Origin of the sequence: Bacillus sp. JJ1566, assembly GCF_036962685.1 — a bacterium.
Taxonomy (GTDB): domain Bacteria; phylum Bacillota; class Bacilli; order Bacillales; family Bacillaceae_L; genus Ferdinandcohnia.
The window spans coordinates 221,998-279,668 of sequence record NZ_JBALOP010000002.1 but is presented as its reverse complement, the minus strand read 5'-3'; the positions used below and the strand labels follow the sequence as shown (position 1 = coordinate 279,668).

At 37.3% G+C, this 57,671-nt stretch carries 60 protein-coding genes (2 of these 60 only partly in view); all 60 read right to left on the bottom strand.

Going from position 1 to position 57,671, the window contains the following annotated elements; translation table 11 throughout:
* Positions 1 to 1,276, bottom strand: the 5' portion of a protein-coding gene (locus V7112_RS02295; RefSeq protein WP_335414782.1) for a DNA translocase FtsK. Its footprint begins 1,055 nt before the window's first position; only the first 1,276 of its 2,331 coding nucleotides appear in the window; its start codon is at positions 1,274 to 1,276; the stop codon falls past the left edge of the window.
* Between the two features lie 210 nt (positions 1,277 to 1,486).
* Positions 1,487 to 1,696, bottom strand: coding sequence for a YlzJ-like family protein (locus V7112_RS02290; protein WP_335414779.1), 210 nt, complete (start codon positions 1,694 to 1,696; stop codon positions 1,487 to 1,489).
* Positions 1,693 to 2,448, bottom strand: coding sequence for a ClpP family protease (locus V7112_RS02285; protein ID WP_335414776.1), 756 nt, complete (start codon positions 2,446 to 2,448; stop codon positions 1,693 to 1,695). Before V7112_RS02285 ends, V7112_RS02290 begins: the two co-directional genes overlap by 4 nt.
* 126 nt (positions 2,449 to 2,574) lie before the next feature.
* A complete protein-coding gene (gene dapA, locus V7112_RS02280; RefSeq protein WP_335414774.1) occupies positions 2,575 to 3,444 on the bottom strand; it encodes a 4-hydroxy-tetrahydrodipicolinate synthase in 870 nt (289 codons plus the stop codon).
* A 138-nt stretch (positions 3,445 to 3,582) separates the two neighbouring features.
* Positions 3,583 to 4,824 (bottom strand): aspartate kinase, encoded by a 1,242-nt coding sequence (gene dapG, locus V7112_RS02275; protein WP_335414770.1) that lies wholly within the window; start codon positions 4,822 to 4,824, stop codon positions 3,583 to 3,585.
* 28 nt (positions 4,825 to 4,852) lie between these two features.
* Positions 4,853 to 5,905: an aspartate-semialdehyde dehydrogenase gene (gene asd, locus V7112_RS02270; protein ID WP_335414767.1), complete on the bottom strand. Its 1,053-nt coding sequence runs from the start codon at positions 5,903 to 5,905 to the stop codon at positions 4,853 to 4,855.
* Between the two features lie 125 nt (positions 5,906 to 6,030).
* A complete protein-coding gene (gene dpaB, locus V7112_RS02265) occupies positions 6,031 to 6,636 on the bottom strand; it encodes a dipicolinate synthase subunit B (RefSeq protein ID WP_335414764.1) in 606 nt (201 codons plus the stop codon).
* A gap of 1 nt (position 6,637) precedes the next feature.
* The gene (dpaA, locus tag V7112_RS02260) at positions 6,638 to 7,537 is read right to left on the bottom strand and encodes a dipicolinic acid synthetase subunit A (protein WP_335414760.1); all 900 of its coding nucleotides are present in this window, start codon (positions 7,535 to 7,537) and stop codon (positions 6,638 to 6,640) included.
* A 270-nt stretch (positions 7,538 to 7,807) separates the two neighbouring features.
* Entirely contained in the window at positions 7,808 to 8,068 is a 261-nt protein-coding gene (locus V7112_RS02255; RefSeq protein WP_335414758.1) for a YlmC/YmxH family sporulation protein, read from the bottom strand.
* A gap of 65 nt (positions 8,069 to 8,133) precedes the next feature.
* Positions 8,134 to 9,375, bottom strand: a complete 1,242-nt coding sequence (locus tag V7112_RS02250) for a M16 family metallopeptidase (RefSeq protein ID WP_335414755.1) — start codon at positions 9,373 to 9,375, stop codon at positions 8,134 to 8,136.
* 31 nt (positions 9,376 to 9,406) lie between these two features.
* The gene (locus V7112_RS02245) at positions 9,407 to 10,381 is read right to left on the bottom strand and encodes a polysaccharide deacetylase family protein (RefSeq protein WP_335414752.1); all 975 of its coding nucleotides are present in this window, start codon (positions 10,379 to 10,381) and stop codon (positions 9,407 to 9,409) included.
* A 250-nt stretch (positions 10,382 to 10,631) separates the two neighbouring features.
* On the bottom strand, positions 10,632 to 12,749 hold the full coding sequence (gene pnp, locus V7112_RS02240; protein ID WP_335414748.1) for a polyribonucleotide nucleotidyltransferase: 2,118 nt from the start codon (positions 12,747 to 12,749) through the stop codon (positions 10,632 to 10,634).
* 194 nt (positions 12,750 to 12,943) lie between these two features.
* Positions 12,944 to 13,213, bottom strand: coding sequence for a 30S ribosomal protein S15 (rpsO, locus tag V7112_RS02235; RefSeq protein ID WP_010282323.1), 270 nt, complete (start codon positions 13,211 to 13,213; stop codon positions 12,944 to 12,946).
* A gap of 103 nt (positions 13,214 to 13,316) precedes the next feature.
* Positions 13,317 to 14,282 carry a bifunctional riboflavin kinase/FAD synthetase gene (gene ribF, locus V7112_RS02230; RefSeq protein ID WP_335414745.1) on the bottom strand — a complete coding sequence of 322 codons (966 nt, stop codon included), beginning with the start codon at positions 14,280 to 14,282 and terminating at the stop codon, positions 13,317 to 13,319.
* Positions 14,283 to 14,323: 41 nt separating this feature from the next.
* Positions 14,324 to 15,250 carry a tRNA pseudouridine(55) synthase TruB gene (gene truB, locus V7112_RS02225; RefSeq protein WP_335414741.1) on the bottom strand — a complete coding sequence of 309 codons (927 nt, stop codon included), beginning with the start codon at positions 15,248 to 15,250 and terminating at the stop codon, positions 14,324 to 14,326.
* A gap of 105 nt (positions 15,251 to 15,355) precedes the next feature.
* Entirely contained in the window at positions 15,356 to 15,721 is a 366-nt protein-coding gene (rbfA, locus tag V7112_RS02220) for a 30S ribosome-binding factor RbfA (RefSeq protein ID WP_116350542.1), read from the bottom strand.
* Positions 15,722 to 15,735: 14 nt separating this feature from the next.
* Positions 15,736 to 16,014, bottom strand: a complete 279-nt coding sequence (locus V7112_RS02215; protein ID WP_335414737.1) for a DUF503 domain-containing protein — start codon at positions 16,012 to 16,014, stop codon at positions 15,736 to 15,738.
* Positions 16,011 to 18,200, bottom strand: a complete 2,190-nt coding sequence (gene infB / locus V7112_RS02210; RefSeq protein ID WP_335414735.1) for a translation initiation factor IF-2 — start codon at positions 18,198 to 18,200, stop codon at positions 16,011 to 16,013. Before infB ends, V7112_RS02215 begins: the two co-directional genes overlap by 4 nt.
* Positions 18,201 to 18,219: 19 nt before the next feature.
* Positions 18,220 to 18,522 carry a YlxQ family RNA-binding protein gene (locus V7112_RS02205; RefSeq protein ID WP_335414733.1) on the bottom strand — a complete coding sequence of 101 codons (303 nt, stop codon included), beginning with the start codon at positions 18,520 to 18,522 and terminating at the stop codon, positions 18,220 to 18,222.
* A gap of 8 nt (positions 18,523 to 18,530) precedes the next feature.
* The gene (gene rnpM / locus V7112_RS02200) at positions 18,531 to 18,800 is read right to left on the bottom strand and encodes an RNase P modulator RnpM (protein ID WP_335414731.1); all 270 of its coding nucleotides are present in this window, start codon (positions 18,798 to 18,800) and stop codon (positions 18,531 to 18,533) included.
* Between the two features lie 11 nt (positions 18,801 to 18,811).
* Positions 18,812 to 19,945, bottom strand: a complete 1,134-nt coding sequence (gene nusA, locus V7112_RS02195; RefSeq protein ID WP_335414728.1) for a transcription termination factor NusA — start codon at positions 19,943 to 19,945, stop codon at positions 18,812 to 18,814.
* A gap of 33 nt (positions 19,946 to 19,978) precedes the next feature.
* A complete protein-coding gene (gene rimP, locus V7112_RS02190) occupies positions 19,979 to 20,452 on the bottom strand; it encodes a ribosome maturation factor RimP (RefSeq protein ID WP_335414726.1) in 474 nt (157 codons plus the stop codon).
* A gap of 447 nt (positions 20,453 to 20,899) precedes the next feature.
* Positions 20,900 to 25,213 (bottom strand): PolC-type DNA polymerase III, encoded by a 4,314-nt coding sequence (locus V7112_RS02185; protein ID WP_335414724.1) that lies wholly within the window; start codon positions 25,211 to 25,213, stop codon positions 20,900 to 20,902.
* Between the two features lie 195 nt (positions 25,214 to 25,408).
* Positions 25,409 to 27,112 (bottom strand): proline--tRNA ligase, encoded by a 1,704-nt coding sequence (locus tag V7112_RS02180; protein ID WP_335414722.1) that lies wholly within the window; start codon positions 27,110 to 27,112, stop codon positions 25,409 to 25,411.
* 32 nt (positions 27,113 to 27,144) lie between these two features.
* Positions 27,145 to 28,404, bottom strand: a complete 1,260-nt coding sequence (gene rseP, locus V7112_RS02175; RefSeq protein WP_335414719.1) for an RIP metalloprotease RseP — start codon at positions 28,402 to 28,404, stop codon at positions 27,145 to 27,147.
* 156 nt (positions 28,405 to 28,560) lie between these two features.
* Complete coding sequence (locus tag V7112_RS02170) at positions 28,561 to 29,718, bottom strand: 1-deoxy-D-xylulose-5-phosphate reductoisomerase (protein ID WP_335414716.1); 1,158 nt, start codon at positions 29,716 to 29,718, stop codon at positions 28,561 to 28,563.
* A gap of 27 nt (positions 29,719 to 29,745) precedes the next feature.
* Positions 29,746 to 30,537: a phosphatidate cytidylyltransferase gene (locus tag V7112_RS02165; protein WP_335414713.1), complete on the bottom strand. Its 792-nt coding sequence runs from the start codon at positions 30,535 to 30,537 to the stop codon at positions 29,746 to 29,748.
* A gap of 33 nt (positions 30,538 to 30,570) precedes the next feature.
* On the bottom strand, positions 30,571 to 31,332 hold the full coding sequence (locus V7112_RS02160; protein ID WP_335414710.1) for an isoprenyl transferase: 762 nt from the start codon (positions 31,330 to 31,332) through the stop codon (positions 30,571 to 30,573).
* A gap of 174 nt (positions 31,333 to 31,506) precedes the next feature.
* Complete coding sequence (gene frr / locus V7112_RS02155; RefSeq protein ID WP_335414707.1) at positions 31,507 to 32,064, bottom strand: ribosome recycling factor; 558 nt, start codon at positions 32,062 to 32,064, stop codon at positions 31,507 to 31,509.
* A 4-nt stretch (positions 32,065 to 32,068) separates the two neighbouring features.
* Positions 32,069 to 32,791 carry a UMP kinase gene (gene pyrH / locus V7112_RS02150; protein ID WP_335414704.1) on the bottom strand — a complete coding sequence of 241 codons (723 nt, stop codon included), beginning with the start codon at positions 32,789 to 32,791 and terminating at the stop codon, positions 32,069 to 32,071.
* 104 nt (positions 32,792 to 32,895) lie between these two features.
* Positions 32,896 to 33,777, bottom strand: coding sequence for a translation elongation factor Ts (gene tsf, locus V7112_RS02145; RefSeq protein ID WP_335414701.1), 882 nt, complete (start codon positions 33,775 to 33,777; stop codon positions 32,896 to 32,898).
* A gap of 188 nt (positions 33,778 to 33,965) precedes the next feature.
* Complete coding sequence (gene rpsB / locus V7112_RS02140; RefSeq protein ID WP_010282364.1) at positions 33,966 to 34,664, bottom strand: 30S ribosomal protein S2; 699 nt, start codon at positions 34,662 to 34,664, stop codon at positions 33,966 to 33,968.
* Between the two features lie 147 nt (positions 34,665 to 34,811).
* Complete coding sequence (locus V7112_RS02135) at positions 34,812 to 35,315, bottom strand: hypothetical protein (RefSeq protein ID WP_335414698.1); 504 nt, start codon at positions 35,313 to 35,315, stop codon at positions 34,812 to 34,814.
* Between the two features lie 10 nt (positions 35,316 to 35,325).
* Positions 35,326 to 35,631 carry a hypothetical protein gene (locus V7112_RS02130; protein WP_335414696.1) on the bottom strand — a complete coding sequence of 102 codons (306 nt, stop codon included), beginning with the start codon at positions 35,629 to 35,631 and terminating at the stop codon, positions 35,326 to 35,328.
* Positions 35,632 to 35,652: 21 nt separating this feature from the next.
* Positions 35,653 to 37,017 (bottom strand): DUF342 domain-containing protein, encoded by a 1,365-nt coding sequence (locus V7112_RS02125; RefSeq protein ID WP_335414693.1) that lies wholly within the window; start codon positions 37,015 to 37,017, stop codon positions 35,653 to 35,655.
* A gap of 15 nt (positions 37,018 to 37,032) precedes the next feature.
* Positions 37,033 to 37,800, bottom strand: a complete 768-nt coding sequence (locus V7112_RS02120; RefSeq protein WP_335414689.1) for a FliA/WhiG family RNA polymerase sigma factor — start codon at positions 37,798 to 37,800, stop codon at positions 37,033 to 37,035.
* Between the two features lie 47 nt (positions 37,801 to 37,847).
* Positions 37,848 to 38,345 carry a chemotaxis protein CheD gene (locus tag V7112_RS02115; RefSeq protein ID WP_335414685.1) on the bottom strand — a complete coding sequence of 166 codons (498 nt, stop codon included), beginning with the start codon at positions 38,343 to 38,345 and terminating at the stop codon, positions 37,848 to 37,850.
* Positions 38,338 to 38,979 carry a chemotaxis protein CheC gene (locus V7112_RS02110; RefSeq protein ID WP_335414682.1) on the bottom strand — a complete coding sequence of 214 codons (642 nt, stop codon included), beginning with the start codon at positions 38,977 to 38,979 and terminating at the stop codon, positions 38,338 to 38,340. The genes V7112_RS02115 and V7112_RS02110 overlap by 8 nt, the downstream gene beginning before the upstream one ends.
* A 5-nt stretch (positions 38,980 to 38,984) precedes the next feature.
* A complete protein-coding gene (locus V7112_RS02105) occupies positions 38,985 to 39,446 on the bottom strand; it encodes a chemotaxis protein CheW (RefSeq protein WP_335414679.1) in 462 nt (153 codons plus the stop codon).
* 28 nt (positions 39,447 to 39,474) lie between these two features.
* Complete coding sequence (locus V7112_RS02100; protein WP_335414676.1) at positions 39,475 to 41,529, bottom strand: chemotaxis protein CheA; 2,055 nt, start codon at positions 41,527 to 41,529, stop codon at positions 39,475 to 39,477.
* 18 nt (positions 41,530 to 41,547) lie between these two features.
* Complete coding sequence (locus V7112_RS02095) at positions 41,548 to 42,612, bottom strand: protein-glutamate methylesterase/protein-glutamine glutaminase (RefSeq protein WP_335414672.1); 1,065 nt, start codon at positions 42,610 to 42,612, stop codon at positions 41,548 to 41,550.
* A gap of 10 nt (positions 42,613 to 42,622) precedes the next feature.
* Entirely contained in the window at positions 42,623 to 43,498 is an 876-nt protein-coding gene (locus tag V7112_RS02090; protein WP_335414669.1) for a MinD/ParA family protein, read from the bottom strand.
* Positions 43,495 to 44,667, bottom strand: coding sequence for a flagellar biosynthesis protein FlhF (gene flhF / locus V7112_RS02085; RefSeq protein WP_335414666.1), 1,173 nt, complete (start codon positions 44,665 to 44,667; stop codon positions 43,495 to 43,497). Before flhF ends, V7112_RS02090 begins: the two co-directional genes overlap by 4 nt.
* A complete protein-coding gene (gene flhA, locus V7112_RS02080; RefSeq protein WP_335414663.1) occupies positions 44,664 to 46,700 on the bottom strand; it encodes a flagellar biosynthesis protein FlhA in 2,037 nt (678 codons plus the stop codon). Before flhA ends, flhF begins: the two co-directional genes overlap by 4 nt.
* Positions 46,701 to 46,757: 57 nt before the next feature.
* The gene (flhB, locus tag V7112_RS02075) at positions 46,758 to 47,840 is read right to left on the bottom strand and encodes a flagellar biosynthesis protein FlhB (RefSeq protein ID WP_335414659.1); all 1,083 of its coding nucleotides are present in this window, start codon (positions 47,838 to 47,840) and stop codon (positions 46,758 to 46,760) included.
* Positions 47,841 to 48,617, bottom strand: a complete 777-nt coding sequence (gene fliR, locus V7112_RS02070) for a flagellar biosynthetic protein FliR (RefSeq protein WP_335414656.1) — start codon at positions 48,615 to 48,617, stop codon at positions 47,841 to 47,843.
* A 4-nt stretch (positions 48,618 to 48,621) separates the two neighbouring features.
* Positions 48,622 to 48,891, bottom strand: coding sequence for a flagellar biosynthesis protein FliQ (gene fliQ, locus V7112_RS02065; protein WP_335414653.1), 270 nt, complete (start codon positions 48,889 to 48,891; stop codon positions 48,622 to 48,624).
* 15 nt (positions 48,892 to 48,906) lie between these two features.
* Positions 48,907 to 49,572 carry a flagellar type III secretion system pore protein FliP gene (gene fliP / locus V7112_RS02060; RefSeq protein WP_335414652.1) on the bottom strand — a complete coding sequence of 222 codons (666 nt, stop codon included), beginning with the start codon at positions 49,570 to 49,572 and terminating at the stop codon, positions 48,907 to 48,909.
* Positions 49,569 to 50,216 (bottom strand): flagellar biosynthetic protein FliO, encoded by a 648-nt coding sequence (gene fliO / locus V7112_RS02055; RefSeq protein ID WP_335414649.1) that lies wholly within the window; start codon positions 50,214 to 50,216, stop codon positions 49,569 to 49,571. The genes fliP and fliO overlap by 4 nt, the downstream gene beginning before the upstream one ends.
* A gap of 204 nt (positions 50,217 to 50,420) precedes the next feature.
* Positions 50,421 to 50,783, bottom strand: coding sequence for a response regulator (locus V7112_RS02050; RefSeq protein ID WP_335414646.1), 363 nt, complete (start codon positions 50,781 to 50,783; stop codon positions 50,421 to 50,423).
* Between the two features lie 19 nt (positions 50,784 to 50,802).
* The gene (gene fliY, locus V7112_RS02045; RefSeq protein ID WP_335414642.1) at positions 50,803 to 52,026 is read right to left on the bottom strand and encodes a flagellar motor switch phosphatase FliY; all 1,224 of its coding nucleotides are present in this window, start codon (positions 52,024 to 52,026) and stop codon (positions 50,803 to 50,805) included.
* Complete coding sequence (gene fliM / locus V7112_RS02040; protein WP_335414640.1) at positions 52,019 to 53,020, bottom strand: flagellar motor switch protein FliM; 1,002 nt, start codon at positions 53,018 to 53,020, stop codon at positions 52,019 to 52,021. Before fliM ends, fliY begins: the two co-directional genes overlap by 8 nt.
* A 40-nt stretch (positions 53,021 to 53,060) precedes the next feature.
* Positions 53,061 to 53,486: a flagellar basal body-associated protein FliL gene (gene fliL / locus V7112_RS02035; protein WP_335414637.1), complete on the bottom strand. Its 426-nt coding sequence runs from the start codon at positions 53,484 to 53,486 to the stop codon at positions 53,061 to 53,063.
* 21 nt (positions 53,487 to 53,507) lie between these two features.
* The gene (locus tag V7112_RS02030) at positions 53,508 to 53,702 is read right to left on the bottom strand and encodes a flagellar FlbD family protein (RefSeq protein ID WP_335414634.1); all 195 of its coding nucleotides are present in this window, start codon (positions 53,700 to 53,702) and stop codon (positions 53,508 to 53,510) included.
* Between the two features lie 43 nt (positions 53,703 to 53,745).
* A complete protein-coding gene (gene flgG, locus V7112_RS02025; protein WP_335414631.1) occupies positions 53,746 to 54,678 on the bottom strand; it encodes a flagellar basal body rod protein FlgG in 933 nt (310 codons plus the stop codon).
* Positions 54,679 to 54,761: 83 nt separating this feature from the next.
* Positions 54,762 to 55,133 carry a TIGR02530 family flagellar biosynthesis protein gene (locus V7112_RS02020; RefSeq protein ID WP_335414629.1) on the bottom strand — a complete coding sequence of 124 codons (372 nt, stop codon included), beginning with the start codon at positions 55,131 to 55,133 and terminating at the stop codon, positions 54,762 to 54,764.
* 11 nt (positions 55,134 to 55,144) lie between these two features.
* Positions 55,145 to 55,606: a flagellar hook assembly protein FlgD gene (gene flgD / locus V7112_RS02015; protein ID WP_335414624.1), complete on the bottom strand. Its 462-nt coding sequence runs from the start codon at positions 55,604 to 55,606 to the stop codon at positions 55,145 to 55,147.
* Positions 55,607 to 55,618: 12 nt separating this feature from the next.
* Entirely contained in the window at positions 55,619 to 56,908 is a 1,290-nt protein-coding gene (locus tag V7112_RS02010; protein ID WP_335414862.1) for a flagellar hook-length control protein FliK, read from the bottom strand.
* Between the two features lie 40 nt (positions 56,909 to 56,948).
* Positions 56,949 to 57,521, bottom strand: a complete 573-nt coding sequence (locus V7112_RS02005; protein WP_335414622.1) for a MotE family protein — start codon at positions 57,519 to 57,521, stop codon at positions 56,949 to 56,951.
* A gap of 8 nt (positions 57,522 to 57,529) precedes the next feature.
* Positions 57,530 to 57,671 carry the 3' end of a flagellar export protein FliJ gene (gene fliJ / locus V7112_RS02000; RefSeq protein ID WP_335414620.1) on the bottom strand. The gene runs 302 nt beyond the window's last position, so only the last 142 of its 444 coding nucleotides appear in the window; the start codon falls outside the window, past its right edge — the gene reads right to left on this strand; the stop codon is at positions 57,530 to 57,532.

Here is a 57,671-nt window from a genome sequence, read left to right as displayed (position 1 = left end):
AACGCTGAGGTTCACTATCCTCTAGGACCTCACGTAGTGATACAACTGCAATTTCGGAATTAGGAACCTCGATTCCAACTGCTGATTTACCGGGGATTGGGGCTTCAATCCGAATATCTTTTGCTGCTAATGCAAGTGCCAAGTCATCACTTAAATTAACGATTTTACTTACTTTTACCCCAACGTCTGGGTAGACCTCATATTTTGTCACAGCTGGGCCGAGGTGAACTTTTGTCACCTTTGCCTTAACACCAAAGCTATGAAATGTTTTTTCTAGTTTTCTAGCATTTTCATAAATATTTTCATGCTCCGCACTTTGACTTGTTTGTTTTGGAGGATGAAGAAGTTCAATTGGTGGTAATTCATAATCTACATTTTCGACTTCACCTTCTGTAAAGGTGATTGGCATTTTTTCATCATGGTCATCGTCATTTGTCTGATGTTTTTGCCCATGTTTTTCGTGATGAATCTCGTGTTCTTTTGTATATGCCTTATCTGCAAAGTTCGAGATAATCGGCTCAATTGGGATCTCGACAGGGTCTTCTTCGATTGAGTCTACTTGTGAAGTATGAACCTCTTGTTCCTGTGTCTCTTTCTTTTTCTTTCGTTTTTCTTTTTTAGGCTGATTTTTGCGTTGCTGCGACCAATTTCTTATATCATCTATAAATGCTATCCATTGATTCTTACAAAATGTAACAGCAGGACTAAAGATTTTCGCAATCGTATCATGGAGCGATTTACCGGTAACAAGTACACCACCAATTACAATTAAAAAGACGGAAATAATTTTTGTTCCTGTTTCATCAAATAAGAAATACGAAGCAGCAAATAGGATCGAACCGATCATTCCTCCGCCTAGATCTGTCGTACTCGTATTGCCTTTCACAACGTCCCAAAACATACTCCAAGTATTTTTGATTACACTAGGGTCAGTGAATTTACCTTCATTGGTTTGCAAATTAAATAATGGAATATGACTTAATAGCAACATAGCGCAAATAATTAAATAGACTCCAATTAATTGCCTAGTAATGATTCTTGGCCATGTGCGGTTCCAAATGATATAAAGTGAAACGAGCAATAGCCCGATTAATCCAAGAATGTCCCAATTTCCAAGGAAAAATCGAAATAAATAGACTAGGCTCGTCCCCACTGTTCCAAGTCTAGCTAACCCTATACATGCCAAAGCTAGCAATAATAATCCTAGCAATTCAAATTTAAGTGTTTTTTTCCATTCATCTTTTCGCTTCGACTGTCTACGTTTTCGTTTTGCCATACTACACCTACTCTACCTATCAATAAAGGAAAGCAGCCATATTATGGCTGCCTATGTAATGAAAATCTAATTAAATTATAGCACAATCAAATGCGCTAAGGCGCATTTGCGCCCAGATTTTTTCGAGCAAGCTCGAAAAGTTTCCTTGAAAATCGCATGTCTCCGCCGGAGGCTTTAACTTTATAATGAATAAGTTTAAACCAAATTGTCTCAAAGTCTTATTTTCTGTCCAGGTGAATATCTTCCATCAAGAAAGTGCTGAGGATCTGTGCTCATGACTCTTTCAATTGTGTATTCACCATCTTGGGAGTCGCTAACAGCTAATGAAACACCATTTACATCGATATATTTCAAATTGCTATTTTCCATTTCTGTCTGTGGGTAAATTAGCTCATGTGGCATCATCGTATATAAAATCATTGAATCATCTGCTCACTTTCATCAGATAAATTGTTCTCATCAATTAACTCATTTAACTTTTTTATTGCTTGACCAATCCCACCAATCTCATCAATAAGTCCATATTCAACTGCGTCCGAACCAATGACATTCGTCCCGATATCTCTTGTTAAATTGCCTTTTGAAAACATCAATTCCTTGAATTTTTCTTCAGAAATATTTGAATGACTCGTGACAAAATTTACAACACGTTCCTGCATTTTATCAAGATATTCAAACGTTGCCGGCACTCCAATAACAAGACCTGTCAGTCTAACCGGATGAATTGTCATTGTAGCCGTTTCAGCTACAAAAGAATAATCGCAGGCCACGGCAATTGGTACACCAATCGAATGTCCCCCTCCTAAAACAATCGAAACAGTTGGTTTAGAGAGTGATGCAAGCATTTCAGAAATGGCAAGTCCTGCCTCTACATCTCCTCCAACTGTATTTAAAACAACGAGTAGACCTTCAATTTTGGGATTTTGTTCAATCGCCACGATTTGCGGTATCACATGTTCGTATTTAGTCGTTTTATTTTGCGGTGGCAATTGAATATGACCTTCTATTTGGCCAACAATTGTCAGACAATGAATTTTACTGTCATTTGACATTTGGGGCACATTCGTTTGCCCTAATTGTTGTATTTTTTCTACTAATGATGAATTCTTTGATTCGTTTTTATCTTGATCCCCTTGTGGTTGTTCTTCATTTATGTATTGATTATTACTCATCGTAATCTCCTTTCAACCCGTTTACCCTTTAGTATAAACACATGCCCCCTTTTCATTCTATAATATGGTAATATGGGCGAAAGAAAAAAAGTCAACCGTATGATTGACTTTTTAATATTTGCGCTATTAATTTGAAATTAAATTTGATAATTGAATTCGTTCTTGCTCGTTTAACGGAACAAGCGGCAAGCGAACAGAACCAACATCTAGTCCCTTTATTTGAAGAGCTGTTTTTACAGGTACAGGATTTGGAGCAGTAAATAATCCCTTCATGATTGGTAATAGCTTCTGATGCATGCTAGCGGCTTCCGAAATATTCCCCGCTAAAAATGCTTTCACCATTTGCTGCATTTCATTGCCAATTACATGGGAAGCAACCGACACAACACCTTTTGCACCAATTGAAAGTGCTGGTATTGTAATGCCATCATCTCCACTGTAAACTTCGAAGTTTTCATCGGTATTTGCAACGATTTCCGTCATAGCCTCTAAGCTTCCGCTCGCTTCTTTTACAGCAACGATATTGGAAATCTTAGATAATTTAATAATGGTTTCAACTGACATATTAATAACCGATCTTCCCGGAATATTATATAGCATTACCGGTAGATTTGTACTTTCAGCAATTGTTTTAAAATGCTGATAAAGACCTTCTTGATTTGGCTTGTTATAGTACGGTACTACAAGCATAATTCCGTCAACACCAGCTTCTTCTGCTTTTTTAGTAAGCTCTATTGATGCGTACGTATTATTACTCCCCGTTCCTGCAATGACCGGTACTCGACTATCAACTACTTTTACAACATGACGAAAAAGCGCCACTTTTTCCTCAGATGATAATGTGGGAGATTCACCTGTTGTCCCTGCTACAACCAGTGATTCTGTACCATTGCTTAATAAATAATTAATCAACTGAGTTGTTTTACCGAAATCAATGTTTCCTTTATTATCAAATGGTGTCACCATCGCCGTAGAGATTCTTCCAAAATCAATCATGCTTTTACACCTACTCCCATCAATTACGCCCGGCATTTCTATAAAAAAGCACCTAGGCTTGCTCCATAATATTTTTAAAATTATCTATATTGATGAAGAAAGGGACACCTCTTTACAGCGGCTCCCTTACACATCCATTTAATAGTCTACCACTTCTGCCCCAACAGGTCCATCGGATAAATGGAATGCCTTATGAAGAGCATTAATCGCTTCCTTCATTTCGGATTCTTTTACTAGGACCCAAATCGTTGAAAGACTATCTGCAGATTGTAGGATTTGAATTCCTTTTTCCGAAAGTGCAGTTACAATACGAGCAGTTACTCCAGGAACTCCGTTCATTCCGGCTCCAACGGTTGCAACCTTTGCACATTTTTCAGTTACTACGGGTTCATATCCCATTTCTTTCAGTTTATTTACAGCACGTGTCGTCATTTCCCCTGAAACGGTATAGACCACTCCATTTGGCGTGATATTAAAGAAATCTACACTAATTTTTTCATTTGCCATGGCCTTAAATACTTCTGTTTGAAGATTGTATTGGCCTTTTTTGGCTTGAACCTTTAATTGCGTAACATTTGTCACATGAGCAATCCCCGTGATTAATCTTTCCTTGACCTCGACATTCTTGCGTTTTTCAATTGTTGTCACAAGTGTACCTGGCGCATCACTGTAAGTTGAACGCACCCTAATCGGTACCTTTGCCTCCATCGCAATTTCAACCGCACGTGGATGAATGACTTTAGCCCCCTGATATGCCATGTTTACAATTTCATTATATGTGACTACAGATAACGGCTTTGCATCTCCCACAATGCGAGGGTCAGCAGTCATGACACCTTCTACATCTGTAAAAATATCAATCCATTCAGCTTGAAGAGCAACACCAAGAGCAGCTGCAGATGTATCACTACCACCTCTACCTAGGGTTGTAATATCTCCAATTTTAGAGATGCCTTGAAAACCAGTGACTACTACAACATCATGGTCCTCAAGAGTTTGGAGTAATCTATCGCACTTCATTTCAGTAATTCTAGCATTTGAATGATCATTATTTGTACGGAATCCAGCCTGACCACCGTTTAAGGCAGCTGCAGTGATTCCGGACTTATTTATCATATTTGTGAAAACAACACTGGAAATAATCTCACCGCAGGATACTAGCATATCCATTTCCCTATTGCTAAGCTTAGAGTTTTGATCCCCCACTAGGCTTAATAGTGTATCTGTTGCATAAGGGTCACCCATGCGCCCCATAGCTGAAACAACGACAACTACTTTATATCCGTCTGACACAGCACTTTCAATATGTGTTCTTGCTCTTTCTCGAGATTCTTCATCTCGAACTGAGGTTCCGCCAAATTTTTGTACAACGATATTCATGAAACCACCTCATGTTTGGTTGAAACGATTATTTTGCAACTAAGCCTAGCTTTAATAGACTGCCTGCAATTTGTACGGAGTTCCATGCAGCACCTTTTAACAGGTTGTCAGATACTACCCACATGTGGAATCCATTATCTTGGTCTAAGTCTTTTCTGATTCTTCCTACGAAAACATCTTTTTTACCGACTGCATGAATTGGCATTGGATATACTTGCTCTGCCGGATTATCCTCTAATACAATTCCTGGTGCAGATGCTAATAAATCTTTAACTTCCTGTGCAGAAACTCCACTTTGAGCCGTTTCAAAATAAACAGATTCAGAATGTCCAGTTTCAACCGGTAAACGAACACAGGTTGCAGCAACATGAAGATCCGGTAAATGCATAATCTTCTTCGTTTCATTTATCATTTTCATTTCTTCAAAAGTGAAACCATTATCTTCGAATTTATCGATTTGTGGAATTGCATTAAAGGCGATTTGGTAATGCTTATTGTCACCTTTTACAGGTAAAATCTGTGGAGTAATTTCTTTTCCTTCAATTATATCCTTTGTCTGCTCATTCATTTCTGAGATTGCAGCTACACCAGAACCTGAAACTGCTTGATAGGTTGAAACAATAACCTTTGATAAACCATAGGCTTTACGAATTGGCTCTAAGGCTACAACCATTTGAATAGTTGAACAGTTTGGATTTGCGATAATGCCATTGTGATTAAGAAGGTCGTTTTCATTTACCTCTGGAACAATAAGAGGTACACTTTCATCCATTCTAAATGCACTTGTGTTATCTACTACAATCGCACCACGTTTTACTGCTTCTGGAGCTAATTCTTTCGATACGCCCCCACCGGCACTAAATAAAGCAATATCAACACCTTCGAAATTTTCTGGTGTTGCAACCTCAACAGTTACTTCTTTACCCTTATACGTAATCTTTTTACCAGCAGAACGTTCTGATGATAATAAAGTTAGTTTTGTTAATGGAAAATTCGTTTCTTCAAGTGTTTTAATCATTTGCATGCCTACTGCACCTGTAGCACCTACAACTGCAACATGTAATTCTTTTTCTACTGTCATTTGATATTCCCCTTCCTAGTATTACTAGAACGTCTAATTTACGTTTAATGATTTATATTTTACCACATACAAGTACTAAAGGAGAGAAGAATTTTCATTCTTTCCCCTTTAGTATGAAAATTTCATTAATTTTCGTCGTCACGGAACCTTTCAACAATGACTGGCTGTAATTGTTTTCCTTCAATTGCGGCTGCAACAGTGTCGCGAAGCATGGTCATACGAGCAACCATTGAATTAGGTTTCTTCGTTGGTGCATCCTGACCATATGGGATAAAATAAATATTTTTTGTTGCCATTAGTCTCATTAAGTTAATACCATTTAAGCCTAAAGCATCATTTGTAGAAATTCCTAAAACAACTGGGCTTTGATTACGCAATGTGGCTTTCGCAGCCATTAGAACAGGAGAATCTGTTAACGCGTTTGCAAATTTACTCATGGAATTCCCTGTGAGCGGTGCAATTACCATGCAATCAAGAGGAATTTTAGGTCCTAATGGTTCTGCTTTTACAATTGAATCAATCACTTTATTACCAGTGGCTTTTTCAATTCTTTCAATCCAATCTGCACCTTCCCCAAAACGTGTATTGGTCGACTGAACAGTCCAAGAGACGACTGGTAATACTTCTGCCCCCTCATCTACAAGTCTTATAATTTCAGGAAATACTGCATCATACGTACAATGCGATCCCGTTAAACCAAATCCAATTCTTTTCCCTTTTAATGAAGTCATATTATACGTTCTCCTCTCTTTGTTGTAATAACTCAAGAAGTAGTTGAGATAAGACATTCGCAACGATTTGCCCGGCAGTTTTAGGTGCAACAATACCAGGTAAGCCAGGTGCTAATAATGCTTTAATACCTCTTTTTTCTGCATATCTAAAATCAGTCCCTCCTGGTTTGGAGGCTAAATCAACAATCAATGTGTGAGCAGGCATTTTTGAGATTACATTTGCTGTGACAATTAATTTTGGGACAGTGTTAATACAAACATCAATATCTTTAATCTCTTCAGAAAGATTAGAGAGCTGAAATGGTGTTAAACCCATTTCAGAAATTCTCGCAATATGCTCTGTTTTTCTGGCACCTACTTTTACATGTGCCCCTAATGCAGCAAAGCTTCTTGCCACACTCATTCCTACTCTTCCAAGTCCAAGTACCGCAACATTTGAATTATGAATCGTTATATCTGTATGTTGGATGACCATCATGATTGTACCTTCAACAGTTGGAATGGAATTATAGATTGCCACATCATCTCTTTCAAATAAACGTACTAAATTTCGGTTTGTTGCATTAATGATTCCATCTAAATACGAATTGCTAATTCCCGAATATACGACACAGTGCTCAGGTGTTTGTGAAAGGATTTCTTCTGTTAGTACGACCGTTTCATTTGAAAAAATCGTTTCAACTTCGCCTTCACTGTTTGTTCCGGATACTGGTAAAATAATTGCATCTATATCTCTAAAGTCGATTTCGTCCAATCGTTCTTTTGAAGCTCCAGTAAAGCCGTGATCTAATTGATCAAATCCAATTAAAGAAAGCCTTGCATCTAATTCAATTAGTTTACGAATCACTTCTAACTGTCGTGCATCTCCACCAATGATTGCTACATGCATATCGGTTAACATACGTTTTATCACCTTCTTTTACCAAAAATGAAACTCGGATGAATGTGAGTTTGTTAGTAAAAGCCTCACATCAGGTCTTCAACTTCTTCCTATAGTTTTTGAGGGATGACTCCCCAAACCTTTAATAAAATCACCATAATTTTATCTACTCCACCATACTATGAGGCATTGCTGAAATAGGTGAATGAACAAGATAAAATTTGCTTAGAATAATATTTTTATCAAAAATAAAAAAACCCACGGAAATTTTCCGTGGGGCTAATTTGTTCTTTATTCATTTTCCTCTGAGCCATATTCATCTGGAATATCAATGATAATCATATCTGTACCGATTTTACGAATATGCTGCCAAGACACTCGAACTTCATTTCCTTGCTTTTTTAAACCAAACCATTTTAAAGAAGGAATAATAAGAGCTTTAATTTGACCTGTTCTTTCATCGATTTCTAAATCAGTTTGACCCAATACACCTAGTCTCTCAGCACGTTTGACATCGACAATTTCTTTCCCACTTAATTCACTAAGTCTCAAAAAAGACCACCCCTTCACTGTCCTTAATACAGTTTATGGAGTAGTCCATTTTTTTAGAAGCAAAATCAGTTTGAAAGCTTTAATGGTAAATCATCTGTTGGACTAATTAACGCCAGTGAAAAATCATCGGTGAAAACTCGTTTTCCCATAGCATTCACACTATCCTCATTGACTGCATTAATTTCGTCTATAATTTGATCAAGATTCTTATGTTCCTTTAATAATAATTCGTTTTTCCCGTTTCGACTCATCCTGCTGTTTGTACTTTCCAGACCAAGCATAAGGCTACCCTTCATTTGCTCTTTGCTGTTTTTTAATTCTTTCTCGGTAATACCGTCTGCTTTAAGTTTAGCTAATGTGTCCTGTATCGTTTCAAATAACACATTAAGTTGTTTACTTCCTGTTCCCCCGTAGATGGTAACCATACCGGTATCCTTATAAGATGAATGATAGGAGAATATAGAATAAGCAAGGCCTCTTTTCTCACGTACTTCTTGGAACAAACGGCTACTCATACTACCGCCAAGAATATTATTTAACACAATTAAGTCATAGACATCTTTATCCCCGATTTGTAAGCCATTGAAACCAAGGCAAAGGTGTGCTTGTTCTGTGTCTTTTTTACGTGTAATTTTATTTGTATGAAAAGAAGGTTTTTGTAATTCATGTTTCGTTTGATTTCCAGAATAGCTACCAAAGTAAGCTTCAACCTCTGAAATAAAATTTTCATTAATATTTCCAGCAATTGATACGACCACATTATCTGGTTTATACATGTCATTCATATATTGACGAAGCTTATCCCCATTAAAAGTTTCCAAAGTTTCTTCCGTACCTAAAATTGGATAACCTAATGGATGATTCTCATAGCTAGCTTTACTTAATAAGTCATGAACGATATCATCGGGCGTATCTTCATACATTTTGATTTCTTCTAAAACTACATTTTTCTCTTTTTTTAATTCTTCTTCATCAAAAGTAGAATTAAAAAACATATCAGAAAGAACATCTAGGGCAAATTTTGCATGCTCATCTAATACCTTTGCATAATAACAAGTGTATTCTTTTGATGTGAACGCATTTACCTGTCCACCGATACTATCAAAAGACTCGGCAATTTCTCTCGCAGATCTTGTTTTCGTACCTTTGAAAAACATATGCTCTAGAAAATGTGAAATTCCGTTGATCTCCGGGTTTTCATTACGTGACCCCGTCCCAATCCAGACACCTATAGCAACTGATCGAACAGTTGGGATGTTTTCTAATACGATTCGTACACCATTTTGACAAGTATATTTTTTGATCAAGGCTGTATCCTCCTGTTCTAAAAACAACACGTTACTTTTTCTTTAGTATAATACGTTCTTCACTTAATAATGTAGAAACATTATCAATTACAAGATCTTTTTGTTTTATTGATAGAATTAATCTTTCAAGACTTTGAGCCGTTGGTGATGTCGGATGCATTAAAACAAGAGCCCCGGGATGAACTTTACCCATTACTCTTTGAACTAATACATGTGGCTGTGGACGCTGCCAATCGATCGTATCAACACTCCACATGATGGTTTTCATTCCTAGCTCATCTGCTATTTTAACTACTTCATCACGGTAGCTTCCGCTTGGAGGAGCAAAAAGGGTCGGCTTTTTACCTGTTGCTGCCTCAATTACCTGATTCGTCTTAATTAATTGCTCTCTAACAAGCTCAGATGATAATGTTTTCATATCTGGATGAGTATAAGAATGATTGCCTACTTCATGCCCAGCATCTACAATCATTTTTGCTAAATCCGGATTTTCTTTAACCCATCTACCTTCTAAGAAAAAAGTTGCTTTTACATTATGTTTCTTTAGGGTTTCAAGCATATCTGGAATATATTCATTTCCCCATGCGACATTTATTAAAAATGAAACAATCGGTTTGTTCGGATTACCACGATAAATTGCGGAGGAAGGTAAATCCTCTAAATGAACCTTTGGTGAAAGCTGCTTAAACACGAGCTTGTTTTCATTAAAGGTACCGTCTTTTTTCATTTTTTCATAAGAAGCTTGGATATCCACCTCAAGCCCATTCAAGCCTGGTGTTGCTTTCCAAACACGGTCTATCTTAGCATCTTCTGCAGGAATGCTATACTCGATCGCCTTTTTTTCAATTTCATTTATTAACTGATCACCTTTACTACTAACCGGAATTGCATCAGCACTCTCTTTTAATCCCTTGACGTAATCATTTGTAAACGGATTATGTAAGGAACCAAAGGAAATCAATAAAATGCATATAAAAACAAAAAATTGTATGTATTGTTTTTTCATAGCTATCCCCCTCTTTACTAGAAAATATGTAAAAGAGGGACAAGGTAGAACTTAAAATAAGAAAAGTGTAAGGCGCCCGTTCATCTGCGACAAGCATAAGACGAGCGCTGGCAGAAGGTGCCCTTTACCTTCAGAAGGGATTGGCTAGACCAGAGAGCCGATGGCGCCTGGAACTAGACACCAAAAACTATGTAGAAACATTGCGTTAAAAACCTAAAAAGCCCGGTTTACCAGGCTTTAGATTAGTTTATTATTGTTGTTGTTTTTCTTTTTCCTTTTGTTCACGTAAAACGGCTTTTCTAGAAAGGTTCACACGACCTTGCTTATCAATTTCTGTTACTTTTACAAGGATTTCATCGCCGATGGAGACTACATCCTCAACTTTTCCAACTCGCTCTTCAGCAAGCTCAGAAATATGAACAAGTCCGTCTTTACCACTGAAAATTTCAACAAAAGCACCGAATTTTTCAATGCGTTTTACTTTACCAAGGTACATTTGACCAACTTCTACTTCACGAACAATATCTTCAATGATTTTCTTGGCTTTTTGATTCATTGCTTCATCAACTGAAGAGATAAAGATTGTACCATCTTGTTCAATATCAATTTTCACGCCAGTTTCATCAATGATCTTATTGATTTGTTTACCACTTGGTCCAATAACATCACGAATCTTATCTGGATTAATCGACATAATTAAAATCTTTGGAGCATATTTAGAAAGCTCAGATCTTGGTGTTGTTAATGTTGCTAACATGGAATCTAGAATCTGCATACGACCTTTTTTCGCTTGTTGTAATGCTTCTTCAAGAATTGCACGAGAAAGACCTTCAATTTTAATATCCATTTGGAGGGCTGTAACACCTTTTGATGTCCCCGCAACCTTAAAGTCCATGTCACCTAGATGATCTTCCATCCCTTGAATATCAGTTAACACAGTATAATGTTCACCTGATTGAACAAGTCCCATTGCGATTCCAGCTACAGGAGCTTTAATTGGTACACCCGCATCCATCATTGCTAATGTACTTGCACAAATACTTGCTTGTGAAGTAGAACCGTTTGATTCTAATACTTCAGAAACAAGACGGATTGTATATGGGAAATCCTTCTCGGATGGAATCACAGGTTCTAATGCGCGTTCACCTAATGCACCATGTCCAATCTCACGGCGTCCTGGACCTCTCATTGGTCCTGTTTCACCGACACTGAACTGAGGGAAATTATAGTGGTGCATAAAGCGTTTTGTCTCTTCAATCCCCAATCCATCTAGAATTTGCACGTCTCCTAATGCACCGAGGGTACAAATACTTAATGCCTGGGTTTGTCCACGTGTAAATAATCCTGAACCATGGGTACGAGACAGTAAACCTACTTCTGAAGAAAGAGGACGAATTTCATCAATCTTTCTTCCGTCTGGACGAACTTTTTCAACTGTAATTAATCGTCGAACTTCTTCTTTCACTAGTTTATTTAAAATTTGCTTAACTTGCTTAATAGTCGCTTCTTCAGCTTCTTTTTCTTCGTATTCGGTAACAATTGCTGCCTTCACTTCATTAATCGCTTCTTCTCTTGCATGTTTTTCAGCAACTTGAACAGCTTTGTTAATGTTCTCTTCAGCTTTTGCACGAATTTCTGCTTCTAATTCTGAATCAAGCTCAAAAAGGACAATCTCTATTTTTTCTTTACCGACTTCTGCAACGATTTTTTCTTGGAATGCAATTAAACGTTTAATTTCCTCATGACCAAACATAATCGCTTCAAGCATCACTTCTTCAGGGACCTCATCAGCACCTGCTTCTACCATGTTGATTGCATCTTTTGTTCCAGCAACAACTAAATGGATATCACTTTTTTCCTGTTCTTTTACTGAAGGGTTAATGATAAATTGATTGTCAACTCTTCCAACAGTAACTCCAGCAATTGGACCTTCAAACGGGATATCTGAAACAGATAACGCCAGTGATGAACCAAACATTGCTGCCATTTCCGATGAACAATCTTGGTCTACACTCATTACAATACTGATAACTTGAACTTCGTTTCTGAACCCATCAGCAAATAAAGGTCGTATTGGTCGGTCTATTAATCGACTTGCTAGAATTGCTTTTTCACTTGGTCTACCTTCACGTTTAATAAATCCTCCAGGGATTTTTCCAACTGCATATAATCGCTCTTCATAGTTTACAGTAAGCGGAAAGAAATCTAATGGTTTTGGCTCTTTTGATGCGGTTGCTGTACTTAAGACAGCCGTTTCTCCGTAGCGAACTAATACAGCTCCGTTAGCTTGTTTCGCTAATTGACCAATTTCTACGGTCAGTTGTCTGCCGGCCCAGTCCATGGAATAAACTTGCTTTTCTTGTTCCATATAATAGTACCCCTCTCTATATCACATTCAAATGTATATTATGTATTGATAGTATGAACTAATTTATTCGAACATATCAATACTCGTTCAATATGTAAAGTGAATTTTGTACAAATTTGGTAGAATCGAAAGGAAAAAAATCCCTCCATTTTTAACCTAATAAAAAAGCGGGAATGCTCCCGCTTTTTCGTAGATTATCGACGTAGTCCAAGCTTGTTGATTAATTCACGGTAACGAGTTACGTCTTTATTACGAAGATATGTTAATAAATTACGACGTTTACCAACCATCTTTAATAGACCACGACGTGAATGATGATCTTTCTTGTGTGTACGTAAATGATCATTTAACTTATTGATTTGCTCAGTTAGGACAGCGATTTGAACCTCTGGTGAACCAGTGTCATTCTCGTGAGTTTTGTACTCGCTGATAATTTCGTTCTTACGCTCTTGTGTGATAGCCATCCTATTCACCTCCTAAAATAGTATCCCCAATTACCTAGCAGTCGTTGGTGATTCGAACTGCCACGCAATGGTTCTTTTTCATACTTAACTAGAATACAACTTTTTATGATAAAAAGCAAGTATGTTCGTCTATTTTCTCAAAGTATTGCTTTGCTTGTTCCTTATCTTGTCCAATTTGTTTGATTAATTCATCAATGGAAGGAAACTTTCTTTCGGAACGAATTCTTGTATGCCATTCAACAATAACTTCTTTATTATAGATGTCTTCATTAAAATCAAACAAATGAACTTCTATCGATGGTACTGTCTCATTTTCATGGAAAGTAGGTTTAACACCAAGGTTACAAACACCATTATGCCATATTGAACCTACTTTTAAACGAACTGCATAGACTCCCATTTTAGGAATTATATAATCCTCGCTCGCTTTTACATTGGCTGTCGGAAAGCCGATGGTTCTTCCACGTTTTTCTCCATCAACTACGGTTCCTTTAACTGTATAGAATCTGCCCAAAACGTTTGGAAGCTGATCCACATCTCCTTTTTGAATCAAGTCCCGAATAACCGTCGAGCTCACCTTCTCATTCTTAAAGGTTAATTTTTCGACAGTTGTCTGAGTGAATCGTCCATTTGCAAGTTCGGGAAGAGCTTCCATCTTTCCTTTTCCATATCGTCCAAATGTAAAATCAAATCCTGCGACAACATGCTTCACATTCAGGCCAAAAATGTATTGATCCACAAATTGTTGTGGGGATAAACTTGCAAACTCTGATGAGAAATTCACAATGTATAAAAAATCAATATCCATTTCTTCAAATAACTCTTCTTTATGATGTAATGGCGTAATATATTCCACATGTGTAACATCTTTTTTAAGGACAACTGATGGATGGGGATCAAAGGTCATGACAGCGCAAGCAATTCCTTGTGTCTTTGCTTCCTTTTTGGCAGTTTCAACAACCTTTTGATGACCTAAATGAACACCATCAAAATATCCCAAAGCTAAAACAGTTGGTGGTAAATCTGTATGATTAAATGAATGTGGGTGTGTGATATGAATCGTTTTCACTTCTATTTCACCTTTTCTACTTTCGTATAACCTATTTGGACCTATTTTAATTCTTGGTTATTAACTAATACTTTAATTGGTTTTATCAACTGTGGTTTTTCTGGATGTCGTTGATAAATTGCTAGGATTTCTCCATTATGAAGAACAGCAATAGGCTCCCCGTCTGGAACTTCATTCAACTCTTGTGGAACCGGAAAAACAGACCCATTTTTTACTTTCTCTGCTACTTTATCATTAATTAAAATTTTGCGCAAATGGGAAAGAGCATCTTCAACTGTTAGAAGATGTTGCTGAACAGTTCCCGTTTGGATATGGTTTTCTAATTCTTCAAGTGTCATGCATTGATCGAGGGTAAAGTCACCCGAAGTGGTCCTCTTTAAATCAGACATATGGGACGGATAACCAAGTTTTTCACCAATCTGAACAGCTAAAGTTCGCACATAGGTGCCCTTACTGCAAGTTACACGAAAACGAAACGATACAGTTCCATCCTTTTGAATGATATCACTGAGTAGCTCTAGTTTATGAATGGTTACTTTACGGGCTGGTCTTTCGATTACCACCCCTTGTCTAGCGTACTCATAAAGGCGCTTTCCATTTACCTTAACCGCAGAATACATAGGAGGTGTTTGAATTATTTCACCCGTTAATGAATGAAAAACATCTAAAACTTCCGCTGTCTTAATTTGTCGGTCTACTCTTTTTTCTTCCACTCTTTCACCTGATGCATCTTCTGTAGTCGTTGAAAAACCGATTGTCGCTTCCCCTTCATAGGTTTTATTTGCCGCCGTTACATATTCAGCGATTTTTGTTGCTCGTCCTAGACAAATGGGCAAGACTCCTGAAACATCCGGGTCTAAAGTTCCAGTATGGCCGACTTTTTTCATCTTTACTAACTTTCGTACTTTAAAAACACAATCATGGGAAGTCATCCCTTTTGGTTTATTAAGCAGTAAAATTCCATCCACTAAGAGCCACTCCCCTAAACTTTTTTCGAAATTGCTTTCGTTCATTAATTTTATAAAACAACTGAAAAAAAGGGATAGACTTTATAAAAAAGTCTATCCTCTCACTTATTCACGGTTTGATTCTTGATTTGATTGCTTATTTATTTCATGAAGAATCGATTCAATTCGATTTCCATAATCAATTGATTCATCGAATTCAAATAGAATTTCTGGTGTTTTGCGTAAACGAATACGCTGACCGATTTCTGAGCGGATAAAGCCTTTCGCTTTCGCAAGACCTTTTAACGTATTCTGTCTTTGTTCTTCATCACCTAAAACTGAAATAAAAACTTTAGCTTGCTGAAGGTCTCCAGTAACCTGGACGTCGGTTACAGTAACAAATCCAATCCGAGGATCCTTGATCTTCCGTCCAATTATGTCACTTAATTCCTTTTTCATTTGTTCTCCAACACGATTAGGTCGTAAACTCATCTAGATATCACCTCTTATAACCACTCAAATTCGGTTATTGTTCGATCTAATTCTGGGAACGAATCAATAAACTTTAGGGCATTGTTTAATTCGAGTTCAGAATGCTTTCGACTTGATGATACAGTAACGATTGCAAGCTTGGTGCGTTGCCATGTATCTTGATAGTCTACCTCTGCAACTGAAACATTAAACTTTTGTTTGAGTCGAGTCATGACACTTTGCAATACAGCACGTTTTGCTTTTAAAGAATTTGCATCATAAATGACACATTCGCACTCCACATAGCCGATCAATGACGATCAACTTCCTCCATCACGAATGCTTCAATGATGTCTCCTTCTTTAATATCGTTATATTTCGTAATTGTTATTCCACACTCATAATTTTGTGCTACTTCCTTAACATCATCCTTGAAGCGTTTCAATGTATCAATTTCACCTTCAAAGATTACAACACCATTACGGATAAGGCGCACTCCGCTATCACGTGTGATTTTACCATCTGTTACATAAGAACCAGCAATTGTACCAATCTTTGATACTTTAAAGGTTGTACGTACTTCCGCTTGCCCAATTACCTTTTCTTCAAATTCTGGGTCAAGCATACCCTTCATAGCAGCTTCGATTTCTTCGATTGCTTTATAGATAATACGGTGAAGTCGGATATCTACTTCCTCTGCTTCAGCAGTACGTTTTGCATTCACATCCGGTCGAACATTAAAGCCAATTACAATCGCATTTGATGCTGATGCAAGAGTAATATCTGATTCATTAATCGCACCGACACCAGTGTGAATAATCTTAACCTTAACGCCTTCTACATCTATTTTTTGAAGAGATGCAGCTAAAGCCTCTACAGATCCTTGAACATCGGCTTTAACAATAAGATTAATTTCCTTCATTTCACCTTGTTTAATATGCTCAAATAAATCCTCAAGACTAACTTTTACTTTATCGCCACGTTGCTCTACCAATTGCTTTTGCGCTCTCGCTTCGCCAACTTGACGTGCTTTTTTCTCATCTTCAAATACAACAAACTGGTCGCCAGCTTGTGGTACATCATTTAACCCTGTAACTTCTACAGGTGTGGATGGACCAGCATCCTTGACACGACGGCCTATATCATTAACCATTGCACGGACACGACCAAATGTGTTTCCAACTACAATTGGGTCACCTACACGAAGAGTTCCATTTTGAACTAATAATGTTGCAACAGAACCTCTACCTTTATCAAGTTGGGCTTCAATCACAGTTCCTGTTGCTCTTCGTTTCGGATTTGCTTTGTATTCTTCAACTTCACTTACAAGAAGAATCATTTCAAGTAAGTTGTCGATACCTTCGCCTGTTAATGCCGAGATTGGAACGAAAATGGTATCTCCACCCCAAGCCTCTGGAATGAGCCCATGTTCGGTTAATTCCTGCATAACACGATCAGGATTTGCAGTTGGTTTATCCATTTTATTAACAGCTACGATGATTGGAACCTCAGCAGCCTTCGCATGGTTAATCGCTTCTACTGTTTGTGGCATTACACCATCATCTGCTGCAACAACTAAGATAGTAATATCTGTAACTTGAGCACCTCTTGCACGCATAGTTGTAAACGCAGCATGCCCTGGAGTGTCCAAGAACGTAATTTTCTTACCATTTACAACTACTTGATATGCACCAATATGCTGAGTGATACCACCGGCTTCGCCAGCTGTGACCTTTGTATTTCTAATTGAATCAAGGGTGGTTGTTTTACCATGGTCAACATGTCCCATGATTGTTACGATAGCAGGTCTTTCAATTAAATCTGCATCGTTATCTTCTTCAACATACTGTTCAAATTCGGTAACGTCAAAGACAATTTCTTCTTCAACCGCTACTCCATAATCAGATGCAATTAATTCAATTGAATCCTTATCAAGTTCTTGGTTAATTGTCGCCATAACACCTAGCATGAAAAGCTTTTTAATAATTTCTGAAGGTTCTTTGCCAAGTTTTTTAGCTAACTCCCCAACCGTTAATGAGCCGATAAACGTAATCTTTTCAGGCAATTTCTTTTCAGGCTTTGGTTGAACAGGTTGATGTTGATTTTGATGCTGACGATTATTACCTCTTTGTTTGTTTTTATTATTCTTATTATTTCTATTATTGTTATTAGACTGGAATCCCTTTTTTTGTCCTACAGTTTCGGTTTTTTTACCGTCACGATTTTTAGGAGGTACAGGCTTTTTCTTTGTTTCTTTATTGTCAACCACTTCTTTATCATTAACAGGTTGTTTTGCTGTACTATTATTGGTTTGTTCCTTCGCAGGCTGAACCTGTTCTGACTTCTTTCCAAATGATTGATCTAATTTATTCAAAATATCTCCCTCTATCGTTGCCATATGATTTTTAACCTCAATGTCCATCTCTTTAAGTTTATTAATTACTTCTTTACTTGAGATATTTTGTTTTTTTGCATATTCGTATACACGCATTTTACTCATATGTTCACCCCCAAATATGTTAATCGAGCAAGTGACTAATTTTTTTTGCAAACCCACTTTCTGTTATTGCGACAACCACTCTAGCATCCTTTCCAATTGAATGCCCCAATGTATACCTATCGCTTACAGTACGAAGTTGAACTTGATAATACGTGCTTTTATCCGTAATTTTCTTTGTAGTGTTTGCTGACGCATCTTCAGATAAGAGAACTAGCTTTGCGTTTCCATTGCGAATTTCCTTCACAACAAGTTCTTCTCCTGAAATAACTTTTCTCGCTCGATTGGCAAGACCCAATAACGACAACCATTCCTTGTTTTCCATCTATAAAGCTACTCCTTATCTACCAATTGAAGTAATTCTTCATAGATTGAATCATCAATGGTTGCTTTCAGTTGACTAGCAAGAATGTTCTTTTTCTTTGCCATTAAAATACACTCTTTGTCTTTACTGAGGTATGCACCACGACCAGACTTTTTTCCTGTGAGGTCGATTGAAACTTCACCTTCTTTGGAACGTACAATTCTGACAAGTTCCTTTTTTGGCTTCATTTCACTACTAACAATGCATTTCCGCAATGGTATTTTTTTATTACTTACCAATTTCCTTCACCTCACTCGATTTCTTCAGATTGCAAATCGAATGCTTCATCCTCGGCTTCTTCTTCATTGTCATCAAATAAACCAAAAGCCTCTCTTGGGAAAATCCCCGCTTGCTCAGCTTCTGTTTGACTTTTGATATCAATTTTCCAGCCAGTTAGTTTTGCAGCTAAACGTGCGTTTTGTCCGCGTTTTCCAATTGCTAAAGATAATTGATAGTCAGGAACGACAACAGTTGTTGCTTTTTCTTCTTCGTGAACAATGACATCAAGTACTTTAGATGGACTTAAGGCGTTTGCTACGAATACAACTGGATCATCAGACCATTTGACAATATCGATTTTTTCACCTTTCAGTTCATTCACGATTGCTTGAACTCGCTGTCCTTTAGGACCAACACAAGAGCCAACTGGGTCTACTTCAGGATTATCAGAGTGAACAGAAATCTTTGAACGATCTCCTGCTTCTCTCGCAACTGATTTAATTTCAACTGTTCCATCATAGATTTCTGGAACTTCAATTTCAAACAGACGCTTTAATAATCCTGGATGTGTTCTAGAAACAAAGATTTGTGGTCCTTTTGTTGTTCGTTCAACCTTTGTTATGTAGACTTTGATTCTGTCGTGCGGCTTATATTGTTCATTTGGCATTTGTTCGTTTACTGGAAGCAATGCTTCAATTTTCCCTAAACCTACATAGATAAACTTAGAATCTAGACGCTGAACGATTCCCGTCATTATATCTTCTTCGCGATCAATAAACTCTGAATAAATAACTCCTCTTTCTGCTTCACGTACACGTTGAGTTACAACCTGTTTTGCAGTTTGAGCGGCAATTCTACCAAAGTCTTTTGGTGTTACTTCAATTTCTACAACGTCTTCGACTTGGTAATTAGGATTAATGGTTCTAGCTTCATCCAAGGAGATTTCTAATCGTGGGTCAAACACTTCATCTACTACATCTTTTCTAGCAAACACACGCATCGAACCATTTGCTAAGTTTAAATCGACTCTTACATTTTGAGCCTGATTAAAATTCCGCTTATAAGCAGAAATAAGTGCTGCCTCAATTGCTTCAATAATTACATCTTTGCTAATGCCTTTTTCTTTCTCGAGCAATGTTAAGGCATCTAATAATTCACTACTCATTTCTTTTCTAATCCCCCTTATGAATTCTAACTATTAATGAAAAGTAACAGCAAGTCTTGCGTTTGCAACCTTTTCATACGGAATTTCTACAGATTTTTTGCGTGTTTTGACCATGATATTAATCGTAATTGTGCTTCCATCAAATGATGTAAGCTCCCCTTCAAAAATCTTTTCACCATCGATTGGTTCGTATGTTTTCACATATACCTGTTTTCCAATTGCCTTTTCGAAGTCACTCATCTTTTTTAACGGGCGTTCAGCACCAGGACTTGATACTTCGAGAAAATAGTTATAAGGAATAGGATCTACTTCATCAAGCTTTTCGCTTAATTTTTCACTTACGGTTCCACAATCTTCTATATCAACCCCTTTATCAGAGTCAATGTAGACACGTAAAAACCAGTCTTTTCCTTCCTTTACATACTCCACGTCGACAAGTTCCATTTGTAATTCAGTTACAATAGGTATCACTAATTCTTCCACTATTTGTGTTACCTTTTTACTCATGTTTTTCCTCCTAAGCTGAAAAGGAATTTCTTTTTTATACGTTAGTATTTCCTAAGTAGTGTAAAAACACCCTGCTATAATAGCAGGGAGGCAGTTGGAAAATATAGAGAAGTCCCATCTAAAAGAAAGTTGTTACACATTTTAGCCTCAGTCAAAGAATAAAGAGTGGGAAGCCCCACTCTTTTACAAGTCAATTATACATAGCATTTCCATAAAAACTATAACATAATCGCTATTTATATGCAAATAAATTTAAAAGCGCAGGCGCCTTTCAAAGGGGATCATCGACTAACTACCGCCACGTCCTGTGGCAAACGTCGATGTCAGCACGTCCTGTGCAAGTCCGACAAGCATTAGCCAAGCCGGCAAGAAGGATGTCTTTTATCCTTCATAACGGATTGGCTAGACCAGAGAGGGGCTAGGCGTCCGGAGCTAGACACCAAAAACTTAGAACAGGGATAACTGATTTTGTTCTGGCATGCCTTCTAAGCAACCAAGGTTTTCGAGATATTCCATGATTGTTTTCGATACCTTACCACGCTTCTGTAAATCTTCTTTAGATAAAAATTCACCTTGTTCTCTTGCTTTCACAATATTAATAGCAGCGTTTGTACCTAGTCCAGGAATTGAATTGAACGGAGGTATAAGCGCATCTCCGTCAATGATAAATTCTGTTGCACTTGATCGATATAAATCAATTTTGTTAAAAGCAAATCCACGTTCACACATTTCAAGCGCGAGCTCGAGTACTGTTAAAAGGGTCTTTTCTTTAGGTGCTGCATCAAGCCCTTTTGCATTGATTTCTTCAATCCTAGCTCGAATAGTGCTGGAGCCTCGAACCATTGCTTCAACATCAAAATCATCTGCACGAACTGTGAAGTACGCTGCATAATAGAGTAATGGCAAATGGACTTTAAAGTAAGCAATCCGAACAGCCATTAAAACATAAGCGGCAGCATGGGCTTTCGGGAACATGTATTTAATTTTCAAACATGAGTCTATATACCAATCTGGGACATCATTTTTCTTCATTTCTTCCATAAATTCATCTGTCAGTCCTTTACCTTTACGGACCGATTCCATAATTTTAAAAGCCAATGAAGGATCTAACCCTTTATAGATAAGATAAACCATGATATCGTCACGACACCCTATAACTTCACTTAGCGTACATATATTGTTATGGATAAGCTCCTGTGCATTCCCTAACCAAACATCTGTACCATGTGACAGGCCTGAAATCTGAACTAGTTCAGAGAAAGTAGTTGGCTTTGTATCCTCAAGCATTTGACGAACAAATCGTGTACCGAATTCTGGGATACCAAGAGTACCGGTTTTACACATAATTTGCTCTTCAGTTACACCGAGTGATTCAGTACCACTGAAAATCTTCATTACCTCAGGGTCATCCGTTGGGATGGTTTTTGGATCAATTCCACTTAAATCTTGAAGCATCCGGATTACGGTCGGATCATCGTGTCCAAGTATATCTAGCTTCAACACATTGTCATGGATAGAGTGGAAATCAAAATGGGTTGTTTTCCATTCAGAGTTTACATCATCTGCAGGAAATTGGATTGGTGAAAAATCAAATATATCCATATAGTCTGGGACAACGATAATACCACCAGGGTGCTGTCCTGTTGTTCGTTTTACGCCTGTACAACCTGCAACTAAACGGTCTGTTTCGGCACCACGCATTGTTAAGTTACGATCATTGGCGTATCCCTTTACATAACCATAAGCTGTTTTTTCAGCTACAGTACCGATTGTTCCAGCACGAAAAACATAATCCTCACCAAACAATACCTTTGTATAGTTATGAGCACGTGGCTGATACTCACCAGAGAAGTTTAAGTCGATATCCGGTACCTTGTCACCCTTAAATCCTAGGAATGTTTCGAACGGAATATCATGGCCATCTTTCTTGTAATTTGCCCCGCAATTTGGGCATTCCTTATCTGGTAAGTCAAACCCCGAACCGACTGAACCATCATTAAAGAACTCAGAATGCTTACAGTCTGGACATACATAGTGTGGCGGTAATGGATTTACTTCTGTTATTTCCGTCATTGTCGCAACTAACGAAGAACCAACTGACCCACGTGAACCAACTAGATATCCATCATCAAGTGATTTTTTAACCAGTTTATGTGAAATCAAGTAAATAACTGCGAATCCATGCCCTATAATACTTTTTAGTTCTTTTTCTAAACGCTTTTCTACGATTTCAGGTAATTCCTCGCCATAGATGCTTCTCGCCATGCTATAGCTCATATTCCTGATTTCATCTTCAGCACCTTCGATTTTAGGTGTATATAGGTCATCTTTTATCGGTTTCACTTCGCCAATCATATCTGCAATTTTTTGCGTGTTTGTAACGACAATTTCCTTTGCTTTCTCTTTATCAAGAAACGAGAAACAGTCCAACATTTCATTCGTTGTTCGGAAATGAACCTCTGGAAGCGAGTGTCGATTCAATGGATTGGCCCCACCTTGAGACCTTATTAAAATCTTTCGATAAATATGATCATCTGGGTTTAGATAATGCACATTCCCTGTAGCAACAACCGGAAGATTCAGCTTCTCTCCAAGGCTGACAATATTCTTTAAGATATCCTTGAGTTCACGCTCATTTTGAATCAAATCTAATTCTAATAAATGCTTATAGTTAGAAGGTGGCTGAACTTCTAGATAGTCATAAAATTGAGCAATAGACTCAACTTCCTCAGGTGACTTCTGCATCATTCCTTCAAATACTTCCCCTTTGTCACAAGCAGAACCAACTAAAATACCTTCACGATATTTTTGTAGCTGTGATCGTGGGATACGTGGTACACGGTAAAAATAATTCATATGTGAAATCGATATTAATTTAAATAAATTTTTAAGTCCTACATCGGTTTGGGCAAGTAATGTTGCATGAAAAGGTCTTGACCGTTGGTATGCTTTCCCTTTTCCCATATAATCATTTAATTGATCATGGTACTCAATCTCTTTTTCAGCTGCATCTTTTAAAAGTTTAACGGCTAAGTACCCTGTTGCTTCCGCATCATAAATTGCACGGTGATGCTGAGTTAATTCAATATCAAACTTTTTACATAATGTATTTAAGCGATGGTTTTTTAAATCTGGATATAATAATCTAGCGAGTTCAAGTGTATCTATGACAGGGTTTGTTGCTTTCTCAAGCCCCGCCTTTTTATAGCCAACATTTAAAAAGCCCATATCAAAACTCGCATTATGAGCAACTAATATTGCATCCTCTGCCCAATCATGGAACTTCACTAGGACTTCACTAACCTCAGGTGCTGAACTTACCATATCATCTGTGATTCCCGTAAGATCGATTGTTGTCGCACTTAAGCGGTGGTGCGGGTTAGCAAATGATTCAAATCGATCAATGATTTCACCATTTCTTACTTTAACGGCAGCCAACTCGATAATTGTATTATAGACTGCTGATAATCCTGTAGTTTCTACGTCAAAAACGACATAAGTATCGTCTTCTAAATGACGATGCTGTGAATTATAAGCAATTGGGACACCATCATCGACTAAATTGGCTTCAACACCATAGATCATCTTGATCCCATTTTTCTTAGCAGCAGAATAAGCTTCTGGGAATGATTGACCAACCGCATGGTCTGTTAAAGCAATGGCAGTGTGGCCCCATTTTTTAGCTTGTCCTATCAATTGACTAACAGACGTTACAGCATCCATCTGACTCATTGGTGAATGCAAATGAAGCTCGACACGTTTTTCTCCTTCGGGAGCAGTGTCTTTTCTTTCATTCATAGGCTGTATTTCATTAATATCATTTGCAAGCATAACTAAGTCTCTAACAAATGTATCATTTTGAATACTTCCTCGACAACGGACCCACATGCCTTTTTTAATGGCTTGTAATAGGTGAACATCCTCTTTATCGCGTGAGAATACTTTGACTAATATCGAATCCGTATAGTCGGTAATTTTGAATGTTAATAGTGTTCTTCCACTGCGCAATTCCCTTGTCTCAGCAAAGAAAATATACCCTTGAACGGCAATTCTTCGCTCTTCGTCAAGGATTGAACTAATTTCTTTAACTTCTTCATCATTCTTAATTGTGTAACCAATTGTAATCGGCCCCGAAACGGAGTTCGCTTGGTCTTTTTCTTTCTCTTTCTTTTGCATGTCAGCAACAGCTAATAATGCTTTTTCCTGGTCTTCCTGTTGTTTTTTCTGTAAAAACTGTTCGTACTCTTTATTAGAAACCTCTACTTCAGTTTCAAGCGTGAACATTGGAAAACCATAAGATTGATATACATTTCCGATTACTTGGGCATATTTTTTCTTAATCGCGATTGATTCCGTATCATTTCTTGTTTTGATATGAAGTTTAAGACCTTGTTGTGTCGGAATCTGATTATGCAATAATGATAGAATCGGTGGTGCGATTCCATCTAATTCTTGTATGCACAGTGGCCAATAGGCTTGTACCATTTCTTCGGTCACATTCTGAGACCCGACACGTAAAGAGAACGTTACCGATGCAATATGGGTAAATTTTGTTCGTAATTGTGTAGAAAAAATCCTCATTACATCAGCAGGAATTATTTTTTCAAAGGAAAAAAAGAAATGCCATGCTTTCTTTTCTTTGTCAATCATGAGCTTTTCGATTCCTGCATTTGCAAAGTGTGTAACCAACGCATCATCAGTTAATTCCAGCTGCTGCAGCAGTACCATAAAACGTTCTTTTTGCTGTGGCGATAATTCCATCCTCGTTCCCCCTCTTCAGACAGAATGTCTAGTTTCAGCGGCTAGAAACTCGAGAATCTTCAACTCCTCCGGCAGAAGCAAAGTGCGCTTCTTTGTCGGAGTTTCCAGATTTCTCATTTCTGGGCGAGCCGCTTCCACATTTCAAATAATTAAGGTACCTCATCTTACCGAGGTACCTTTTTTCTTTTCTATTAATTATTTTACTACATATTTCTTAATTGTCTCGATAAGATTTTCAATATTTATTTCCAATGTTTCCCCTGTCTTACGAACCTTCACCTCGACAACACCTTCGCCAGCACGTTTTCCAACAGTGATACGTAGTGGCAAACCGATTAAATCAGAATCCGAAAATTTCACACCTGGACGTTCAGCACGATCATCGAATAAAACATCAAATCCGCTTTCCTTTAGAGACAGGTACAAAGATTCAGAAAGAGCTTTTTGTTCTTCGTTTTTCATATTTACCGGGATTAAATGTAGATCATATGGTGCAAGATTCGCTGGCCAAATCAAACCATTTTCGTCATTGGACTGCTCCGCAACAGCAGATAGAGTTCTAGAAACTCCGATCCCATAGCATCCCATTATCATGGGTTGTGCTCTTCCGTTTTCATCAAGGAAGGTTGCACCCATTGCTTCACTGTATCTTGTACCAAGTTTAAAGATATGACCGACTTCGATACCTTCAGCAAAGACAATTTTGCCCTGACCATCTGGTGATGGGTCGCCTTCTTGGATAAAACGAAGGTCTGCATATTGAATACCAGCAAAATCACGATCTGCATTTACATTAACAAAATGATAATTCTCTTCATTTGCCCCACAAACACCATTGACAACTGAGACAACAGCATGGTCAGCAATTACAGTAATATCCTTAGTCACATTAATTGGTCCTAAGGAACCAACTGTACAGCCCATGATACGTTCAGTATCTTCTGTACCTGCTAGTTCTACATTTGTAGCTTCCAGCAAGTTTTTCACTTTAATATCATTTACTTCATGGTCACCGCGAGCTAAAACAAGTACAAATTTTTCATCAACCTCGAAAAGAAGTGATTTGATGCATTTATCCTTTGGAACGTCAAGGAAGGCTGCCACTTCTTCGATTGATTTTTTGCCGATTGTCTCTACTTTTTCAAGTTCTTTTACTGGCTCATCACTTTTTGGATATTCCATGACAACAGGTGCCATTTCAATATTTGCCGCAAATGAGGAAGTATCAGAATATGCAATTGTATCCTCTCCAACTTCGGAAAGAACCATAAATTCATGCGTATCTTTACCGCCCATAGCTCCTGAATCCGCGATTACGGCACGGAAGTTAAGTCCACAACGTGCAAATACATTGGAATAGGCCGTATACATTTTTTCATATACATCATGAAGACTTTCTTGATCCGCATGGAAGGAATATGCATCTTTCATAATAAATTCCCGACCGCGTAATAGCCCGAAGCGTGGTCTTTTTTCATCACGGAATTTTGTTTGAATTTGATAAAGAGTGATCGGTAGTCTTTTATATGATTTAATTTCATCACGAACAAGACTAGTAATTACTTCTTCATGTGTCGGGCCTAATACGAAGTCCCGCTCATGACGATCATGCAGGCGCATAAGTTCTGGGCCGTAAGAATACCAGCGTCCTGATTCCTGCCAAAGCTCTGCTGGCGTCAAAGCTGGCATAAGGAGTTCAGCTGCACCTGCTCGTTCCATTTCTTCACGAACAATCGTTTCAATTTTTTGTAAAACACGTCTTGCTAATGGAAGATAGCTATAAACCCCACTCGCATTTTGTCTAATAAATCCCGCTCGAATTAAAAGCTGGTGGCTTTTAATTTCGGCATCAGATGGTACTTCTCGCAGTGTAGGTATAAGCGTCATACTTTGTTTCATATCTTGCACCTCGTTCTATATTTGAGCTTATTTTATAAAAAGAATCGTTGAATATCATTCCAGGTGACAACCAACATTAGAAGCATTAATAAGGCAAAACCGATAAAATGAACCATACCTTCTTTTTGCTTGTCAATCGGTTTCCCACGTACAGCTTCCAATGCAAAGAATACTAATCGTCCACCATCAAGAGCTGGCAATGGTAATAGGTTAACAATACCAAGGTTAATGCTGAGGATTGCAGCCCATTTCATCACATAAAAGATTCCAGACTGAACAACTGTATCGGTTGATACATATATTCCAACTGGTCCAGAAAGCATATCAATCGAGAATTGTCCTGTTATAAGCTTTCCAAGACCGAGTAAAATTTCCTTTGTCCACATAAAGGTTTCCAAAACCCCATATTTCAAGGATGGTAAAACTGATTTCTCTACTGGTCCATAAACACCTATGACTCCAATAGTTTCATCCTCAAGCTGCTGAGCTTTCGGGGTTACAGAAATTTCATGAAGGCTACCATTACGTTCAACAACAAAGCCGATTTCCTCTTCAGGATGTGAGCGAATAATACCTACAATATCATTCCAGGTAGAAACTTGTTCATTATCAATTTCACGAACAACATCACCCTCGTGAAGTCCTGCTTGAAGTGCAGCCCCATCCTCCGTTAGCTTTCCAAGGATTGGCTTGTCGATTGGTGTACCTTGTAATAAGCCGATTACAATTAAAATAATAAAAGCTAGTACAAAATTCATTGCCGGGCCAGCGGCAATTGCCAATGTCCTTTGCAGCAAAGTTTTAGAAGCGAATTGTCGATTATAAGGAGCGATTTGCGTTTCTTGTCCATCGACAACAAAAAAAGCAGTCTCACTCACTTCATATCTTTTTAGAACCTCATCTTCCCCATCTTCATAACCAGAAATAAAAAGATTATGCTCTAAATCGGCTTCCTCAACCTCAATCACCTTTAAATCTGGATATTTATCCTTATTATTTAAAATGATTTTATCGACTTTCCCATTTTTATCAAATAACAACCCTATATTGTGACCTGGTTTAAGTTCAACCATTTCCGGGTCTTCGCCAGCCATTCTAACATATCCGCCTATAGGTAGGAGACGAATCGTATAAAGTGTTTCATTTTTTCTAAAGGTAAATACCTTTGGTCCCATCCCAATAGCAAATTCACGACAAAGAATTCCTGCTCGCTTCGCTAAAACGAGATGTCCCCACTCATGAAAAAATACGAGTGCACCAAAAATAATGATAAAGGCTATCACAGTCTCCACATATTTAACCACCTTTTGTTAGATTAAATCAAAAGCGTAAGGCGCCCGCTAATCGGCGACAGGCATAAGACAAGCGCATACAGAAGGTGCATTTTACCTTCCGAAGCGATTGGCTTATGACCCAAGACGATGGCGCCTGAAGCTAGCCTCAATATTCTATTTTTTATCTACTAATTCCCGAACAAAAGCTCGTGTTTCTTTGTCTACCTGTTGGATGATATCCAAACTAGGGTCTTGGATGGTGTCATGTTTTTCCAATGTACCTTCAATGATTTCCTCAATCTCTAGGAATGAGACTTTCCCATTTAAAAATCCTGAAACGGCCTCTTCATTTGCGGCATTTAATACCGTTGGAAGTGTCCCACCCGTTTTACCAGCGTGAAATGCAAATCCAAGGCATCTAAATCTGTCAAAATCAGGCTTCGAAAAATGTAGTTTTCCGATTTCCCAAAGTCGTAATCTCTCCTTCGATGCATGCATAGGAAAACGATCTGGATATGAAAAGGCATATTGAATTGGAACCCTCATGTCTGGTGTTCCAAGTTGAGCGATGACACTGCTATCATGGAACTCAACCATTGAATGAATGATGCTTTCTTTATGAAGGAGAACATCAATTTGTTCATAAGGAAGATTAAACAACCAATGTGCTTCGATTACTTCTAATCCTTTGTTCATCATCGTTGCTGAATCAATTGTAATTTTAGCACCCATTGACCAGTTGGGATGCTTAAGGGCATCTTCAACTGTAACATCCTTAAGTTCATCGCGAGTTCGATCACGGAAACTTCCGCCCGAAGCGGTCAAGATAATTTTCTCTACATTCTTTTCTTTTTCACCTTGCAGGCATTGAAAAATAGCGGAGTGCTCACTATCAACTGGTAAAATGGCTACACCATGTTGCTTCGCAGCATCCATGACCAGATGACCAGCCGTAACTAGTGTTTCCTTGTTGGCAAGTCCAATTGTTTTTTTCGCTTCAATTGCTTTTAATGTTGGTAATAATCCAACACTTCCAACAACTGCATTAAGAACAATTGTCGCTTCATGGTAAGTAGCAACTTCGATTAAACCTTCATCTCCATATACAAACTGAATGTCACTGGAAAATTCACTTTTATATAATTCACATGTTTCTTTTGATTTCACGGAAACAAGCTTCGGTGAAAACTTATGTATAATTTCGCGCCCTAAGGTCACATTTTCCCCAATTGACATCGCAACAAGCTGTAATTCTTCTGGATGTTGTTTAATCACATCTAAAGTTTGTTGCCCAATCGAGCCCGTAGCCCCTAATAAACTAATTTTCTTCACAAACTCACTCCCAATAAAAAACCACTACTATATAATTAATCTTAAAAAATAAAGAATCGGCAGGATAAATATCATGCTATCAAAACGATCTAATATTCCTCCATGTCCAGGTAGCAATGTCCCAGAATCCTTCACATTATAATGTCTCTTTAATGCAGATTCTACTAAATCCCCAATTTGTCCAAAAACAGACACAATTAATGTCACGATAATGAGTGAAAAGAAGGAATCAAATAAATCCGTGATCATGTTAAAAATAAACGCAAATACAATAGCCGTAACAATTCCGCCAACAAATCCTTCGACTGTTTTATTTGGACTAATTTCTGGCCAGAGCTTATTCTTACCAAGCTTTCTTCCAATAAAGTAAGCTCCTGAATCAGTTGTCCAAATAACAACGAATGCATAGAATATATATGCTAATCCCATCGCTCTTATTTCAATCATATAATAAAAACCAAAACCAATATATAATGCTGCGAGGATTACCAGTCCAGCATCATCAAAGTTAAAGCTGTTTTTAGATATAACCGTATACGTTAATATAAACAAAACGATAAGTAGGACTATTTCAATTTTCGAAATTTTTAAAGGTGTAAATAGATCATTGTATTTACTTGGAATTAAAATAATCCATAACAATATAATAGAAATTATGCCCGGGATTGACGCAATATTAATACGCTTCATCCGTAAAAGTTCAAAAATTGCGATAGCTCCCATCAAGTAGACTAAAATAGTAAATGGGATGCCTCCAATAATTACAATCGGTAGAAAGATTGCTGCTGCAATTATTGCCGTTATAATTCTTTGTTTCATCGTATCATTCCTTTTTCAAATGCGATTTGGTTCTTATACTCCTCCAAATCGTCGACCTCTCTTTTGAAATGCATAGATGGCCTCTAATAAATGCTGCTCTTTAAAATCAGGCCATAATACATCTGTGAACCAGAATTCAGTATATGCAAGCTGCCAGAGCATAAAATTACTTAATCGTATTTCCCCGCTAGTACGGATTAATAAATCGGGATCTTGTAATCCAGCGCTCATTAAATATTGGTTAAACAATTCTTCGTCTATTTTTTTATGTAGGTTACCCTCTTCATGGTCCGAAAGAATGTTATTGACCGCATCGATAATTTCCGCACGGCCCCCATAATTTAGTGCGAAATTTAGGATTAAGCCGGTATTGTTCTTTGTATCGTGTACCGCTTTATCTACCGCTTTTTGAGTATGCGCAGGAATCGCATCTTTATTCCCCATGATTCGAACCTGAACGTTTTCCTCAATTAGCTCAGGTAGAAACGTTCCCAGAAATTCTTGGGGGAGTTTTAATAGATAATTAACCTCATCCTCTGGACGCTTCCAGTTTTCTGTTGAAAACGCGTAGACAGTTAAAGTCTTTACTCCAAGTCGACTTGCAAGCTTGGTCATTCTTTTTACTACCTTCATACCTTCATGGTGACCAGCAGTTCGTGGCAATGAACGTTTTTTTGCCCATCTCCCATTTCCGTCCATAATAATCGCTATGTGATTAGGAATCGGCCCTTTTACTATTTCTTCTTCTGAAATAGAAACTGGCTTTTTTTTCGGTTTTTTAAATTTTTCAAACATTCACAAGTCCTCCAACACCCGAATCAAATGCGCCTTGGTGTTTTTGCACCCAGACCAGTTTCATTTTACCATTTTTGTATTGCTCAGGGTAACTAATTAGTAGTCAGTATTAACAAAAAAACCCCCTGTAAACGTTAGAGGGTCTTTTTACAATATATTGTACATTGAAATGGATTAGACTTCCATGATTTCTTTTTCTTTTTCTTTTGCAACTGCATCAATCTTATTAATAGATTCATCCGTAGCTTTTTGAACATCATCAGTTAGGCTGCGTAATTCGTCTTCAGTGATTTCACCGTTTTTCTCAAGCTTTTTCAATTCATCGTTTCCATCACGACGAACATTACGAACTGCAACTTTTGACTCTTCCGCATATTTCTTAACAAGCTTCACTAACTCACGTCGTCTTTCCTCTGTTAGTGGTGGGATTGAAATACGAATAATTGACCCGTCATTTGTTGGATTTAAGCCTAAATCAGCCTTCTGAATTGCTTTTTCCATATCACCTAAAATGGACTTATCATATGGTTGAATTACAAGCATTCTTGCTTCAGGTACATTGATAGATCCAAGTTGATTTAAAGGCGTTGGTGCACCATAGTAATCAACTGAAACCTTATCAAGGATTGCTGGGTTCGCTCTACCTGCTCTTACAGTTGCTAGTTCACGAGACAATGCTTGGACTGCTTTAGACATTTTATCCTTCACTTGATTTAATGTGTTGTTTGCCATAAAGTTATTTCCCCCTTACAATTGTTCCGATATTTTCTCCTAGTACAGCACGTTTAATATTTCCTTCTTCCATAATTGAAAAAACAATTAACGGAATATCATTGTCCATGCAAAGTGAAGATGCAGTGGAATCCATTACAGCTAGTCCTTCTTTAATAACATCAAGATAGGATAATGTCTCATATTTCACAGCTGTTTTATCTATTGTTGGATCTGCACTATAGACACCATCGACATTATTTTTAGCCATTAAAATTACCTCTGCTTCAATTTCAGCGGCACGTAGAGCAGCTGTTGTATCTGTAGAGAAGTAAGGATTTCCCGTACCTGCTGCAAAAATCACTACACGTTTCTTTTCTAGATGTCGAATTGCTTTTCTTCTTATGTATGGTTCTGCGACTTGACGCATTTCAATAGATGTTTGGACACGAGTTTGAATCCCTAAATTTTCTAAGCTATCTTGTAAAGCTAAGGAATTCATTACCGTTGCAAGCATTCCCATATAATCAGCATTTGCACGGTCCATTCCCATTTCACTGCCAATCTTGCCTCTCCAAATGTTTCCGCCACCGACAACAACAGCAATTTCCACACCAAGTTCAGCAATTTCCTTCACTTGTTTTGCTACAGATTGGATTACAGATGGATTTATGCCAAATCCCTGCTCACCCGCTAATGCTTCTCCACTTAATTTTAACACTACACGCTTATATTTGGCACCGCTCATCGAATAAAAAACCTCCATCTCAAAAAGTACAAGCGCCTTTTCTATGGCGCAATGCTAAACATTTCAAAAAATAGGGAACACATAATGTGTTCCCTTTTTTCTTTTTACTTCTTCACTTGGCTCATTACTTCTTCAGCAAAGTTATCTTGACGTTTTTCGATACCTTCACCAACTTCGTAACGAACGAAGCTCTTTACAGTAGCACCTTTAGATTCAACATATTTGCGAACCTTTTGATCTGGGTCTTTAACGAAGCTTTGGTCAAGAAGACAAACGTCTTCGAAGAATTTGCTAAAGCGTCCTTCTACCATTTTCGCTACGATATTTTCTGGTTTACCTTCATTTAGTGCTTGTTGTGTTAATACTCCACGCTCGTGCTCTACTACATCAGCAGAAACTTGATCGCGTGACACATATTTAGGATTTACTGCTGCAACGTGCATTGCTACATCCTTTGCAACATCAGTGTCTGTTGTACCACCTAGAACAGCTAGAACGCCAATACGACCACCCATGTGGAGGTATGCACCAAATGCGTCACCATCTTCTTTTGTAGCAATTTCAAAACGACGAAGTGAAAGTTTTTCCCCGATTTTTGCGATTGCAGCATTAATATACTCAGATACAGTTGAACCATTGTCCATCTTTTGTTCTAATGCTTCTTCAACGTTAGCTGGCTTCTTCGCTAAAAGATGAGTAGCTAATTCTTTTACTAGTGTTTGGAAACCTTCATTTTTTGCAACGAAATCAGTTTCTGAGTTAACTTCAATAATGACTGCTTCATTACCGGAAACTTCGATAGAAGTTAAACCTTCAGCAGCAATACGGTCACCTTTTTTCGCAGCTTTTGCAATACCTTTTTCGCGAAGGTAATCAATTGCTTTGTCCATATCACCATCAGTTTCAGTAAGAGCCTTTTTACAGTCCATCATACCTGCTCCAGTTTTTTCACGGAGCTCTTTTACCATTTGTGCAGTAACTGCCATTATGTTTTCCTCCTTATTTGCCACTATGTACTAGTTCGAATTGTAGAATATAGAATTTTTTTGACATTCTGTTTCTATTATGACTTAATTTGCGAATTTATATAATTCTAAAGAAAAGCGCAAGACGCGCAGACATCATCTTTAAAAAAGGTGATAAAAGGCATAACCCTCTTATCACCTTTCGCTCATTAAGCAGATGTTTCTTCACCTTGTTTAGCTTCTAGGATAGCGTCTGCCATTTTTCCTGTTAAAAGCTTAACCGCGCGAATTGCATCATCGTTTGCTGGGATTACATAATCAATTTCATCTGGATCACAGTTTGTATCTACGATACCAACGATTGGGATGTTTAATTTATGAGCTTCTGCAACAGCAATACGCTCTTTACGAGGGTCGATGATGAATAAAGCATCTGGTAATTGCTTCATATCTTTAATTCCGCCTAAGAATTTCTCAAGACGTTCTAACTCTTTCTTAAGCTGAACAACTTCTTTCTTAGGTAGAACATCAAAAGTACCGTCTTCTTGCATTTTTTCAATGTCTTTAAGACGCTTGATACGCTTTTGAATTGTTTCAAAGTTTGTTAACGTACCACCTAACCAACGTTGGTTAACAAAGTACATTCCAGAACGCTCGGCTTCTTCTTTAACTGAATCTTGAGCTTGCTTTTTTGTACCAACAAAAAGCATTGTTCCACCGTTGCCTGCTAATTCCTTAACGAAATTATAAGCTTCTTCAACCTTCTTAACTGTTTTTTGAAGGTCAATGATGTAGATTCCGTTACGCTCTGTAAAGATGTAACGCTTCATTTTTGGGTTCCAACGGCGAGTTTGGTGACCGAAGTGAACACCAGCTTCAAGCAATTGCTTCATAGAAATTACTGACATGGATAAATCCTCCTAATGGTTTTTTGTCCTCCGTTCATATCATCTTTAAGCAAAACTGTATAACAGCACCAATGCTTAAATCTATGAACGTGTGTGATAACACCAAAAATTAATATATCACAATCAAAACGCGAGGGTCAAGAAAAATTAGTTGTTTTGACGAAATTTGTGTAAAAGTTCTATTTCAGTTTTGCCTTTATTTAATTTTTTTGCAATTTCACCATAAGAGAGACCAAGTTTAATAAGATGCTCAATGTCTCTAATAAGGGTGTCTTTATTATCTTCATCTGTCTCGTCGATTTCTTGTTCGATTTCATTTTCTCCTATATATATCTGTTCCTCATCCGGATAAGAAGGCAGAAGTTCATGAAAATCGTCAGAAGTCAATTCGGGCTCTTTAATATGTATCGAATTTCGATTGTTTGTTTCTTCCGTTACATGGTTCACATCTTTGATTCTATTTAAAAACACTTCATTTTCTTCTTTGATTTCCATCACATATGAAGTGATTACATTTTCAAATTCCTTGAGTAAGCGTTCTTGTTTAATTTCAACATCTTTTAGTTGTGTAATCTTTAGATATAAAAGAATAATTAAAAAAAATGCAACTGCAAGTAACCCAAAGCAAAGTATAAATAATATGGTTGTCATTCAATTCCCTCTATCCAATGATATCAATAAAATTACCCTTATATGGATGTAGCTCTTTCTCTTCATGTTCAGGATTTTGTGTTTTATGTAAAGACTGTTTTGAAAAAGGGTTTGATGATTCATCCTTATGTATTTCTGCGTTTTCAGATTTGTTGTTTTCGTTAACCTTGGTTCGATTTCTTTTCTCCAACTTCTCATTTTCTGCGGAAATATGGTCTTGCATATGCTGTCCACGCATCATCAGTTGTTCTTGAATTTTACCAGCATCTCCGGTTCTTGGGATCGCAACTTGTAATTCAACTAATTTTAGACTCAATTATTTTCACTTCTTCCGATTTTATTTTTCAGAATAAATGTCTATTGAAATCTCTTTATTGACTAGTTGCGCTTTTACATGGTGGAAGAGTTGGTTTATGATTCGTTTATATTTACCAAATTGGACATAGACATTCGGATAGAGATTGCCTGTAGCAACTAAACTAGCTGTAGTTGCCTCCTTCTGTTTTAACGAAAGCTCAATTAATTCAATCTCAAGTAGTTCTAGTTTTTTTGTTAGTTCAGTTTGTGTGAGTTTGTCTCTTTTCAGAAGTAAAATTTCATCTTCTGAAAGAATTGATGTCCTTTTGTATTTTTCTGATAATTTCTGAAGTATAAGTAAAACTTTTTGTAGTTGGGCCTTTGTTGCATCCAACTCCGTTCGAATCAGCTTTTCTTCTTCACTAAATCTATCAAATGCTCCTATTTGAATCTCTGTTTTTGTATGTGATGCATTACCAATGTCCTTTGCAGCTACATAATTCCCAGCTGAAATGAGTCCACCAATAATGCTTCCAGTTAAGGAACGAACATTTCCTTTTGCAAAACAAACACTGTGTAGGATTGAACCTGTCGCCTCGATATTTTTTCCAGCATGTACCTGACATTGATTAAAATATGAAGCAATGACATCCCCTTCGGCACGAATTGACGCTTTCGCAAACCCAACAATCCCGCTAGATATATAAATGGACCCGCCAGCCTGGATTTGTGCACCTTCGACAATACCATAGATTGATATGTCTCCACCTGCTTTTACCACATAGTCACTTGGTACATTCCCTCTAATTGTAACATTTCCAATGAAATCAATATTTCCGGTTTTAAGGTTTAAATCCCCATTCACTTCAAAGACTGGAAGAACGCTTATCTTTTTTTCTAAAAGGTTGATTTGTCCGTCCAGTGTGGCATAAATCTTTCCATTTGTTTCAACAATGTTTTTGCCTACTTTCAAAGGATATGGTTTTCCATTCATGGCTGCAATTGGGTGTCCTAAAACATCTCTACCGGGTATTCCAGGCTTGCTTTGATAAATAGTTGCAACAAGCTGTCCTGCTTTTACGGAAGGTATTTGCCTTACATTTCGAAAGTTTAATATCTCATTGGATTGAATATCCTGTTTCTTTTCGAGGGTTTCAAGTTTTATAAAACCATCTTCACCTTTATTAGGAGTCTCGCCCTCTGCTATTAATAAAGGAAAAACGACATTATCCACATTAGAAATCAGTTTCGAAATGACATCTCGCTTTATTCCAAACGATATTCCATGTTTAGACAACAATGAATAAACCTCATCCTCTCTAATTTGAAGAGGTGTAGAATCTTTCATAACGTTGACATGTACCATCATTTTATCTTTGGATACTAAAAGTTCAATTTCTGCCACGATCCTCCCGCCTTTTTAATGGATGTGTTTTTGTAAAATATCCCTCAGTTTAAATAGTGCCTTTGAGTGTATTTGAGATATTCTTGAAGTCGATAATCCCATTACCTGTCCAATTTCAGTTAATGTAAGTTCCTCTTTATAAAACAAACTAAGAATCAACTGCTCTTTTTCATTTAATTGCTGAATGACATTAATTAGTTGATTGAGTATTTCTTTTTTAACGATATGTTCTTCTGGTGTTAAAGTCGCATGATCCTTTATCGAAAGGTGCGATTTTTCACTACCCTCGTCATCATGCTGATGATCGTCCATGGAAAGAACATTTGCAAAGAACCCTTCATTCATTGTTTGATAAACTTCCTCTTCACTCATATCGACTTCAGCAGCGATTTCTGGAATCGTAACGTTACGCATCAGTTTTTGTTCTAACCTTTCAATGGCTGCTTCTACTTTTTTTGATTTTTCTCTTGAACTTCTAGGTAACCAATCTTCCTTTCTGAGGCCGTCTAGTATTGCTCCTCGAATTCGAAAGGAAGCATATGTATCAAATTTTAAGTCACGGGAAGGATCGAATTTTTCCAGAGCATCATATAACCCAATCATCCCAAGACTTTTTAAATCATCTTTGTTCACACTTTTCGGCAACGTGACTGAGATTCGCTGCACATGATATGAAACAAGCGGCATGTATTTTCTAACAAGGGCATCCCCTGCATCTGAGTCTCGTGAGTTGGTCCATTTCTGCCAATATTCTTGATGATCTGTCGATGATAAGCTGGACATTCTACTCCTCCTTTACCTTTATTTTCATATCATTTATTTTAAACTACTTATATTTCTTTAATCCCTTTGTTGACTGTACGGATTTTTAGAATCGTTGACACGGGGTCAAATTCGATTGTTCTACCATTACCCCCACCAACATCTGCTGCAACAAGTGTGATGTTAAAGCGCTTTAGCTCAGCCTCAACCGCCTCGACGTTGCGCGGACCAATTCTCATAATATCACTGCCCGATTGAAATTGAAACATTTGGGCCCCACCAGCAATTTTAGCTTTTAAACTCATAGCTCGACCGCCGATTCCAATAATTTTATGAATAAGCACCTCAATTGCAGTATCGGCATATTTGGCAATATTCATGTTTTCCGCTTTTGTCGATGCCGAGCTTGGCAGCATGATATGGGCTAGTCCTGCTACCTTTTTTGTTTGATCATAAATGACAACTCCTACACAGGAACCTAATCCAGTGGTTCGGATTAAGTCAGGTGCAGAAATGACATTCATGTCAGCTATTCCAACCTTTATGACTTGAGGAGAATCAATCATGTAATGGAACTCCCAGTGCCGTGAAGATTTTTTCGAATGAATCAGGATCCGGCAACAGTAAAAAATGCCCATTTATATTGTTGTTATCCGGATTTTGATTTTCATTAATTTCTGTTTCAATGACGATTGCAAAATCACTTACCTGTGAAAGTTCTAGTAAGCCATAACCGATAATTGCACCCACCATATCAATTGAAAACCCAGGAACGGTTGGGTACAAATTTAACCCTGTAAAATCAGATAATGAAGTGAGATAGGAGCCTGACAAAATATTTCCAACCTCTTGAAAAGCTGATATCCCCATTTCGTTTTTGGTGTCACTTTCAAAGGAGAAGCTTTTATCACCGACTAAATCCTGTATTAATTTTGTTGCTTGTGGAAGCTGCAAAACGAAAAACATATTTCCGGTTAGATCCCCTTCAATACGCAAGAAAATTCCTGCAACAATATTTTCAGCCCCTCCAGCAAACTCCATCATTTCATCAAACGAAACGATTCGCACATTTGGTACCTGCATATCAATTTTGCGATGCAAGAGCTTTGAAAGAGCAGTGGCAGAATGTCCCGCTCCAATATTTCCAATCTCTTTTAAAATATCTAAATGTGTGGAATTAATACGTTGAAAAAATGACATAATAATTACCCTTCCATCTCTTCCTTTACTAATCTAGGATTTAAGACCTTTTCTAGATTTAGTAAGATGAGCAATCTTTTCTCAAGCTTCGCTACTCCTTTTAAGTATTCCACCTCAACACCACCGACAATCTCTGGTGGGGGCTCAATTGTGTCCACTAGAATATCCATTACATCATTTGCTGTATCTACAATTAATCCGACCTCAACATCGTCCGTTGCAACAATAATAATCCTTGTACTGTCCGTATACTCTGATTCAGCCATTCCAAAGCGTGTTCTTAAATCAATAATGGGAGTAACGACCCCTCTTAAATTAATAACACCCTTTACAAATGATGCCGTTCTAGGAACACGTGTTATATGCTGCACTTTTTCAATAGAACGCACTTGTGATACCGGAATTCCATACTCCTCATCATGAAGTGAAAATACAATTACTTTTAACACAGCTGCTTGTTCAGACATTTTTTCTCCCCCTTTACCCTACAAAAGATTATTTGATTAATGCATTACAATCGACAATTAAAGCGACTTGGCCATCACCTAATATGGTTGCTCCGGAAATCGCGAATACATTTGTTAAATAGTTTCCTAGCGATTTCAACACAATCTCTTGTTGTCCAATGAATGAATCAACAATGAGTCCTGCGCTCTTTTCACCTTTTTTCACAATGACAACAGAAAGATACTCATCCTCATCAGTGGCGATTGGGACTTCAAAAATATCCTTCAAGTTTACTAACGGCACAACTTTTCCTCTAAAATCTATTACCTTTTGATTGTGTGCATGAAGAATCTCACTCTTTTTGATGATTGCAGTCTCAATAATTGAAGAAAGTGGGATTGCATATTTTTCATTTTGAACTTCGACAAGCATGACAGATATAATTGATAATGTAAGCGGAAGTTGGATTGAAAAAACGGACCCTTTACCAATCACTGAACGAATCGTAATCGAGCCACCTAGTGATTCAATTGTGTTTTTTACAACATCCAGACCCACACCACGTCCAGAAACATCCGAGATTTTTTCTGCTGTTGAAAAACCAGAGGACATAATGAAATCAAATACTTGGCTATCCGTTAAAGACTCTCCTACTTTTTCTGTAATGAGCCCTTTGTTTATAGCCTTTTGAATGATTTTGTCACGACTAATACCTGCACCATCATCTTCAATTTCGATGAAGATATGGTTTCCACTGTGGTAGGCACGTAAAACAACCGTACCTTCTTCTTGTTTTCCATTTTGTACTCTGACTTCTGGTGTTTCAATCCCATGGTCTAGCGCATTACGTAAAAGATGTACAAGTGGATCACCGATTTCATCAATAACAGTTCGATCTAACTCCGTTTCCGCACCAATGATTTGAAGGTTAATTTTTTTATGCAAATCCTTTGCTAATTGGCGTACCATCCGTGGAAAGCGATTAAATACTGTTTCAACAGGAACCATTCTCATTGTAAGGATAATATTTTGTAAATCTCCTGAAATTCTCGACATTCTTTCAACTGTTTCATCCAACTCAGAATGATTTAGGTCACGTGAGATTTGTTCTAAACGTCCTCTATCAATGACTAATTCCTCAAATAAATTCATAAGAATATCAAGTCGTTCAATATTGACCCTAATTGTCTTATGATTGCCATTATGCTTACTACTTGATTTAGCAGGATGATTATCTTCTTTTTCAGATTTCGTTTGTTCATCCAAGACTGCTAGAGTAGGAGCAGCCTCCGCATGTGCCTTAATTTGGTCATTTATTTGTTCTTGTACTCCAGTCTTTAATGAATTAAGTTGAACATCTAGTACTGTTACTCTATCTATTTCAGATACTTTCATAATTCGTTTTTCGATATTCTCGGCTAATTCGGTTGATATGAGGGTTACCGTAAACTCATTTTGAAATTGCTCTTCCTCTAATTGATCTACCGAAGGAATGGATTTAATGATTTCTCCGACCTGTTCAAGAACTTCAAATACCATAAAAACACGAGCGGCCTTTAATAAACAATCCTCTCTAAGTAGGATTGTGATTTCATAACAATTAAAGCCTTGTTCTTTTGATTGTTGAATGACTGTTAATTCAAAATCATCATAATTAGAACTTACAGCAACATTTTCATTTTTTAGCTCTACTGAGATGGGGGGTTCCTCATCTTTAATTTCTTCTCCATTTTCAATCTTTTTCAATAAAAACACGACATCTGAAACATCTTTTTTTCCGTCTCCTCCGTCTGCAATTGAAAAAATCATTTCTTCTAGATAATCTACTGCTTTGAAAACAATATCTAAAAGTGATGGTGTAACATGAATTTTCATATTTCGGATGCCATCGAGTACATTTTCCATTTGATGTGTGAGGCTTGCTAAATCATCATATCCCATTGTGGCAGACATACCCTTTAATGTATGGGCCGAACGGAAAATTTCATTAACGATTGAAATATTTTCAGGTTCTTTTTCCAATTCCAACAAATGCTCATTACAAGCCTGGAGATGTTCTTTACTTTCTTCAATAAACACTTCTAAATATTGATCCATTTCCATCAAATAACACCCCTTTACCTATGTAAGGCTTAGTATGGTACTTGCTATATCCTCTAAACTTTCAACTCTATCAACTAAATGTGTCTCGATTGCTGACTTTGGCATTCCGAAAACAATTGAGGTATCTTGAGATTCCGCTATGGAAACAGCTTGTCCCGTCTCTTTAAGCTTCTTTAGTCCATAAGTCCCATCTGTACCCATTCCAGTCATTATAACGGATATTTTTTGAATTCCTTTGATTTCACTAAGTGATTCAAATAGGACATCAACTGATGGTCTATGTCCATTTGTAATTTCACTTTCATCAATATTCACGGCGAATGAAGTCCCAATCTTTTTTATTTTCATGTGATAGCCACCTGGGGCGATATAAGCTGTTCCTGGCTTTAAAAATTCCCCGTTTTCAGCTTCTTTAACAGTAATCTCACATAAACTATTCAGCCTGTTAGCTAACGATTTCGTAAAGCCTGCTGGCATATGCTGAACAATTACAATTGGTAAAGGATAATTTCTTGGAAATTCAGTGAGAACTTGTTGTAATGCTCTTGGTCCCCCTGTTGAAGTACCCATACAAACAATTTTTTTAATGCTTCTATTGGATTCTAGTTCTATTTTACTATAATCTACAAATCTACTGGTAATTGTTTCTTGTATTTTCAATGGCTTTTTTAGCAAAGCAATATTTACTCTTCCAGCATTCAGTACTTTTGTCACAATTTCATTTTTTATTAGATGAAGATCGATGGAAATTGGACCCGATGGTTTTTGAATAAAATCAACAGCGCCATGCTGAATCGCTAGTAATGTGTTCTCTGCTCCTTCTTTCGTTGTACTTGAAAGCATGACAACTGGACGCGGAACTTCACTCATAATTCGCTTTAACGCTTCAATTCCATTCATTTCAGGCATCTCAACATCCAAAGTTACAACATCCGGATTGAGTATTTTAATTTTATTCAGTGCATCGATTCCGTTTCTTGCAGTGCCAACAACTTCAATCCTTGAATCTTCCTGAAGAAAATTAGAAATGAGTTTCCTCATAAATGCTGAATCGTCTACAATAAGAACATTTAGTTTTGTCATCATAAGGCTCCTATCTACCACGTACGAAAAAACGCTGTAACTTTGATATAAAGGATGTTTGTTGCTTCTTATCGTGATTTTTTTCATTATTTTTATTTAGATAATTTTTGCATATATCCAATAAGTTTTTACTTATGACAGCTTTTGGCGCATATATCAAAAATGGCTCTTGGTGACTTACAGCCTTTTGAACGGTTTTATCATCGAGTAAAACACCTAATATTTTGACTTCCTTTACTAAAAACTGCAATACCGCTTGCTTTAATCTTTTAAGGGTTTGCATGCCTTCCGACTCATTTTCGGCACGATTAACAATTAAGAATAAAGGAATAGTTTGGTCAAACAACCAGATGTATTTCATTGCTGAATAAGCATCTGTAATTGCGGTTGGCTCAGGTGTAGTTATAACAAAGATATCATCCATTGCCATGAGGAATTTTACATTTTCCTCCGTCATTCCTGCACCCATATCAAATATAACGTAGTCATAGTTATTCAGCACGAGTTGCAATTGGTTGATTAAATATTCTGATTTATTTTCATCAAGCTTAAAAAGATTCGGCAACCCATTTCCACCTGCAATATAGTCAATACCTTCCGGCCCCTTTATAAGTAAATCATTGATAGAAAGATTATTCTCAAATAAATCAACAATCGTATGGTGGGCGGTAATCCCCATTAAAATATCAATATTCCCCATCCCGATATCCATATCAAAAAGCAAGACCTTTTTACCAAATTGAGATAAGGCAATAGAAAAGTTCAAAGAGAGATTAGATTTTCCTACTCCACCTTTTCCACTGATTACAGCTATTGTCTTCGGCTGGTCTTGTTCGTTATTCATCGATGCTAGTTTTTTACGAAGAGTTGTAGCTTGGTCTATCATGATTCATCTACTCCAAGGATAGTATTAGCGATCAAGGAAGGCGATGCAATGACGATGTCATCTGGTACATTTTGTCCATTTGTTAAATAAGCAACCCCAATACCAGAATCGACAATTAAATTCACCATTGCTCCATAGTTTGCCGTTTCATCCACTTTTGTAAATATAAATTTTGATATCGTAATTTTTGAAAATTGTTCATATATCACTTTCATATCATTCATTTTTGATGTTAAAGAAAGGACTAAAAACGTCTCCATATCATTTGAAAAATGAATTAAATTATTTAAATCATCAATATATTTTTCATTCCGGAAATTCCTACCTGCTGTATCAATGAAAACAATATCATAGTCTTTATAAGCTTCTTTCGCTTTTTTAAAATCTTCAAAGGAATAACAAACCTCAACAGGTGCACCTAGAATTTTCGCATAAGTTTTCAATTGCTCAATGGCCGCAATCCGAAATGTATCGGTTGTAATAAAGGCGATTCTTTTTTTGTCCTTTAACATACAGTCTGCAGCAATTTTCGCAATGGTTGTGGTTTTTCCAACCCCAGTTGGGCCTACTACATTAATATACTTTTTTTGATACGTTAAACCGCCGTATTTTACGTTAGAAATTAATAAGTTCAAACATTCCTTTGTCCAATTTTGGACTTCTTCAAATGTAGCTTTTTCAGATGCCAAATACCATTTTTCCAATAAACCTGACATGATTTTTTTCCGAATCGATGGGTTAATTTCTTGATGTAGCAGCAATTGATTCATTTCTTGAAGGGGACCCGTATACGGGCTAATATCAGTGGATAATTCCTTCATAGCTGCTTTTAGGTCTTGAATTTCTTTTAGAAGCTCTGGAGCAGGCCCATGAGATTCCTTTTCAGCATATTTATTTAATGGCTCACGAATAACAGGTTTTTGTGGTTCGATTTTTTTTTCGATTTCAGGTATCTTTCGTTCCTTTTCTTTAGGCTTCACCATTTGCCTTCTTGGAGCCTCTGGGTCAACAGCTGCAATAACTTCAAAATTCTTTTTTCGAAAAAGACCAAAAAAACCTTGTGTTTGAACAAGCTTTGAATTTAAAATTACCGCTTCACTACCTAATTCTGCTCGAATCATTTTCATCGCTTCCGGCATGGAAGGAGCGATGTATTTTTTCACCTTCAATCTATATTCACCACCCCAACACTTTGAACCTCCACATTTGCCTCAAGTTCATTATAGGAAAGAACGGGAACCTGTGGAAAATATCGTTCAATTAATTGCCTTACATACATTCTGACTGCAGGCGAGCATAATAAAATCGGAGACTGCTCGCCCATACTGACAGTTTCGATTTGCTTTGCAATGGATTCAATGATGGACCCGGACACATTTGGGTCGATAGATAAATAATTTCCATGCTCTGTTTGCTGAACACCATCTGCAACCTGCTTTTCAACCCGACCGGACAGAGTCACAACCTTCATTGTTTCTCCTTGAACAATGTATTGATTTGTAATCTGTCTAGCAAGGGATTGTCTAACATATTCCGTTAATAGATCAGTATCAGTTGTCATTCGGCCAAAATCAGCCAAGGTTTCAAAAATAATCGGTAGGTTTCGAATCGAAACATTTTCTTTTAATAATTTCGCCAATACCTTTTGAATGTCCCCGACCGATAATGGGTTAGGTGTTACTTCCTCAACTAAAATTGGGTATGATTCCTTTAAATGATCAATTAATTGCTTCGTTTCTTGTCTTCCGAGTAGTTCATGAGCATTTCTTCTAATGACCTCGGTAATATGTGTAGATACAACAGATGGTGGGTCAACCACTGTATATCCTTGCATTTCTGCCTGGTCCTTCATATCCTCAGAAATCCACTTTGCTGGCAAACCAAATGATGGCTCGACTGTATCAATACCTTCAATCGAATCATCCTCATAGCCTGGACTCATCGCCAAGAAATGGTCTAGCAACAGTTCCCCTCGAGCCATTTCACTGCCTTTTATTTTCAAGCGATACTCATTTGGCTGTAACTGAATATTATCTCTTATTCTAACTACTGGTATGACTAAACCTAACTCAATAGCCAATTGTCTACGGATCATAACAATCCGGTCTAAAATATCCCCACCTTGGTTTGTGTCCGCTAAAGGAATCAGACCGTAGCCAAACTCAAACTCAATTGGATCAACATTTAACAAATTAACAACGCTTTCGGGACTTTTTAGATCCTCAATTTGTACCTCTTCTTCCGTATCAGGCTCTACCTGTATCTCCTTATCCTTGTTTTTGGAAATCATAAAACCGCCAATCGCTAAAAAACTTGAGATGGATATGGTTAATACATCATGAATGGGAGTAAATAGTCCTAACATGAAGATTGTACCTGCTGTCACGTAAAGCATTTTAGGATAAGCAAATAATTGCCTTGTAATATCTGTTCCTAAATTTCCTTCTGAAGCAGCACGTGTGACAACAATCCCTGTTGCAGTAGAAATTAACAATGCAGGAATCTGACTAACGAGTCCATCCCCTATTGTTAATAGTGTAAATTTTGAAAGGGACTCTTGGAAACCCAACCCGTGCTGTGTCATTCCAATGATGAAACCAAAAATCAAGTTGATAAGTACAATAATGATACCTGCAATCGCATCCCCTTTTACGAACTTACTTGCACCGTCCATCGCTCCGTAAAAGTCAGCTTCCCTACTTACCTTTTCACGGCGTTCGCGGGCTTCAGTATCTGAAATCATCCCCGCATTTAAATCAGCGTCAATACTCATTTGCTTACCTGGCATTGCATCTAATGTAAATCGTGCAGCAACTTCCGATACACGTTCGGAACCTTTTGTAATAACAATAAATTGAATAATAACGAGGATTAAAAACACAACAAATCCAACAACAATATTTCCCCCAACAACAAAGGTTCCAAAGGTGTGGACTACTCCACCGCCATCCCCAGTTGAAAGAATCGATCTTGTTGTTGAAACATTTAACCCTAACCTAAATAGGGTTAGTAGAAGTAATAATGATGGAAAGATTGAAAATTGGAGTGGTTCCTGCATATTCATTGATGTTAAGAGGACCAAGAGTGCAAGAGAAATATTAATGATAATGAGGACACTTAGCAGCCAAGCTGGAAATGGAATAATAAGCATCGCAACTATTAAGATTACACTTAATAAAACGGATAAATCTCTTGCTCGCATTGTTTTCTCTCCTTTAAGTAAAAAAAGCACAATTGATGATTGAAGGTGGAAAAATTTTTAAACCTTCTCTTTTAAGCGGTATACATAGGCAAGTATTTCAGCTACCGCTTTAAAATATTCTTCGGGGATGGCATCCCCAATATCTGTCCCTGCATAAAGTGCTCTTGCAAGTGGCCGATTTTCAATGGTTGTAATTTCATGTTCTTTAGCAATTTCCTTAATCCTTACTGCTACAAAGTCTACTCCCTTTGCGACAACGAATGGCGCATCCATTTTTGCCTCGTCATATTTCAAAGCAACTGCAAAATGAGTGGGGTTTGTAATAATAACATCGGCCTTTGGCACTTCTTGCATCATGCGGCTCATTGCCATTTCGCGTTGTTTTTGCTTGATTTTTGATTTGATTAAAGGGTCCCCTTCTGTCTTTTTGAATTCATCTTTAATATCTTGCTTTGACATTCTAATGTTTTTTTCATAATCAAAGCGTTGATAAAGATAATCCAAAAAAGATAAGAATAAAAGTGCACCACCAGCAAACAAACCCATCTGAACAGTGAGTTTCGCTAGAACAATTAATGCGGCCCCTACAGTTTTCTGAGATAAAGACAAAATATCTTCTAAGCGAAACCAAAGTATTGCAAATGTCACGCCACCTACAATAACAATTTTTAAGATAGATTTAATCATCTCAACAAGCGCACGAATCGAATAAATTCGTTTAAAGCCTTGAATTGGATCAAGCTTATTTAATTTCATTTGAATAGCTTCTGGTGAAAACAGAAAACCAACCTGCATAAGGTTTGCTGCAATCCCAGCAATAACGGCTACCACCATAATTGGTGCTAAAATAATTGCAACTTCTAAAGATAATTCGATAAATATTTCCTGAACACTTTGTTCAGTTGGCTTTATCGATAAATAATGACTAAATGAATGCTTTAAAAACGTCAAAATACGTTCAAAAATAAAACCTCCAAAAACAAGAAGAGTAAAAAAGATGGCTAGCAATAGAATAGCCGTGTTTACATCAGCACTCTTTGCAACCTGTCCTTTTTTCCTTGTTTCTTGACGTTTTTTAGGAGTGGCTTTTTCTGTTTTTTCACCAGCAAAAAATTGTAGGTTAAGGCGAACAAAATACATCTAGCTTCCTCCTAAAAGTTCCATTAATCCTCTCATCGTATATAGCATATTGTCTACCAGTTTCCCGACAAGCATAAACATCATCGATATCGCGATTAACATAACAACAAAACTAACCCCAATTTTCAATGGCAGTCCCACTACAAACACATTTAACTGGGGAACTGTTCTTGCAACAATCCCTAAGGCAATATCCACTAAAAACAAAGCACCTACGACTGGCATGGACATCTGGAAAGCAATAATAAACATCGTACTAAAAGCTCTTAAAACAAATTCAACAAGATTATCATTGCCAAACGGAAGTGTCGCCTGCTCCATTGGTATAAATTCATAGCTATAAAATATTCCGTCCAATAAAAGATGGTGGCCATTGATTGCCAATAAAAAAAGAAGTGCAAATGTATATAAATATTGTCCCATTAACGGGCTTTGTGCTCCAGTTTGTGGATCAATGACATTCGCGATAGCAAATCCCATTTGAAAATCAATAAAACCTCCGGCAATTTGAATTGCCGCAAAAATCATATAGGCTATTAAGCCAATTAATAATCCTACCATCGCCTCTTTTAAAATAAGCATGATATAAAAGCCATCGATTTGGAGAATCGGATTTTCCATTGATAAGAACATAATCCATGAAATAAAAAATGCAATGCCAATCCGATGTGAAGCAGGAAGAGTTCGGTAGGAAAACAAAGGCATTGTTACAAAAAAGCTCGTTACCCTAACTAAAACAAGCAAAAATGCAGGAAAATAGGTATAAACCTCTGTCATTTTTTCAACCTACAAATCTCGTCAAATTACTAAATATATCATGTGTATACGCAAGCATCTTTGAAAGCATCCAAGGTCCAAAGAATACCAAGCCAACTAGTACAGCAACAATTTTAGGAATAAATGCTAGGGTTTGCTCCTGAATTTGTGTTGTTGCTTGGAACACACTCACCATGAGCCCAACGACAAGTGCAACCAATAATAGTGGACCACAAATCATTAATGTTGTATATACACCTTTTTCTGCTAATGAAATGACTACTTCAGGACTCAACACTGCTCACCTACTTTAAAAGGTTTGTAATAAGGATTTGACGATCAAATACCATCCATCGACAAGAACAAATAAGAGTATTTTGAATGGCAAGGAAATCATAACAGGCGGAAGCATCATCATTCCCATTGACATCAGGATACTCGCTACAACCATATCGATCACAAGAAACGGAATAAAAATCATAAACCCGATCTGAAATGCTGTTTTAAGTTCACTTATTGCAAATGCTGGAACCAATGCGGTTAAAGGAATATCTTGAATGGTTGCCGGCCTTTCTGCTCCTGAGTAATTTAAAAACAACTCCAGGTCCTTTTGCCGAGTATGTACACTCATAAACTCCTTAAATGGTACAGCAGCACGGATATAGGCTTCCTCTAAATTTATTTCCTCATTAAAAAGGGGAGTTAAAGCTTGGTCATTCACTTCACTAAACGTAGGTGCCATAACAAAAAAAGTTAAAAACAAGGCAAGTCCAATTAAAACCTGATTTGGTGGCATTTGCTGTGTACCCAAAGAAGTCCTAACAAATGAAAGTACAACAATAATTCTCGTAAAGCTCGTCATTAATATTAAAATACCAGGTCCTACTGAAAGAACGGTTAAAAGGAGAAGAAGTTTCACTGATGTCGAAACATTTTCAGGGGCGCTAGTATTAAAAATTTCCATAAACTCATTCATTCTTTGCTAGACTCCTTATTTTCAAGTTGCTCGACAATTTTCTTTCTCCCTTGTTTAAGCTCTGTCAATTGTTTCTGCAGCATTGAGGAAAAAAGAGACTGGTCCGTATTCTTTGCTACTTTTCTTTTTTCAAGAAAACGGTTAATGATATCTCTTGGTTGAATCATGGATTCTAATGACGAATTATGTTGTTCTAGTATTTCATTTATTTCATCTGTGTCTTCAATTTCCTTAAGAAGCTGAATGGAATCCCCTACTCCTACGACTAAGATCCGCTCCCCAACCTTTACAATTTGTATCGAACGGTTTGTTCCTAAACTAGTCCCTCCAAGGTTTTCAATGAACCTATGCTGATTAAACATGCGATTTCTCTTATTAACGAATTTCAATAAAAAATAGATAAGTGCAAGTACAAATAAGGTTGTAAAAATCATTTTAATAAAATCGCCTGCTGTTAGTTCATTGGCTGGTTGCGGATTTTCAATTGGATTAGTTTCCTGTTCGTTTTTAAGTTGTTCTTTTTGACTACCAATTACATCATTAACACTTTCATCTACATGACCTTCTTCGGCTTGTACAGGGAAAGTGACAAGCAAGGCATGAAAGAAAATCAGTGTTAATACAACTATTTTTATGTGTTTCACTTTTGTTGCCACTCTCCTGATTTAAAAAAATTCAAGTACGCTTTGGCGTATTTGCGCCCAGATTTTTAGGCCCACACGATGTGGGTCATAAAGACGTTGCCACAGGATGTGGCGTTTTTAGTCTTTAATCTTACTGCTCGAAAAACTTCCTTTGAAAATCTGTGGCATCCGGCGGAGGCTCAACTTTATTTTCCTAAAATAAAGTTAGCTTAGTGTTTTGCTGATTGCCTCAATTACTCGGTCTGCTTGGAATGGCTTTACAATAAAATCCTTTGCTCCCGCTTGGATTGCATCGATGACCATCGCTTGTTGGCCCATTGCTGAACACATGATTACTTTTGCATTTGGATTGATTTTTTTAATTTCTTTTAATGCTGTAATCCCATCCATCTCAGGCATTGTAATATCCATTGTTACAAGGTCTGGTTGGTGTTCTCTATATTTATCCACCGCCTGTGCACCATCTGCTGCCTCGCCAACAACATCGTAGCCATTTTTAGTTAGGATGTCCTTGATCATCATTCTCATAAATGCTGCATCATCTACAATTAGAATTTTATGTGCCATTTGAAATTGCCCCCTACATTTAGTTCAATTTTTTAATTCGATCACTTTGGCTGATGATATCGGTAATTCTGACACCAAAGTTTTCTTCAATAACAACTACCTCACCTTGTGCGATGAGCTTTCCGTTTACTAAAACATCTACTGGCTCACCCGCAAGCTTATCTAACTCAATTATAGAGCCCGCTGATAATTCAAGAATCTCTTTAATAGAGCGTTTTGTCCTGCCTAATTCAACCGTAACTTGAAGCGGTATATCTAATAACATATTTAGATTTCTTGATTCGGCCTCCTGTAAATGGACAGATTCAAACTCTGAAAATACTGCAGGTTGAATTTCAGGCTGTTTCGCATGAATTCCACCAAGATGCTGCGGACCACTGTTTGCCACTGGTTGTTTAAATGCAGGTTGATGATATTGCTGTGTTGGTTGATATGGTGTTTCAATCTGTTGTCCAACATAAGGCGCAGCATCGTTTGAATGCTGAATTGGTATTTCAACATCAACCTGTTGAGTTGGAATATCCATAGACGTAGCATGAGGCTCCGCCTGAGGTGATAGTAACTCTCCAACAAGCTCTTTCGCAAATTTAACTGGAACGAGCTGCATGATTGTTGAGTCAATTAATTCCCCTATTTTTAAACGAAACGAGATTTTCACCAAAATATCATCAGCTGGAAGGTTTTCGGCTCCTTCACCGTGTTTAATGTCAAGTATGTCAATACTTGGTGGTGAAATATCAATTTTCTTACTAAAAACGGTTGACATGGAGGTAGCGGCAGAACCCATCATTTGGTTCATTGCCTCTTGAACTGCACTTAATTGTAATTCACTTAAGCTTTCTGACACGACTTGTCCGTTTCCACCAAGCATCAAATCAGCAATGATTGCTGCATCACTTTGTTTAATCACTAACAAATTTGTTCCTGTAAAACCAGCTGTATAGTCCACATAAATCGCCACATACGGGTGTGGGAACTCATCTGCTAGATCAGTGCTTAGAACAAGTGAAACATTTGGTGTGGTTATTTCAACCTTTTGATTAAGTAATGTGGAAAGCGCAGTAGCTGAACTTCCAAAAGAGATGTTCCCAATCTCCCCAAGCGCATCCTGTTCAATTAAAGATAAAAAATCTTCTACTAGGGGTTTATTATTATTTGCTACCGGTTCTACGCTGTCTAAGTCTGCTGTACCTCTTAATAGTGCATCGATTTCGTCTTGTGATAGCATACTTCCATTATTCATCTTCACTGTCCCCCCCTTTAATCTCCTCTAAGATTTGTACGGCCTGTCTCTTATTTACCTTACCAGCCTGCGCATAAAATTTCGGAATTCCCTCGACCTTCAGCTCGATTGGATGTTGGATCATTTTATCGAGTTGAATAGTATCCCCAACATCTAATAATAGAAATTCCTGAATGGCGATATTGGATGTACCTAATTCCGCAACGATTGGCAGTTTTGTATCCTTAAGATTGTTTTGAATATAGGAAAGTTCTTCATGATTTCGTTCTTTCTTAGGTGCTGATTGCATCCAGTAATGAGCTGATAATTTCGGAATAATCGGTTCAAGGAATACATGCGGAATACAAATATTGATCATCCCACTTGTTTCTCCAATTTGCGTATTGAGTGAGATGACTACAACTGTTTCATTTGGTGAAACCATTTGTAGAAACTGTGGATTCACCTCAAATTCAGTTAAAATTGGGTCTACCTCAACCAAATTAGCCCATGCTTCCCTAGCTTGATCAAAAGCTTTTTCAAACATATTGCTCATGATTTTTGTTTCAATTTCAGTTAAATTCTCTATTTTATTAAAACCAGTCCCTCTTCCCCCAAGCATTCGATCAAGCATGGCGTAGGCAATATTTGGGTTTACCTCTAAAATAATGCGCCCGTCAAGAGGAGGCATTTCAAATACATTTAAAATGGTCATATTCGGAATCGAACGAATAAATTCCTCATATGGTACTTGATCGGCTGTCCCCACTGTGATTTGCACATAAGTTCGAAGCTGTGCTGAAAAATAGGTTGTTAATAAACGGGCAAAGTTTTCATGAATTCGAGTGATACTTCGAATTTGATCTTTTGAGAATCGAAGTGCCCTTTTAAAATCGTATACTTTAACACGACGTTCACTTTCTTCTCTTTTTAGTTCTTCTGGATTCATTTCACCAGTCGAAAGAGCCGAAAGTAATGCATCAATTTCATTTTGGGATAATATTTCACCAGGCAAGGTTCCACCTCCGCTCATTAAGTACTTAACATTCTATTGGTTACTGCGGAAGAAAGGATGTCGCATAAACTTTAATTACAGTTCCATCTTGCATTAATTCATTAATTCGATCTTTTAATCTATTTTCAAGATTGACGATTCCTTCTTCACCTTTAAATTCTTCAGATGTCATATTGGAAAGCTCTTTTATAATGAGATTGCTCACCTGGAACCCGCGTTTCTCTAATTCCTCTTTTCCCTTTTTACCATCTGTCTGAATGTTAAAGGAAATACGAATATAATCATCACTGAGTAGTTTTGTTGTGATTTCAGGAATTTCAACGGTCGATTTAAGTACTTGGTCAATAGACGGTTCCTTCCCAGAATTACTTGCAGTTACCTTTGTTAAAATAACAAAAGCAGTGGTACCGACTAAAGTAATCGTACTTAAAATGATGACCATTATCACAAGCAGCTTATTTTTCATAGCACCATATCCCCCCAAGCATTAACGAAGGCCAAGTACATTTATTTTTTGATAAAATTCAAGAACCTTCACGTGCACATCATCTTCTGTTTCCTTCACAACAAATTTTTTGCCATTTGTTAAGGTTATTGTTGTATCAGGAAAGGATTCAACCTGCTCAATATAGATTGCATTTAATGTAAATTTTTTATTATTTAATTTCGTTAAAGTAATCAAGATTTATCGGGGTTTTAGTTTAAAACTAAAACCCCTAACCCCCTTAACGTTTTAGATTAACAAGTTCTTGTAGGATTTCATCAGAAGTTGTGATGATACGAGTATTTGCTTGAAATCCACGTTGTGCTACAATCATTTCCGTAAATTCCTCTGAAAGGTCAACGTTTGACATTTCCAGCGCACCAGATTCGATTGAACCGAGTCCGGATTCACCCGCAAAGTTAAGAACAGGTAAACCAGAGTTAGATGTTTGCTGGAAGAGGTTACCTCCGACCTTCTCTAAACCACCTGTATTCGGGAATTTAGCTAATACAAGCTGACCAGCCCAGCGTAATGTTCCACCTGCATCTACATAAGTAACCGAACCATCTTTACCGATGCTCATGCTTTTTGCATCAGTTGGGATTTGGATTGGTTTAAAATTAATAACCGGCTCACCAGCAATACCACCAGGATTATATAGAGGTGGTGATACAGTGAAATCAAATAATCCTGAATCCACATCAGTTGGCTCAAGGAATGGGTTTCCTGCATTTGGTGAAAAACCTTGAACATACATACCTGCACTTGTTACTAAATAGCCATTTTGATCCATATAGAAGTTACCAGCTCTTGTGTATACTGCATCTTGGGAAAATCCAGTTGTAGGTGAATCTGTTGGCGCTACTTGGAAAAATCCATCCCCAGCAATGGCTAAGTCTAGAATTCTAGCAGTTGTTTGTGTGCTTCCGCTGTTGTGGATTGTGTCAATAGCTGCTAATGATGAACCCAGTCCAACCTGTTTCGGGTTAACACCACCGAGTGATTGTCCGGGTGCTGTTGCACCGTTGATTGTTTGACTCATGATGTCATTAAAGACTGTTCTACCTTTCTTAAAGCCATACGTATTTACGTTTGCAATATTATTTCCAATCACATCTAGCTTTGTTTGAAAGTTTTTCATTCCACTAATTCCTGAGTACATTGAACGTAACATATCTTTTTCTCCTTTCGGTTGTAGGTGGCTTCTGTCGGTCAGCACACCTCGGCTTCCTGTTAAGGTCCAGCCTGCTTCATTTTTTAATCTAAAATAATGGTTCCATTTATATTTGTAAAAATCTGCGAGTTTGCTTCATCACGATTCATCGCTGTAATGACCGTGTTATTTGGGACATTTACAATTAATGCCGCATTATTCGTAACAACCAATGAATCTCTGATTCCCTTCGTTTTAGCTTCTGAAACTTTTATTTGGATTTCTTTCCATTTTGAATCAAGGATATTAATATTCCTCTCGTCCAACCTCTTTTGTGCATGCTTACTAATAACCAGGCTTGTCTCTTTTTCTAACGTATCTTTAAATGATATTTTCGGTTTCTCGTTATGCTGGACATTTTTTCGAGTCTGTAATGATAAAGGATGATTTTGTATTTGTAAAATTCGATGGTCCATGTTTTCACCTCCTATTCTTCTTCGTTAGAAGGTTCCTTCACTTTCAAAATTTCATCACTATAAATCTTTATTCCATCCTTTAACTCTAGCTCAATATATCCTGATTTTTGTGATACCGACGTGACAATTCCTTGACCATTTTTAATGATTTCGTTTCCAGCCTCATCTTCTGTTTTAAAGCTGTACTCGACTTCTTTTCCGATCATATTGCTATATTTTAATAGCTGCTCTCCCTGCTGGCCACTCACAAATTTCTCTAAAGTACTATTCATATTTGTCATTTGCTCTAATGAAGTAAAGGTCGCCATTTGAGCAATAAAATCTTTATCCTCAATCGGATTCATTGGGTCTTGATTTTGAAGCTGTGTCATTAAAATTTTTAAAAAATCATCTTTTCCTAAAATATCATTACCTGTTTTTCTTTCAGGTTTTAAATTTGATAGGTAAAGATTTGAATCAATTCTAGTCGCCATTTCAGTCACCACCTATACTTTAAAATTGACAAGTTCATCGAGGAGAACAGATGTAAAAGATTGATCTTCACTGGATTCTTGTTGGTTATTCTCTTTCGGCTGTTTCCCTGATTGTTGTCCCTGCTGCTGTTCATTTTCCCTTTGTAGGCTTCTTTCAGTTTGATACTGAAGTTGCGTGGAGACTTCAATTTTTTCCACTGAAATGTTTTGGGCTAAGAAAGTTTGTTTTAGGTTCGTTAGTTGTGATTCAACTAATTCCTTAGCTTGAGTCGATGAAGCCATAATTCTAGCAATCATTCCTGCTTCACTTTGAAGTAGTTCAATTCGTAATGAACCAAGATGTTCTGGATATAAATTGATTAATAGTTTTTGCTGTCCCCCACTATTCAAAAAACTACTTCTCGCAAGGATATTTTGAAATTGCTTAATGAAATGTTGCTGGTTAGGCAGCTGCTTTGCATTTTGTTCAACAAACAACGAAAATTGTTGCACTTTTGATAATTGGTTTGAACTAACATCACCTAATGGAATGGCCTCTGATGCTGTTGTAGTAACCTGGGTTGTATTGCTTGTCTTTTGTAATAGCTTATTGGTTATATCTGTTTGTGGTGTCTCTATCCCTTTTGGTGTTGAGAAATATCTTGCATGGACTGTTTGCAAATATTGATGCCTGGACTGTGATTCTGTTAAAGGCTTATCAATAAGCTTGTTTTCTATATTTTGCATAATATCCAGTACAGTCTTATTGAACCTTAAATCTGTCTGTTCCTTAACACCCTGCTGGTTAGTCGTTATACTCTCGTATAAATTCAATTTCAATTGCTTTAGCAGATTCATTAAATCTTCTTTATTCGCAGATGAGTGTTCCTGTGCATATTTTGCAGTTACTAAAAGTAGTCCCATGAGCTCCGCTTTTCCATTTACCTGCTCAAGTTCCGCACTTTTAGCCCCATCTAGAATATCAGCAATAAATGTTTTTACTTGCTCTACCAAATCAGGTGGAAGTGATAATAATACATCCTCAAAATCCGAAATGTCGAGAGTCTCTTTCGTAAATGTTTCGATGTCAGCTAAAATATGCTTTATTGATTGGTCTTTTTCTATATTTTCTTCAGCAACGTTTGGTGAACTCATTGCAAGAGCATTTACGATTAAATGTTGATCTTTATCTACTATTGCGTCTAAGCTTTCACGAAAAGACACTTGTGATGTACCTTCGCCTTGGAAAAATCCATTACTCACTCCCCCTGTTGCGACAGCCTTTCTTATTGAACCCATTGAAAGATCGAGATTTGCAACCATGTTCACGTCATTTCACCTCCTTTCAAGCGATAAGAATGCTTTATTGGGTAATTAATTGGGTAAACCTTGCTGCATCCTCAGGTGACATCTTTTCAAAGATGGCAGCTAGTTTTTCAGTATTAATACTAGTAAGAATCTCCCTTGCCTCATCATCTTTTAAATTCGGAATAATTTTTGCCGCATTTTTCGGAGACATTTGTTCATACATTTTTGTTAAATCAGTTAATGTTTTGCTTTTCGCTAAACGTTCTTCCTGAAGCTTCACAATCTCATCTGATAGGCTTTCTATTTCAAGCTCTAAGGAATGGATTTCACCATTTTTTGTTTCCAATTCACTTTCCAGTTGTATAATCTTCGATTCCTTCGTCTGTATTTCGGCCACTAAATCTGAAACGGATACTTCATCCTCTTTTTGAACCTGTCCATCTTCTTCATTATTAAAAAGAGAAGAAATAACTGGTACCTTGGATGCAAAGTCCTTAACTGTTCCGAGCGGATTAAATCCAGCAACATATAATAGGACAAAAACGACAATCAAAGTAAAGAAGGACGGAATAAGTACAACAAACAGAAACCACTGGAATTTGCTATATTCTTTTTCGTTGGGCTCCATTTGATCACCTATCTTCCTTTTGACATGTATTGTTGGATTGAAATTTCATCCATCATCTGGCTTTCCTGCATTTTTAGTTGTCCCTCATAGATAGCAAAATCCTTTTCATGCATAACCTCATATTTTTTAACCTCAATATTTTTTTCGGTT

Excerpts from the sequence above, each read along its gene's own strand:
- V7112_RS02205 (WP_335414733.1), bottom strand. The coding sequence starts at position 18,522 with ATGGAAAACAAGGAATGGTTGTCGTTATTGGGTCTTGCCAATCGAGCG.
- V7112_RS02005 (WP_335414622.1), bottom strand. The coding sequence starts at position 57,521 with ATGGAGCCCAACGAAAAAGAATATAGCAAATTCCAGTGGTTTCTGTTT.
- tsf (WP_335414701.1), bottom strand. The coding sequence starts at position 33,777 with ATGGCAGTTACTGCACAAATGGTAAAAGAGCTCCGTGAAAAAACTGGA.
- V7112_RS02095 (WP_335414672.1), bottom strand. The coding sequence starts at position 42,612 with ATGACAAAACTAAATGTTCTTATTGTAGACGATTCAGCATTTATGAGG.
- dapG (WP_335414770.1), bottom strand. The coding sequence starts at position 4,824 with ATGAATATCGTTGTACAAAAATTTGGCGGAACCTCAGTTCGAGATGAA.
- dapA (WP_335414774.1), bottom strand. The coding sequence starts at position 3,444 with ATGATTGATTTTGGAAGAATCTCTACGGCGATGGTGACACCATTTGAT.
- V7112_RS02115 (WP_335414685.1), bottom strand. The coding sequence starts at position 38,345 with ATGATTGATTCTCCTCAAGTCATAAAGGTTGGAATAGCTGACATGAAT.
- rpsB (WP_010282364.1), bottom strand. The coding sequence starts at position 34,664 with ATGTCAGTAATTTCTATGAAGCAATTGCTTGAAGCTGGTGTTCACTTC.
- V7112_RS02160 (WP_335414710.1), bottom strand. The coding sequence starts at position 31,332 with ATGTTTGAAAAATTTAAAAAACCGAAAAAAAAGCCAGTTTCTATTTCA.
- V7112_RS02050 (WP_335414646.1), bottom strand. The coding sequence starts at position 50,783 with ATGGCACATAAAATTCTAATTGTAGATGATGCAGCATTTATGAGAATG.
- asd (WP_335414767.1), bottom strand. The coding sequence starts at position 5,905 with ATGACAGTAGAAAAAGAATTACATGTTGCAGTTGTAGGTGCTACAGGT.
- V7112_RS02010 (WP_335414862.1), bottom strand. The coding sequence starts at position 56,908 with ATGGTTGCAAATCTCGATCTTTCAATGGGTTCAATAAGAAAGGCTGTC.
- flgD (WP_335414624.1), bottom strand. The coding sequence starts at position 55,606 with ATGGCGACTAGAATTGATTCAAATCTTTACCTATCAAATTTAAAACCT.
- rpsO (WP_010282323.1), bottom strand. The coding sequence starts at position 13,213 with ATGGCTATCACACAAGAGCGTAAGAACGAAATTATCAGCGAGTACAAA.
- V7112_RS02135 (WP_335414698.1), bottom strand. The coding sequence starts at position 35,315 with ATGACAACCATATTATTTATACTTTGCTTTGGGTTACTTGCAGTTGCA.
- V7112_RS02165 (WP_335414713.1), bottom strand. The coding sequence starts at position 30,537 with ATGAAACAAAGAATTATAACGGCAATAATTGCAGCAGCAATCTTTCTA.
- nusA (WP_335414728.1), bottom strand. The coding sequence starts at position 19,945 with ATGAGTAGTGAATTATTAGATGCCTTAACATTGCTCGAGAAAGAAAAA.
- pyrH (WP_335414704.1), bottom strand. The coding sequence starts at position 32,791 with ATGAGCGGTGCCAAATATAAGCGTGTAGTGTTAAAATTAAGTGGAGAA.
- fliL (WP_335414637.1), bottom strand. The coding sequence starts at position 53,486 with ATGAAAAATAAGCTGCTTGTGATAATGGTCATCATTTTAAGTACGATT.
- V7112_RS02245 (WP_335414752.1), bottom strand. The coding sequence starts at position 10,381 with ATGAAAAAACAATACATACAATTTTTTGTTTTTATATGCATTTTATTG.
- V7112_RS02185 (WP_335414724.1), bottom strand. The coding sequence starts at position 25,213 with ATGGAATTATCGCCACAGCAAAAAGAACGTTTTATGGTACTGCTGCAG.
- dpaA (WP_335414760.1), bottom strand. The coding sequence starts at position 7,537 with ATGTTAACCGATATGCATGTAGCAATCATTGGTGGAGATGCACGACAG.
- flgG (WP_335414631.1), bottom strand. The coding sequence starts at position 54,678 with ATGTTACGTTCAATGTACTCAGGAATTAGTGGAATGAAAAACTTTCAA.
- rbfA (WP_116350542.1), bottom strand. The coding sequence starts at position 15,721 with ATGAGTTTACGACCTAATCGTGTTGGAGAACAAATGAAAAAGGAATTA.
- frr (WP_335414707.1), bottom strand. The coding sequence starts at position 32,064 with ATGGCAAACAACACATTAAATCAAGTGAAGGATAAAATGTCTAAAGCA.
- V7112_RS02110 (WP_335414682.1), bottom strand. The coding sequence starts at position 38,979 with ATGTCATTTTTTCAACGTATTAATTCCACACATTTAGATATTTTAAAA.
- pnp (WP_335414748.1), bottom strand. The coding sequence starts at position 12,749 with ATGGAACAAGAAAAGCAAGTTTATTCCATGGACTGGGCCGGCAGACAA.
- V7112_RS02105 (WP_335414679.1), bottom strand. The coding sequence starts at position 39,446 with ATGTCTGAACAAGCAGCTGTGTTAAAAGTAATTGTATTTTCACTTCAT.
- flhB (WP_335414659.1), bottom strand. The coding sequence starts at position 47,840 with ATGTATTTTGTTCGCCTTAACCTACAATTTTTTGCTGGTGAAAAAACA.
- dpaB (WP_335414764.1), bottom strand. The coding sequence starts at position 6,636 with ATGACTTCATTAAAAGGGAAAAGAATTGGATTTGGTTTAACGGGATCG.
- V7112_RS02290 (WP_335414779.1), bottom strand. The coding sequence starts at position 1,696 with ATGATTTTATATACGATGATGCCACATGAGCTAATTTACCCACAGACA.
- V7112_RS02090 (WP_335414669.1), bottom strand. The coding sequence starts at position 43,498 with ATGATAGACCAAGCTACAACTCTTCGTAAAAAACTAGCATCGATGAAT.
- V7112_RS02020 (WP_335414629.1), bottom strand. The coding sequence starts at position 55,133 with ATGGACCATCGAATTTTACAAATACAAAATCATCCTTTATCATTACAG.
- V7112_RS02100 (WP_335414676.1), bottom strand. The coding sequence starts at position 41,529 with ATGGAAATGGATCAATATTTAGAAGTGTTTATTGAAGAAAGTAAAGAA.
- fliP (WP_335414652.1), bottom strand. The coding sequence starts at position 49,572 with ATGAATGAGTTTATGGAAATTTTTAATACTAGCGCCCCTGAAAATGTT.
- rimP (WP_335414726.1), bottom strand. The coding sequence starts at position 20,452 with ATGAGTAAAAAGGTAACACAAATAGTGGAAGAATTAGTGATACCTATT.
- V7112_RS02180 (WP_335414722.1), bottom strand. The coding sequence starts at position 27,112 with ATGAAACAAAGTATGACGCTTATACCTACACTGCGAGAAGTACCATCT.
- fliY (WP_335414642.1), bottom strand. The coding sequence starts at position 52,026 with ATGAATAATGGAAGTATGCTATCACAAGACGAAATCGATGCACTATTA.
- flhA (WP_335414663.1), bottom strand. The coding sequence starts at position 46,700 with ATGCGAGCAAGAGATTTATCCGTTTTATTAAGTGTAATCTTAATAGTT.
- V7112_RS02120 (WP_335414689.1), bottom strand. The coding sequence starts at position 37,800 with ATGTCCAGCTTATCATCGACAGATCATCAAGAATATTGGCAGAAATGG.
- fliR (WP_335414656.1), bottom strand. The coding sequence starts at position 48,617 with ATGACAGAGGTTTATACCTATTTTCCTGCATTTTTGCTTGTTTTAGTT.
- V7112_RS02285 (WP_335414776.1), bottom strand. The coding sequence starts at position 2,448 with ATGAGTAATAATCAATACATAAATGAAGAACAACCACAAGGGGATCAA.
- infB (WP_335414735.1), bottom strand. The coding sequence starts at position 18,200 with ATGAGTAAAATGCGTGTATACGAATATGCAAAAAAACAAAATATCTCA.